Genomic DNA, 57,671 nt, shown 5'->3' with positions numbered 1-57,671 from the left:
CGAACTCGGCTCGGTGGTCCATCAGCCACGCCAGATAGAAGAGACCCTGGCTGATGACGCCGGCGTCGACACCGCGCTTGTACTCCACGATGACCGGCGAGCCGTTCTCGTCCAGCCCGAGCGAGTCGATCCGGCCGCCGTGCACCGGCCCAGTGCCGTACTCGCTCGCCAGGAACCGGACACCCAGCAGCGTCTCCATGTGCGCCTCGACGAGACCCTGCACATCGGCCTCGATCTCAGCAAGACGCGGCACGACCTCGGTCATGCCGCTATTCGTCCTGTCTGTGCGGAACAGCTTCAGGCCCGACAGCTTCCCCTCCTCGGCTCGGAGATCACCAACGCCGAAGGGTGCTGGATTGTTTCCACGAGAGGCTACGGGGCCGTGGAGATCGTGTGAAACCCTACGTACGGCCCGGCCGGAGAGCCTCTGGGCCGCAGCAAGAAGGCGTTCGAAGGTGCCGTCGGCGGCCCAACGGGCGAATCGTGGGCCGCCGACGGCACCTGGGAGAAGGTCCTCACCGCGCTGCTCGTCCAGGCAGATGCCGAAGGCGAGCTTGACTGGGTCGTCGCCGTCGACTCCACCGTCGTGCGGGCTCATCCCCATCCCTCGCATCCCCATCCCTCACCACCAGACCAACGATCCGGTGATCGGAAAGACACCTGCAGGCCCCGGCCTCACGGACACCCCGTGAACAGGGGACTGAACAAATCCGAGGCCGTTCGACGGTGGACCAAAAGGTCAAGCTCAGCTCGGAACCGCGCTCCACAGGGTGGTCCCTCGCGCCCCCCGATGTCAGTGCGGCGGGATACCGTCCTCATCACGCTGAGGTGAGGGAGAACCATGGCGAGGAACGTCTGGGCCGAGCAGCTGCGGGAGTACGGCCGGTCCGTGCTGGAGGGGGCCCGTTCGGAGCAAGTCCTGCGCATGGCACGGCAGGTGAACGCCGTGTCATACACGAGCGCACGGGAGTACGCCGGCCGCTCGCTCTTCGAGTTGCTGCAGAACGGCTACGACGCGCATCCGAGGGACCGCCGCGACGGACGGATCCACGTCCTGCTGGATGAGGCGGAGGGCAAGTGGGGGACGTTGTACGTCGCCAACGGCGGCACTCCCTTCACCTGGCGGAACGTCGAACGGATCTGCGAGCTCGCGCAGAGCTCGAAGGAGGTTGGCGAGGGCATCGGCAACAAGGGCGTCGGGTTCCGTAGCATCCTGCTGATCAGCGACGCGCCCGAGATCTACAGCGCAGACCCCGACAGCCCGATCGGCCCGGAACTGGACGGGTACTGCTTCCGCTTCGCGCAGAAGGCCGACGTGGAGGAGTTCCTCGCCGGTGAGGACAACGCCCACGAAGTGGCCGCCAAGTATCCCCCGCTCCAGGCACCCCTGCCGCTGGACGATGTGCCCGCAACCTGCCGGCAGTTCGCCGCCCAGGGGTACGTGACCGTCGTCCGGCTGCCCCTGCTGAGCGAGGCCGCCCGGGCCGAGGTCCGGCTGCGGATGCGCGAGCTCGCGGGAGCGAAGGTACCCGTGATGCTGTTCCTCGACCGGCTCGCTGGCCTGACGCTGGAACGGCGGGCCACCGGTGGCGAGGCGGGCGAGCTGGACGACGACCACGGGACGCACGAGTGGCACGAGCTTTCCCGCTCCGAGGAGCCCTTCGCGGTGGCGCGGGACGGCGCCGGGCACGAATTTCCCGTCTCCTTCGCGACCGTGCGCCTGGGCCCGTCCGACACCTTTCTCGTCGCCCGGGGCACCGTGGAGAAGGAACGGCTGAACAGCACGCTCGCCGAGGCCGTCGGTTCCGGGCTCCTCGACGACGCGTGGCAGGAGTGGAAGCGGTCCGCCGTCGTCGAGGTCGCGCTCCCGCTGCCCGCGACGCGCCGACCGCGACGCGGGCAGATCTACACCTTCCTGCCGATGGGCGAGGACCAGGCCGCGCCGTTCCCGGGGCACGTGAACGCCCCGTTCTTCACCAAGTTCGACCGCACCGGGCTTCCCCCCGACAACCCCCTCAACGTGCTGCTGCTCGACGCGGTCGCCGAAACCTGTCTGGCGGCCGCCGCGCAACTGCGTACCGTGCCCGATCCGGCCATGCGGCAGCCGGCCGTGGACCTGGTGAGCTGGGAGAGTGAGAAGGGCTCGCCAGGGCGGCTCCGCGCGGCGGCCCTGCACGTGCACGGGAGCGAACTCGCCGACGTACCGCTCGTGCCCGTCCTCGCCGCCGACGGCACCCCACCGGAAGCGTCCTGGGCCCCGCCCCGCGACGCGGTCCTGTGGCCGGACCTCGACCTGACCGTCCTCACGGCACACCGCGCGCACAAGGCCGGGATCGTGGTGGCGGACCCCGAAACCGGCGGCGACCGGCTGAAACGGCTGGCCACCCTGTGCAAGGCCCTCGGGTGCCCGTGGGAGCCGAGCCCGGAGATCCTCGCCGAGTACGTGGAACGGATCGCCCGGGGCCTTCCCCTCCCCGGGCCCGGTGAATCCCCCGAGCAGTGGAGCGCGCTGTACGAGGACCTGGCCGCCCTCTTCGCGGACAACGGGCACGTCCTGCACGGCAGGCAGTTGCTGCTCGCAGAGGACTGCACACGGCAGCACACCAACCGTCCCCCCGGCAGGACAGGTACGGGCACGAGTACACGTGCATGGGGCAAGCCGGGCGGTCAGGGTGCCCGCCGCGAGGCGTTCTTCCAGCCGGTGCGTACGGAGACGAACCAGACCGAGGCCCCCTCCGTTCCTGCCCCGCTCCGCAAGCGGTTGTTCTACCTGCACCCGGGGCTGGTCTGGAAGGACCGCGGCGAGCACACGCGCGGGCGGGGCGCCCGTGCCTTCCTTGAGGAGGAAGGGCTCGTCCGGCCGTACGACACGAGAAGCCTGCTGGACCACGTGCGGCAGGCACTCAGCGCGAGCACCGATCTCCGACTGCGGCTCCAGACACTGCGGTTCGTCTTCCGGCTGTGGCAGCCGCGGCGTTCGCTGGGCGGGACGGAGATCTCCTCGCTGGGACTGTACGTACCGTCGGCGGACGGCCGGCTGATCAGGGCGCGCGACGCCGTCTTCGGCCGGGGCTGGGGCCGCGCGTCCGCCGGTGAGGACCTGGCGGCGGTGGTCGCCGCCGGGCAGGACGTGTCGAAGAGCCTCAAGGCGATCGCTGGACGCCTCCTCGCCGCGCCTGAAGAGTTCGCCAAGCGGAGCGAGAGCACCTCTGAGGAGTGGCGGGTGTTCCTGCTGGAGGCCGGTGTGACCGACGGGCTGGTCCCGGTCAGGTCCCCCGACGCCTTGAGCCGGGTGGACCAGGGCCGGGAGCTCACCGCTCGGCGGCTGGTCCGCATGGCAAAGGTGTCTGCCGAAGTGCAGGAGCAGTGGGAGCCGTACGTCCGCACCTGGTCCGGTGCCTACTACCCCCGGACGCCGTACCGGGGGACCCCCGCCTGGCGGCTCCCCGGCCAGGACGTAGTCGGACGCCTCGGCCGGGAGGCCCGGCTGGCGTACGCACGGCTTGTCCTGCACGGCCTGGCCAGCTGGAACGACGAGAGGTTCACCAGCGTCTGGACCAGTGCCGGCAGCCAGAGTTCCCCGGACACGGAACGGGTCCCGACCCCGCTCGGCGCCTTCGTCCGGGAGCAGCCGTGGCTCCCTGTGCGGGGCCGCGACCGGGCCGTCCGGTTCGTCCGGCCGGCCGACGCCTGGCACTGCCCGCCCGGGCTGGAGGAGGAGCCGACGTACGCGCCGACCGTCGACCATCGGCTGCGCCACCTCCTGGAACGCGGGAAGACGGGCGACCGCCTGCGGGAGATGCGGCTGCCCACCTGGGACGACCCCCGGGACAGCCACCGTCTCATCGCCGCGCTGGGACGGCTCGCGGCGGAGGGCGCGCTAGGAGCCGAGGACCGGCCCGCCGCGCAGCGCGCCAACGAACGCGCCTGGAGGCACCTCGTACGGCGTTCCCGTCCCGCACTGCCCGAGGGCGCCAGTGTGCTCGCTGAGGCCGGGGACCGGCTGATCAGCGTACCGCTGGCCGCCCTGGACGGCGGGGAGAGCGATGACGACGGTGATGCCCGGACCGTGCTCTACGTCAGCGGTGAACGTGACAGTCTGACGGCCCTGCTGGTACGGGAGATGGCGCGCCCCCTGCTCATCCTTCCCGGTGTCGCGGCTGAGGCCGCCACGCTGCTGGCGGCCGGACACCCCGCGGGCGTCCGGCACACTGACGACCTGAAGTTCACGGTGACCGTGGACGGCGCACAGGTGGATGCCGCGGCCATGGGAGAGCCACTGGTCCAGCGGTTGCCCTGGCTCACGCTGGCCGTGGGCGTTCTCTGTGACCACCTAGCGCGCGGCCCCCGGGCGAGCGAGGCCGAGCTGAGCGAGCTGACGTCCCTGGTCCGAGGCATACGGCTGCACCGCTACCGCTCCTGGGACATCGAGCTCGGCGGCCGGCCCGTGACGTTGCCGGGCCGCCTCGGCGGAGTGCTGCCACTGCCCGATCCGAAGCATCCGCTGGTGCTCGCCCCGGCAGGTGAGCCGGGCTGGCCGGAGACCACCCGCCTCGTGGTGGCCGTCGCCGAGCTGCTGGGCCGGCGGGAGTTCGGCGACCGGCTGCGCCTCGCCGCCCACCAGCTCGCCTCCCGCCACGCAGACCTGCTCGAGCCGGGCCACGAGGATCTCGCCGACGCCCTGGAAGTCACGGTCCGCCAGGTCGAGGAGACGAGCCGCCGGATCGACGGCGCCATCGGCGCGGTCCTGGAACGCTGCCGGCCCTTCCTCGTGCATCTGCTCGGCACGGAGACGGCGAACTCGCTGATCCTGCCGCCGCCCGGTGACACCTGGGAGTTCCAGGCCCACCTCGAGGAGTACGCCGCCGAGCTCCCGGTCCCCGTGCCCGACTTCATCGCCAGAGCCCGCGCGGCCCGCGGTACGGACGAGCTGCGGCGCGACCTGGGCATCGGATTCGCCGAGCTGAACGGCACCCTGCGCGCGATGAGCCTGGATGCGGTCAGCCACGCCGATGAGCATGAGGAAGCGCTCCGCATCTACCTCGACCTGCGCAGGAGGGAGCTCGTCAACCGGCTGCGCTGGGCGTTGCTGGAGGATTTCGACGCCCGTCGCCCGATGCCCGACTGGCCCTCGGTCCGGGCACTGGACTGGATCACCGCGCCGGAGACATGGGCGTACACCATGGACACGGCCGATACGGGGATGCTGGAGGCGCACGTAGAGGAGCAGCTGGCGCTGCGCCTGGGCCGCCCGGTGCCGTTGCCCCAGTCGGGCGAACGCCTGCCCGCCCCCGACCAGGTACGCGCCGCGAACCTCCGCACGATCACCGGCCTGGCCACCGAACTAGCTGTCCTGGTCAGGGCGACCGGACACCCATTGCCGACGGCCCTGACCGGAGGCGAGCCAGCTGAGGAGGTCACCGCGCGGCTGGAGGCTGCGGGCGCGCTGGACTTCCGACCTCTGTCTCCCGCCGACGTCGTCGGCTGGCTGGCGGCCCTCGGCCAGTGGCCCGACGGGATGGCGGTGTCGACGGATCCCGAACAGCACGGGTTGTCCGATGCCGACCTGGAGCGGGTGCGCAACGCAGCGGAGCACGAGCGCCGCGAACGGGAGCGCAAACGACGGTCGATCTCCGTCGGCGGCCACGACTTCGAGGTTTCCTCGGGCGACTTCACCGCCCTCACCCGCGAACTCAACCGGGGCCTGCAGAACGGCTCGGCGCCGGGCATCACTGCCGCCGGGCCGCTCCGCTTCACGGATCCCCGTCCCCAAACCGGGCACACTCAGGCGGCCGGTCGCACGCGTGGGCGGCGGTACGGGGGCGACATGAATAACGGTCTGACCGCGGCCCAGCGGGAGGCCATCGGGTACGTGGGCGAGTGGTACGCGTACCAGTGGCTGTGTGGGCGCTACCCGGACCGCATGGACGATACCTGCTGGGTGTCGGGTAACCGTCGCAAAGCCTTCCCCGGTCCGTCCGGTGACGACGGCCTCGGCTTCGACTTCCGGGTCGGCTCCGGCAGCCGGCCCTACCTGTACGAGGTGAAGGCGACCGCGGGCGAAGGCGGCCGCTTCGAGCTAGGAGAGAGCGAGGTCCGCGCGGCCCGCCAGCACGCGGGCAACGACCGCTGGCGCCTCCTGGTCGTCACCCACGCCCTCACCCCGCACAAGGTTGCCATCCAGATGCTCCCCAACCCCTACGGAAGGCGCGGCCGAGGCCGCTACCGAGAGGAGGGCGGAGCATTGCGCTTCTCGTACCTGCTGTGACCTTGACGTTCAAGTCAAGCGCGAGATGAGTCGGGGCTAATCGTCAAGTTCAACGAGCCCGTGCACGGTTGGCGGTAAGAGTGGCTCCTGCCCGCGGGAGCTCTCTGAGACATTCCTGGAACTTCCGGCCGTATCAGCCAGTACGAGCGTGAAACAACGGAATGGCCATTCATGCAGGTCAAGGACCTGCGATGCTCAGACATCGCAGGTCATGGCGTTGCTGGTCTCTTCCCGGGCATCTGATCAGCACGACTCAGTAGGTCTGCGCTCAGCGTCGCCCGCCCTCGGCGCCCCATCGATGCTCGCCACCTCGACAGGGTCTGACCTGCCGACAAGGCGCCTGACATCCCATCAGAACGAGCGTCAAATGAGCGTCACGAGCGTCATTTCAGCGTCAAGATATCGCCCGTAACGCCCACACCGCACATAATGCGCACAGAAAAAACCGCAGGTCAGGAGCCCTTCGCGGCCGGTTCAAGGATCGCGACGCACTCAACGTGGTGGGTCATCGGAAACAGATCGAACGCCCTCAGCATCCGCACCCGGTACCCGCCCTCCCGGAAGTACCCCAAATCCCGAGCCAGCGCAGCGGGATCGCAGGCGACGTAGGCGATGCGGCGGGCGCCGAGGGAGGAGAGGTGGGCGACCGTCTCGCGGCCCGCGCCGGCCCTCGGCGGGTCGAGGACGATGAGGTCGACCTCGGTGATGCCCGTGCGCGGCAGGACCGACTCGACCTTGCCCTGCTCGATGCGGACCCGGGGGAAGTCGGCGAGGTTGTGCCGCGCGTCCTCGACCGCCCGCTTGCCGGACTCGATGCCGAGGACCGCGCCCTTCTCGCCGAGGCGGTCGGCGAGGGCGCCGGCGAAGAGGCCGACACCGCAGTAGAGGTCCAGGGCCATCTCGCCCTTGCGGGGCAGCAGACCCTGCATGACGGCGGTCACCAGGGTGTCCGCCGCCTTCGGGTGGACCTGCCAGAAGCCGCCGCCCCCGACGCGGTGGGTACGGCCGTCCGCGCGCTCGCGGACGAAGGGGCGGCCGTGGACGCGGTGGACGCCGCCCGACTTCTCGTCGACCCGCAGCACGGAGACCGGCTTGTCCAGTTCCACCAGCGGCAGGCGCGCGCCGGGGCGCGGCGTCAGGATCACCTGGCGGTCCTGCGAACCCGTCGCCGCGATCGCCTCGACCGACTCCATGCCGGTCCAGTCCCGCCGCTCGATGCCCAGCTCGCTGACACCCTCCGCCGCGATCATGCAGTGGTCGATGCGCTCGACCTCGTGCGAGCGGTGGCGGCGCAGGCCCGCGTGGCCCTCGGCGTCGACGGCGTACTGGACCCGGGTGCGCCACTGCGGGACCTGGCCGGCGGGCAGCTTGTCGCCCTCGGCCGGCATCACCGTGCCGTCCCAGCCGGCCTCCTCGGGCGTGAGGCCCGCGAGCCGCTTGAGCTGCTCGGCGATCACCTCGCCCTTCAGCCGGCGCTGGGCGCCCGGCTTGGCGTGCTGCCAGTCGCAGCCGCCGCAGCGGCCCGGCCCGGCGAAGGGGCAGGCGGCCTCGATGCGGTCCTTGGACGGCTCCAGGATCTCGACCGCGTCCGCGCGCAGGAAGCGGGCGCCCTCCTCGCCCTCGGTCACCCGGGCGACCACCCGCTCACCCGGCAGCGCGTGCCGGACGAACAGCACCTGGCCCTCTGCGGTACGGGCGATGCAGTGGCCACCGTGGGCGACGGGGCCGATCTCGACCTCGTACTCCTCGCCCACCAGAGACTTCGTCGGTTCTGCCTGCATGGCGGGGTGACTCCAGATCCAGAAAGGGAAACGGCCGCAAACCGGTGGGCCGGACAACAGCCCACCAGTCTACGGCCTCGCCGCTCCCTCTCAGTCCTTCGCCGCCGACGGCTCCTTCGGCCGCTCCGCCGCCGGTCCCCGTCGCACCGAGCCCGGCGCGTTCCACTCCTGCCGCTTGCGGGCCCGCAGCTTGGCCGCCTCGGAGGACTCCAGCTGGTAGGGCACGGAGGTGACCATGACGCCGGGGGTGAACAGCAGGCGGCCCTTCAGGCGCAGGGCGCTCTGGTTGTGCAGCAGGTGCTCGTACCAGTGGCCGACGACGTACTCGGGGATGATCACCGAGACGGCGTCCCGCGGGGACTCGTTGCGCAGGCTCTTGACGTACTCGATCACCGGGCGGGTGATCTCGCGGTACGGCGAGTCGAGGACCTTCAGCGGTACGTCGATACCGCGCTGCTCCCACTCCTCGCGCAGCGCCTTGGTCTCGGCCGGGTCGACGTTGACCGTCAGCGCCTCCAGGGTGTCCGAGCGCATCAGCTTGGCGTAGGCCAGCGCGCGCAGGGTGGGGCGGTGGATCTTGGAGATCAGGACGACCGAGTGCACGCGGGACGGCCGTACCAGGTCGTCGTCCGAGTCCTCGGGGGCGGCGATCTCCTCGGAGACGCGGTCGTAGTGCTTACGGATCGCGGTCATCGTCGCGTAGAAGATGCACATGCCGAGCACGGCCACCCAGGCGCCGTGCGTGAACTTGGTGACCAGCACGACGACCAGCACCAGGCCGGTGAGGAAGGCGCCGAACGCGTTGATCGCGCGCGAGCGCACCATGTGGCGGCGCTTGGCCGGGTCCTTCTCGACCGCGAGGTGCCGGTTCCAGTGCCGGACCATGCCGGTCTGGCTGAGCGTGAAGGACACGAACACGCCGACGATGTACAGCTGGATCAGACGCGTGGAGTCCGCGCCGTAGATGACGGTCAGCAGGGCCGCGGCGCCCGCGAGCAGCACGATGCCGTTGGAGAAGGCGAGGCGGTCGCCGCGGGTGTGCAGCTGACGCGGCAGGTAGCGGTCCTGGGCAAGGATCGAGCCCAGCAGCGGGAAGCCGTTGTACGCGGTGTTCGCGGCGAGGAAGAGGACCAGCGCCGTGGCCGCCGCGAGGACGACGAACAGGAAGCTGCCCTTGCCGAAGACCGCCTCGGCGACCTGCGAGATCACCGGGTTCTGCACATAGCCGGAGCCGATCGGGAGACCGTTGTGGATCAGGTCGGTGGCCGGGTTCTCGGCCATGCGGACCTTGGTCGTCATGGCGAGGACGATGATGCCGCAGAACATGGTGACGGCCAGCAGGCCCATCATCGTGAGCGTGGTCGCCGCGTTCTTGGACTTGGGCTTGCGGAAGGCCGGGACGCCGTTGGAGATGGCCTCCACACCGGTCAGCGCGGCACAGCCGGAGGAGAAGGCGCGCAGCAGGAGGAAGACGAGCGCGAAGCCCGCGAGGCCCTGGTGCTCGGCCTTGATGTGGAAGTCGGCGGTCGGGGCGCGCATGGCGTCGCCGAGGACCAGACCGCGGAAGGCGCCCCAGGCGATCATGACGAAGACGCCGCCGACGAACACGTACGTCGGGATCGCGAAGAGCTTGCCGGACTCCTTCACGCCCCGCAGGTTCATCAGCGTCAGCAGCACGATCACGACGACCGCGCAGAGCACCTTGTGCTCGACCACGAACGGGACCGCCGACCCGAGGTTCTCGATGCCGGAGGAGATGGAGACGGCCACGGTCATGACGTAGTCCACGAGCAGGGCGCTGGCGACCGTGAGGCCGGCCCGGGGGCCCAGGTTGGTGGTCGCGACCTCGTAGTCGCCGCCGCCGCTCGGGTAGGCGTGGACGTTCTGCCGGTAGGAGGCGACCACCGTGAACATCAACACGACGACCGCGAGGGCGATCCAGGGGCTGAAGTGGTACGCCGACACGCCCGTGATGGACAGGACCAGCAGGACCTCGCCGGGCGCGTAGGCGACGGAGGACAGCGGGTCGGAGGCGAAGACGGGCAGTGCGATGCGCTTCGGCAAGAGCGTTTCGCCCAGCCGGTCACTGCGCAGTGCGCGCCCGATCAGGATCCGTTTGGGCACGTCGGTCAGTTTGGACACGACAGAGGATCGTACGGCTTCGAACAGGCACTGGCCCACCCGGTGTCCGGGATCTGCCTCACGAGTGAAATCACAGGCGCACGGAACTACGGATTCCGTGGTCCGCGCGCTCCCCGTGCCTAGATGGCAGACCCCGCCCGTTCTCGCACCTCGGAGGCTCCATGCCCGCGACCGCGGAGCTGATCGGGGCGATGCTCGCCCTGCTCACCCTCGGAATCCTGACCCTGTGCAGCGTGCGCAGCATCACTCGGCGGCGCCCGCCCCCGGCGATCACCGACGCGGACCGCTGACGCCGCCCGCGCACCTGATCGCGGACCGTGATCACGGCGAACCCGCGCACGGGGGTGCCCACCCTCCCGTGCCCGTGTATAGCTTTGGGCGTCGGTCTGAGACCCTGATGCTGAGCAGTAACTTTTGGACACCGGAAGGACGGTCGTGCACATCGTCATCATGGGCTGCGGAAGAGTGGGTTCCGCTCTTGCCCAGACCCTGGAGCAACAGGGCCACACGGTCGCCGTGATCGACCAGGACCCCACCGCCTTCCGCCGGCTGGGCCCGGGATTCGGCGGTCGCCGGGTCACCGGCGTCGGCTTCGACCAGGACACCCTGCGCGAGGCAGGCATCGAGGAGGCCGGCGCCTTCGCCGCCGTCTCCAGCGGTGACAACTCCAACATCATCTCCGCCCGCGTGGCCCGCGAGATGTTCGGTGTGGAGAACGTCGCCGCCCGTATCTACGACCCGCGCCGCGCCGAGGTCTACCAGCGTCTGGGCATCCCCACGGTCGCGACCGTGCGCTGGACCGCCGACCAGATGCTGCGCCGGCTGCTGCCGTCGGGCGCCGAGCCGCTGTGGCGCGACCCCACCGGCGGGGTGCAGCTCGCCGAGGTGCATGCCTCCGCGAAGTGGGTCGGCCACAAGATCAGCAACCTTCAGGAGGAGACGGGTGTCCGCGTGGCCTTCCTGACGCGTCTGGGCGAGGCGATCCTGCCGACCTCGCAGACGGTCCTCCAGGAGGGCGACCTCGTGCACGTGATGATGCGGACGGACGACGTGGACAAGGTCGAAGCCGCGTTCGCCCAGGGTCCGGAAGAGGAGGGCGGTCACTGATGAGGGTCGCCATTGCCGGAGCCGGCGCCGTCGGCCGCTCGATCGCGGGCGAGCTGCTGGAGAACGGCCACGAGGTCCTGCTCATCGACAAGGCTCCGACCGCCATCTCGGTGGAGCGGGTGCCCCAGGCGGAGTGGCTGCTGGCCGACGCCTGTGAGATCACGTCCCTGGACGAGGCGGCGCTGCAGCGCTGCAACGTCGTCATCGCCGCGACCGGCGACGACAAGGTCAACCTGGTCGTGTCGCTGCTCGCCAAGACGGAGTACGGCGTCCCGCGCGTCGTCGCCCGCGTCAACAACCCCAAGAACGAGTGGCTGTTCAACGAGTCCTGGGGCGTGGACGTCGCCGTCTCCACCCCTCGCCTGATGTCCGCCCTGGTCGAGGAGGCGGTGAGCGTCGGCGACCTGGTCCGCCTGCTCCGCTTCAGCCACGGCGACGCGAACCTGGTCGAACTGACCCTGCCCGAGGAGTCGGCCCTGGCCGGCACCCAGGTCGGCGATGTCGAGTGGCCCGAGGACACCTCCCTGGTCACGATCATCCGTGGCACCCGCGTGCTGACCCCGTCCAAGGAGGACTCCCTGGAGGCGGGCGACGAACTCCTCTTCGTGGCCGCGCAGGCCCGGGAGGAGCAGCTGGAGGAGCTGCTGTCGGCGCGCCGGGAGAGCTGACCCCATGCCGGGAGAGCTGAACCCATGAGGAAGGGCGCCCTTGATGCCAAGGGCGCCCTTTTCGTCGTACGACGGCTGTCCGCCTACCGGCGATGCCGTCCGCTCGCCTGCTCGCCGCCCTCGGCCGCCAGCGCCGCCTTGCGCTCCTTCTCGGCCTGCTCCTCCGCCTCCATCTCGGCGAACACGTCGATGGGGGCCGGCGCCTTCGCCAGGAAGACCCAGGTGAGCCAGACCGCCAGCAGGAACGGCGGGATCTTCAGGGCGACCAGGACCCAGCCGAGCTTGGCGGTGTCGGACCACCAGTAGAGCGGGAAGAGGATCGCGCACTTGGCGAGCAGGATCAGCCCCCAGGCCCAACTGGCCTTCGCATAGGCCTTCTTGCGGCCGGGGTTGCGGGTGCGCCAGGAGAGGTTCTCCTTGAAGACCGGGCCGAGGATGATGCCGATCAGGGGCACACCGGCGAGGGTCGTGACGAGGTACGCCAGCGCGAGGCCCAGCGTGTACAGCATGCCGGGGAGGTAGAAGTCCTTGGCGTTGCCGGTGAACATCGCGAACACGACACCGAAGGCCACGCCGAACACCCCGCTGAAGGCGTGCTTGACGGTGTCCTTCATGACGAGCCGGACCACGACCAGCACCAGGGAGACGACCAGCGCGGCGATCGCCGACACGTGCAGGTTCTTGTCGATCGTGAAGATCGCGACGAAGAGCAGGCCCGGCACGACCGTCTCGATCATGCCGCGGACGCCGCCGAACGCCTCGAACAGCGCGGCCTCGGTCACCGCCCTGGCGTCGTCCGGCTGCGCCTGACCGGCGTCTTCGGTCGGCTTGTCGAGGGACGTCACCGGCTACTCCCGTCCAAGGGGTCGCAGTTCGTATTTCGGGTTGAACAGCACCCGGCGGCCCCGGCTCATCGAGATCCGGCCCGATGCGATCAGCCTGCGTCCCGGTTCTATGCCCACGATGGAACGCCTGCCGAGCCACACCACGTCCAGCGCGGCGGAGCCGTCGAACAGCTCGGCCTCCAGGGCCGGAACCCCGGCACGCGGACGCAAGGTGACCGTGCGCAAGGTACCAGTTACGGTGACGATCTGCCGGTCGTGGCAGTCACCGATCCTGGTGCAGCCGGTCGTCTCGGCGTCCTCGCGCAGTTCCTCCGACTCCAGGTCCTCCTGCGACGAGGAGAGCCGGTCGAGCATGCGCCGGAACCGGCCGGCCGGCTTTTCGGAACGAGGAACAGCACTCATACCTGAAGCGTACCGGGGCCCACCGACGCCGCCGTAGCGCAGCTCGCTTCGCAGCCCGGCTCACTTCTCGAACCGGTACCCCATTCCCGGCTCGGTGATGAAGTGCTTCGGGTGCGAGGGGTCCGTCTCCAGCTTGCGGCGCAGCTGGGCCATGTACACACGCAGATAGTTCGTCTCGGTCCCGTACGACGGCCCCCAGACCTCCTGCAGCAGCTGCTTCTGGCTGACCAGCCGGCCGGTGTTGCGGACCAGGACCTCCAGCAGATGCCACTCGGTCGGGGTGAGCCGGACGTCCTTGCCCCCGCGGTTGACCTTCTTGGCGGCCAGATCGACGGTGAATCCCTCGGTCTCCACCATCGTCAGGTCGTCCTCGCCGGGCCCGACCGGCTCGGCCCGGCGCACGGCGGCCCGCAGCCGGGCCAGCAGCTCGTCCATGCCGAAGGGCTTGGTGACGTAGTCGTCGGCGCCCGCGTCGAGCGCCTCCACCTTCTCGTCGGAGGAGTGCCGGGCGGACAGCACCAGGATGGGCACGCGCGTCCAGCCCCGCAGACCCTTGATCACCTCGACGCCGTCCATGTCGGGCAGACCCAGGTCGAGAACGACCGCGTCGGGGTGGCGGGAGGCAGCGAGTTCGAGGGCGGTCCTGCCGTCGGGGGCCGCGTCCACCTCGTACTTTCGCGCCTTGAGGTTGATCACGAGGGCGCGCACGATCTGCGGCTCGTCGTCGACCACGAGCACCCGGGTCATAGGGTCTGCCTTTCTGGTTCTGCGATGTCCTCCCCGACGGGAGACTCTGCGGTGTCCTGCCCCGCGGAAGGCGACTCAGGAGGTACTGCCGCCGCGCGCAGGCTGAGGACCATGGTCAGTCCGCCGCCCGGCGTGTCCTCGGCGTTGAGGGTGCCGCCCATGGCCTCCGCGAATCCCCGGGCGACCGCGAGACCGAGCCCGACGCCGGCACCGCGCGGAGCGTCACCGTACCGCTGGAACGGCTCGAATATCCGGTCCTTGGCCTCGTCCGGCACGCCCGGCCCGCGGTCCACGACGCGCACCTCGACCCGGTCGGCCATGGTGCTGGCGGACACCAGCACGGTCCGCCCGCGCGGGCTGTACTTGACGGCGTTCTCCACCAGGTTGGCCACGGACCGCTCCAGCAGCCCGGGGTCGACCTCGACCATCGGCAGCGTCTCGGGCACGTCCAGCTCGACGCTGTCCTCGGGTACGCCGCCCAGGGCCATCGGGACCACCTCGTCCACGTCGATCTCGCGGATCAGCGGCGTGACGGTGCCGGTCTGCAGGCGGGACATGTCGAGGAGGTTGCCGACGAGGTGGTCGAGCCGGTCGGCGCCCTCCTCGATGCCCTCCAGCAGCTCCGCCCGGTCCTCCTCGGACCAGGCCACGTCGTCGGAGCGCAGCGAGGAGACGGCGGCCTTGATGCCGGCGAGCGGCGTGCGCAGATCGTGGCTGACGGCGGCCAGCAGCGCGGTGCGGATGCGGTTGCCCTCGGCGAGCGTACGGGCCTGGTCTGCCTCCTCCTGCAGGCGTCGGCGGTCCAGCGCGACGGCGGCCTGCGCGGCGAAGGCGGCGAGCACCCGGCGGTCCTCGGCGGGCAGGACCCGGCCGGTGAGCGCGAGCGCCATGTCGTCGCCGACGGGCATGTCGACGTCGGCGTCCTCGGGCCGCTCGAGCGGGCGCCCGAATCCGGCACGCCCGGCGCAGGTCCACGGCTCGACGTCGCTCGCGCGCTCCAGCAGTGCCGCCGACTCCATCGCGAAGGTCTCGCGGACGCGTTCCAGCAGCTCCTCCAGGCTGGTCTCGCCGCGCAGCACGTTCCCGGCGAGGAAGGAGAGGATCTCCGACTCGGCGCGCAGCCGGGCCGCCTGATGGGTGCGCCGGGCGGCCGTGTCCACCACCGAGGCGACGGACACGGCGACCCCGACGAAGATCGCGATGGCGACGATGTTCTTCGGGTCGGCGATGGTGAGCCGGTGCAGGGGCGGGGTGTAGAAGTAGTTCAGCAGCAGCGAGCCGAAGGCCGCCGAGGCCAGCGCGGGCAGCAGGCCGCCGAGCAGCGCCGCGGCGACCGTGACGGCCAGGAACAGCAGCATGTCGTTGGCGAGGCCGAGGTCGATGGTGTTCAGCAGCACCGCGAGGACCGCGGGGCCCGCCAGGCCGACCGCCCAGCCCCAGATGATCCTGGCCCGCCCGAGCCGTCCGCCGCGGGCCACGGGCAGCCCGCGCCCCTTGGCGACCTCCTCGTGGGTGACGATGTGGACGTCGAGGTCAGGACCGGACTCGCGGGCGACCGTGGCGCCGACGCCGGGCCCGAAGACGTACTGCCAGGCCTTGCGGCGCGAGGAGCCCAGCACGATCTGGGTGGCGTTGACACCGCGTGCGAAGTCCAGCAGGGCGGCCGGTATGTCGTCGCCGACGACATGGTGGAAGGTGCCGCCGAGGTCCTCCACCAGGGTGCGCTGGACGGCCAGTTCCTTGGGCGAGGCCGAGGTCAGGCCGTCGCTGCGGGCTATGTAGACGGCGAGCACCTCGCCGCCGGCGCCCTTCTCCGCGAGCCGGGCGGCACGCCGTATCAGGGTGCGGCCCTCGGGGCCGCCGGTCAGCCCGACCACGATCCGCTCGCGGGAGCCCCAGATCCGGGAGACCCGGTGCTCGCTGCGGTAGGCGTTGAGGTACTCGTCGACGCGGTCGGCGACCCAGAGCAGGGCCAGCTCGCGCAGGGCCGTGAGGTTGCCGGGCCGGAAGTAGTTGGACAGGGCCGCGTCGACCTTGTCCGGCTTGTAGATGTTGCCGTGCGCCATTCGCCGGCGCAGCGCCTGGGGCGACATGTCGACCAGCTCGATCTGGTCGGCACGCCGCACGACCTCGTCCGGGACGGTCTCCTGCTGCCGCACCCCGGTGATCGACTCCACCACGTCGCCGAGTGATTCCAGGTGCTGGATGTTGACGGTGGAGATCACGTCGATACCGGCGGCGAGCAGCTCCTCGACGTCCTGCCAGCGCTTGGCGTTGCGCGAGCCGGGGATGTTGGTGTGGGCGAGTTCGTCCACCAGGGCGACGGCGGGGGCCCGCCGCAGCACGGCGTCAACGTCCATCTCGCTGAATTCGGCGTCCCGGTACCGCAACTGCCTGCGCGGCATCTGCTCCAGGCCGTGCAGCATCACCTCGGTGCGCTGCCGGCCGTGGTGTTCGACGAAGGCCACGACGCAGTCGGTGCCCCGCTCCACGCGGCGATGTGCCTCGGAGAGCATGGCGTAGGTCTTGCCCACGCCGGGTGCCCCACCGAGGTAGATCCGAAGCTTGCCGCGTGTCATGTCCCCATTGTCTTCCCGAAACGCCTGCGTACGCAGCGTCGACCTTACGGCCAACAATCGCGGCAAACGGGGCAGGGAGGTGGTTGGGGGGCAACTTTGACGGATCTCTGATGAGCCGTCGGCTCGGTGGACACCACCCGCCGGACCTGCCGGTTCAGTCCAGCAGGGTGGTCCTGCCGGAGCCCGGGCGGCCCTGGAGGGCGACCAGCCCACCGCGCCGCGAAAGGGGCGCGGGAACTGCGCGGCAAGCCACGACGGACCCGCCCCCGGCTGGCAGCGGGCACCGCCCCGAAGGCGCAGAAACGGGCCGCGCCCTCCAGAGGCACGGCCCGCTCATCACTTGCCGAACCCGGCGGCGCGACTAGGGCCTGTCCGATGGGTCCTGCCGGGCACGCGGGGTCTGGCACGCCGAGAAGGCACCGCCCCGACACCCGGCCGGACCCATCGGACAGCCCCTAGCGCACCTCGGTGATCTCCGGTCCGCGCTGCAGCTGGCCCATGCCGCCGGAGAAGCGCGAGCCCTCCTCCTGCTGGATGCCCTCGGGGACCATCTGGGCGTCGTTGGGCAGCTTGAGGACGATCGGGTCGCGGGGCGCCATCGGGCCCTCGCCGCGCACCACGACCGTGTCGCGGAAGATCTGCTCCAGCAGACCGGCGGCCTGCGGCTGCACGGCACCCTGGCCGGAGATCACACCGCGCAGGAACCAGCGCGGGCCGTCCACACCGACGAACCGCACGACCTGGAAGCCGCCCGTGCCGTCCGGCAGCTGCACCGGCACCTGGGCGCGCAGCTCCCACCCGAGCGGGCCCTCGACCTCGTCGACGATGCCACCCTGCTGAGTGATACCGGACCCGATCTCCTCACGGACCTCGCCCCAGATGCCCTCGCGCTTGGGCGCGGCGAAGGCCTGCAGCTGGACGGCGCTGTCGTGCAGCACGACGGTCGCGGCGACGATCGCGTCACCGGCGACCTCGACCCGCAGCTCCATGCCGTCCACGCCGGGGACGAACAGCCCGCCGAGGTCCACACGGCCCTCGCTCGGGTCGCGCACCTCTTCGCTGTCCCACGGCCCGTCGGGCCGGGGCTCCGGCTCCAGCCGGACACGCTCGCGCCCGGCCTCCTCCACTTCCTCGTCCGCCTCGGTGTCGACGCTGTCGACGACCTGCTCGGCCTCGCCGGCCGCGTCCTCGGCGGCACCCTTCTTCTTGCGACGTCCGAACACGTCACTGTCCTTCCCGGTCGGATACAACCGAAGCGTATCGATTCCCACCCGTCGGACCGCTCACGGCGGTCTGACCGCTTGTGCCGCTTGCGCCGCCCACCGCGGCATGGCCACCGGTGGACCCGAAGCCCCCCTCGGCCCGCGCCGAGCCGGGAAGTTCCGCCACCTCCTGGAAGCGGACCCTCTCGACCTGCTGGACGACCAGTTGGGCAATCCGGTCGAAGCGCTCGAACCGCACGCTCTCGCGCGGGTCGAGATTCACCACGATCACCTTGATCTCCCCACGGTACCCGGCATCAACCGTCCCCGGGGCATTCACGAGGGCGACACCGCAGCGGGCGGCGAGGCCGGAACGTGGATGCACGAACGCCGCGTAACCCTCGGGCAGGGCGATCGAGACGCCGGTGGGCAGTACGGCCCGCTCCCCGGGCTTCAGCTCGCACGGCTCGGTGGTGCGCAGATCGGCTCCGGCGTCCCCGGGGTGCTCGTACGCCGGAAGCGGTACGTCCGGGTCGATGCGCCGGAGCAGCACGTTCAGGGGGGCACGGCTCACGGGTTCACCTCGAAGGCGCGGGTGCGCCGGATCTGGTCCGGGTCGTTCATGGCGGCCTGGATCTCCTCGTCGCGGCCGTGGTCGATGAAGTGGTCGACCTTGACCTCGATGAAGAGCGCGTCGGCGCGGACGGCGACGGGCCCGTCGGGGCCGCCGATGCGTCCGGTGGCGGTGGAGTAGATCTTGCGCCCGGCGACGGCGGTGACCTCGGCCTCCAGGTACAGCGTGGTGTCCACCGGGACGGGCCGCACGAAGTCGGTCTCCAGCCGGCCGGTGACGGCGATGGTGCGCAGCAGCCAGTTCAGCGAGCCGAGGGTCTCGTCGAGGGCCGTGGCCAGCACTCCGCCGTGCGCGAGGCCCGGGGCGCCCTGGTGGGCAGGCTGGACGGTGAACTCGGCGGTCAGCGAGACACCCTCGCCTGCCCGCGCCTCCAGGTGCAGCCCGTGCGACTGCCCGGGGCCACAACCGAAACAGTGTTCGTAGTGGGCACCGAGGAGTTCCCCGGGCGCGGGCGCGTCGGGGTGCCGTACCGGTTTCACCGCGTCGGCGGGAGGCTGAAGACGTGCGGAACTACCACTCACAGCCGCAGACCTTACCCGCCCGCCCGTCACCCTCCACCGCCCTGCCCGGGAGCGCTTCGCACCGGCTCCCCCTGGTAGCAGCCGAATACGGATCCCGTGCCAAGCTTGGCCTCATGCAGCTCTCCGCCACCCCCTACGAAGAACGCCTCACCGCCCCCCGCTCGTGGTGGCTGATCAGCTTTCTGGTGGGCGTCTCGTGCGCCTTGATCCTGCTCCCCTTCGGCACCCTGCCGCTGCTCGGCGGCCTGGTCGGCGGTACGGCCGCGGCGGCGGTGGTCGCCAGTGCCTACGGCTCCCCGCGCATCCGTGTCGTCGGTGACGCGCTGATCGCGGGCGAGGCGAAGATCCCGGTGTCGGCGCTGGGCGGGTCGGAGGTGCTGGACGCGGAGGAGGCCCGCGCCTGGCGCACGTACAAGGCGGACACTCGCGCGTTCCTGCTGCTGCGCGCCTACATCCCCAGGGCGCTGAAGGTCGAGGTCACCGACCCGCAGGACCCGACGCCGTACCTGTATCTGTCGACCCGGGAGCCGGAGCAGCTGGCGGCTGCGATCGAGGCGGCGCGCTCGGCGAACGCCTGAGGCTTCCCGAGCCCTGGAGGCTCCTCGGGGAGGTCAAGGGCCTGTCCGGCGGATCAGGCCGGAGGACAGCAGCGGTGCCTGGTCGGCGCACGTGAGTGGGGCTTGGTGCGCGCAGCTGCAAGGCGGAGGAGGGAGTCGACGGTGGGGGTCCCCCCGCGCGAGCGCGGTCGAGCGTGGGGGAGCGTCGGCGAGTGACGACAACGCCGCAGGTGGGCGTGCCAAGCCCCGCGTCTCCGGCAAGATCCGCCGGACAGGCCCTAGCTAGGGCTCCTCGGGGGATTCGGGGAACTCGCTCAGTCTCAGCGGCTCCGCCGGCTTCTCCAGGGGCGGCAGCTCGGCCAGCTCGTCCCAGGGAACCTGCATCTTGCGCAGGTCGACGCGGATACGGGCGGCGAGCCTCTTGGTGTCCCGGCGGTTCATGACCGCGCCGACCGCCGCGCCCACCATGAAGGGCATGAGATTGGGCAGGTCACGGACCATGCGTTTCATGATCTGCTGACGCAGTTCGCGCTTCATGCGGCCGCCGAGGGCGGCGTCGTACGTCGACGGCTTCAGCACGTCGATGCCGCGCTCCCCCGACCATGAGGACAGATACGCGGTACTGCGGATCTTCAGGTTCCCCTGCGGTCGTACGCCGTAGACCTCGTGGAGTTCGGCGACGAGTTTCAGCTCGATCGCGGCGACGCCGGTGATCTCCGCGGCCAGCTCGGTGGGCATGGCCGGCGGCACCGGCAGCATCGCCGCCGCACCGATCCCGGCGCCGACCGTCGAGGTGCCGGCCGCCGCGCCCGCCACGAGCTTGTCGGCGAGTTCTTCGGGCCCGAGGCCCGGGAACTGCCGACGCAGGGTCGCGAGGTCGCGTACGGGGACACGCGGGGCGATGTCGATGATCCGGTCCGCGAGGTAGGACACCCCCGCGCGAGCCCGGCTGCCGCCCCTGCGGGCCCCTTCCCGGGCCATGTCCCGGGCTTTGTCACGCACCACCGCGGCCCGTCGCCGAGCGACGGGCGCGGGCTGCGTCACCGGTTCCGGGTGGTCGGCCCGGTCGGTCTCCGGTCCGAGCGGGGCCACCGCCTGCGGTGAGCCCCGCTCGTCGTCACGCGCGCCGTACGAGCCGTCGGACGGCCCTTCGTCCGCCTTCCCCAGGGGAAAGCGGCGCTTCCGTGGAGGGGTCGAGCCAGACATGGCCGACCCGACCTCAGTCGCAGTCGCGGCAGATCGGCTGACCGTTCTTCTCACGGGCCAGCTGGCTGCGGTGATGCACCAGGAAGCAGCTCATGCACGTGAACTCGTCCTGCTGCTTCGGCAGCACCCGGACGGCCAACTCCTCGTTCGAGAGGTCGGCGCCGGGCAGTTCGAGGCCCTCAGCGGCCTCGAACTCGTCGACGTCCACCGCCGAAGTGGACTTGTCATTCCGCCGGGCCTTCAGCTCTTCAAGGCTGTCCGAGTCGACGTCGTCGTCGGTCTTGCGTGGAGTGTCGTAATCGGTTGCCATATCGCTCTCCCCCTCTGGGTGTCTGCGGTGTCTCCAGCGCACGTAACGCGTGAGAGGCCGGACTTGTGCCCGACCTGAGGCGGAGATTTTGCCTCACATCAAGGTCTGTTACTCAATCGACACCCAACCCGACCCCTCAAGAGTGATCGACTTGGATGGCGGTGAGGACCGTACACGGTTCGAATGCCGCACCTCAAAGGCGCCTCACCGTGTACTTCCCGTGATCAAGTGCCCTGAAAACCAGGACTTTCCCGGCTTTCTGCCATGTTTCATGATCACAGAGAGTACATGGCTGAAAATCCGTCCATGTGATCGATCACACAACTGGAAGCTCATTCGGCGGCTGAAAAATTCCGCGCGAAGCGAACATCCCTCGCGTGTGTCGACACGGCTCACCGCGGCTCGGTTTCGGATCACAGGGGCAGAGTGACCCGCATCACCAGGCCGCCACCCTCGCGAGGCTCCGCCACGATGTGGCCGCCGTGCGCGCGGGCCACGGACCGGGCGATGGACAGGCCGAGGCCGACTCCCTTGTCGCTGCCCGTGCGCTCTGTACGCAGGCGTCTGAAGGGCTCGAACAGGTTGTCGATCTCGTACGCCGGCACCACCGGCCCGGTGTTCGTGACCGTGAGCACCGCGTGCCCGTGCTGGACCTCGGTGTTCACCTCGACCCATCCGGCCTCGGAGATGTTGTACCGCACCGCGTTCTGCACCAGGTTCAGGGCGATCCGCTCCAGCAGCACGCCATTGCCCTGCACCACGGCGGGCTTGCGCTCGCCGCGGATCTTCACGCCCTTGGCCTCGGCCTCGGCATGCACCTGGTCGACGGCCTGGGTGGCGACCTCGGCCAGGTCGACCGGTTTGCGCTCGACGATCTGGTTGTCGCTGCGGGCGAGCAGCAGCAGGCCCTCCACCAGCTGCTCGCTGCGTTCGTTGGTCGCCAGCAGCGTCTTGCCGAGCTGCTGCAGCTCCACCGGGGCGCTCGGGTCCGAAAGGTGGACCTCGAGCAGCGTGCGGTTGATCGCGAGCGGGGTGCGCAGTTCGTGGGAGGCGTTGCCGACGAAGCGCTGCTGGGCGGTGAACGCCCGCTGCAGCCGCTCCAGCATGTCGTCGAAGGTGTCGGCCAGCTCCTTCAGCTCGTCGTCCGGGCCGTCCAGCTCGATCCGGCGGGACAGGTCGGAACCGGCCACCTGGCGGGCGGTGCGGGTGATCCGGCCGAGCGGGGACAGCACCCGGCCGGCCATCGCGTAGCCGAACGCGAAGGCGATCACGGCGAGGCCCAGCAGGGCCAGCAGCGAGCGGCTGAGCAGGTCGTCCAGGGCCGTCTGGCGCTGCCCGTCCACGCAGTGGGCGATCGCGTCGTTGAAGTCCGACAGCGGCAGGCTGGTGGTGTTGATCGCGGGGCAGTTGTCGCTGGAGACCCGGATCGACGTACCACTGACGATCTTGAACAGCGGCTGGTTGCCGGTGCTGATGGCCTGTGCGGCGAGCAGGTAGATGATCGACAGCAGCAGGATGCCGGCGATCAGGAACATGCCGCCGTACAGCAGCGTGAGCCTTATGCGGATGGTGGGGCGCAGCCACGGGAAGGGGGGCTGCGGCCTCCTGGGGTCCCAGGTGGGCCTCGGCGGCGCCTGGGCGGGCGCGGGTGTGGCGGCCATGGCGGATCAGATCCGGTAGCCGGAGCCGGGGACGGTGACGATCACCGGCGGCTCGCCGAGCTTGCGGCGCAGGGTCATCACCGTGACGCGCACGACGTTGGTGAACGGGTCGGTGTTCTCGTCCCAGGCCTTCTCCAGCAGCTGCTCGGCCGAGACGACCGCGCCCTCGCTGCGCATGAGCACCTCCAGCACCGCGAACTCCTTGGGCGCCAGCTGGATCTCCTTGCCCTCGCGGAAGACCTCGCGACGGTTGGGGTCGAGCTTGATCCCGGCGCGCTCCAGGACCGGCGGCAGGGGCACGCTCGTACGGCGGCCGAGGGCGCGCACGCGGGCGATCAGCTCGCTGAAGGCGAAGGGCTTGGGCAGATAGTCGTCGGCGCCGATCTCCAGGCCCTCGACCCGGTCGCTGACGTCGCCGGAGGCCGTGAGCATGAGCACGCGTGTGGGCATGCCCAGCTCGACGATCTTGCGGCAGACGTCGTCGCCGTGCACGAGGGGGAGGTCGCGGTCGAGGACGACCACGTCGTAGTCGTTGACGCCGATGCGCTCCAGGGCGGCCGCACCGTCGTACACGACGTCGACGGCCATGGCCTCCCGGCGCAGTCCGGTGGCCACCGCATCGGCGAGCAGTTGCTCGTCCTCGACGACGAGTACGCGCACGTCGCAGGTCCTTCCTCTGTCCACCCGCACGGCGCAGCGTGGGCGCGTGCGAGCAGGAGTGTTTGTGGGGTGTGACCTCCATCCTGCCCTTTTCGGTCGTAAGTCGGCTGTAAGGCGGGTTGCGGGCCGCACGGATCCGCGCTTCGGGGCAGGAATACGAGATTTTCTCCTCCGGTTGAGGTTTCCGGGCAAGGGAGCGGGGGGAGGACGGCTTTACACCCCGCGATCACGCTCTGCATGTGCCGCAGCACCATGCGGTACATCGCCGTCCGTTTCGGCAGAGCGGGCGCGGGTGTCCGGCACCGTCGCCGCCCGGCAGGGCAGCGCTGGGCACCTGTGAGAGACGTGATCGCCCCTTTCCCAACGGCACACCCCCGTGCCACCGACCCACGACCCTGGACGAGGGGGCGCAGCATGGACGCTTTCACCGCAGGACTTCTGCAGCGCATAAAGGCGACCGAGTCCGACCTGTCGCGGGCTCGTGACGAGGGTGACGACTTCCTCGTCGAGGTGGAGCAGGCAGAGCTCGACGACCTGCGACGCCTCGCCGCCGAACACGGTGTGGAGGTCGGCGCGTACCGCGTCTGATCGGCCCGAGAGCCCAACGGCGGGACCCCCGGCGAATCCAGCGCCGGGGGTCCCGTCCGTTTCCGACCTGCACGATTTCTCCACCGGCGGTTCATCTCCGCCTGCGGCGAACCGGCCTCGGGCGAGGTCAGTCGTGCCAGGCCCCGAAGTCCTCCAGCAGCCCCTGCAGCGGCTCGAAGACGCCCGGCGACCCGGCGACGGTCAGCTCCCGCGACGGCCGCTCCCCCGGCCGCCCGCCGACCAGCGCGCCCGCTTCCCGGGCGATCAGGTCACCCGCGGCGAAGTCCCAGGCGTTCAGCCCCCGCTCGTAGTACCCGTCGAGCCGGCCGCAGGCCACGTCGCACAGGTCGACCGCGGCCGACCCGCTGCGCCGGATGTCCCGCAGCAGCGGTACCAGCCGGCCGGCCACCTCGGCCTGATGGGCCCGGACCTCGGTCACGTAGTTGAAGCCGGTGGAGACCAGCGCCTGCTCCAGCGGGGGCGCGGGGCGGCAGGCGAGCGCCTGCTCGCCCTCCCATGCGCCGGTCGCCCACGCGCCGCCACCGCGCACGGCGTGGTAAATCTCGCCGCGCATCGGTGCCGCGACGACCCCGGCGAGCGTCTCGCCGTCCTGCTCGGCCGCGATGGACACGGCCCAGGTCGGCAGGCCGTAGAGGTAGTTCACGGTTCCGTCGAGCGGGTCGATCACCCAGCGGATGCCGCTGGTGCCCTCGCTGGAGGCGCCCTCCTCGCCGAGGAAGCCGTCGTCGGGCCGCCGGTCGGAGATCAGGTCGGTGATCAGCTTCTCGGCCGCGATGTCCATCTCGGTGACGACGTCGATCGGGCTGGACTTGGTCTTCGCCACGGCCAGGTCGGCCGGGCGGCCGTCCCGCAGCAGCTCTCCGGCGCGGCGGGCGGCCTCCTGGGCCAGCTCCAGCAGTTCCCGGTGCAGGGCGTCGGTCACGGGGCTCCTCATGCGTAGGGGCTGTCGGCGCCGGCGGCGGCCGGGTGCGGGGCGCGGGCCGGGCAGCAGCCGACGGGGCAGACGTGGCGGCTGGGACCGAGGGCGCCCAGGGCGCAGGGGGTGACCTCCTGACCGCGTTCCAGGGCGGCGCGCTCGGTGATCAGCTCGCGGACGGCGGCGGCGAAGCGGGGGTCGGCGCCGACCGTGGCCGAGCGGCGCACCGGCAGGCCCAGTTCCCCGGCCCTGGCCGTGGCCTCGGTGTCGAGGTCGTAGAGGACCTCCATGTGGTCGGAGACGAAGCCGATGGGCGCCATGACGACGGCGGGGACGCCGCCGGCGTGCAGCTCCTCCAGGTGGTCGCAGATGTCCGGCTCCAGCCACGGGATGTGCGGGGCGCCGGAACGCGACTGGTAGACGAGGCGCCAGGGGTGGTCGATGCCGGTGCGCTCGCGGACGGCGTCGGCGATCAGCTGGGCCACGTCCAGATGCTGCTCGACATAGGCGCCGCCCTCGCCGTGGACCTCGACGGGGCCGGAGGTGTCGGCGGCGGAGTCCGGGATGGAGTGCGTGGTGAAGGCGATGTGGGCGCCTGCGCGGACGTCCTCGGGGAGGTCGGCGAGGGAGCGCAGCACGCCGTCGATCATGGGCTCGACGAAGCCGGGGTGGTTGAAGTAGTGCCGCAGCTTGTCGATCCGCGGCGGTTCGAGGCCCTCGGCCTGGAGCGTGGCCAGCGCGTCGGCGAGGTTCTCGCGGTACTGACGGCAGCCCGAGTAGGAGGCGTAGGCGCTGGTGGCGAGTACGAGGACGCGGCGGCGGCCGTCGGCGACCATCTCGCGCAGGGTGTCCGTCAGATACGGCGCCCAGTTGCGGTTGCCCCAGTAGACCGGCAGGTCCAGGCCGTGCTCGGCGAAGTCCTTGCGCAGGGCGTCCAGCAGGGCGCGGTTCTGGTCGTTGATGGGGCTGACCCCGCCGAACAGGAAGTAGTGCTGCCCGACTTCCTTCAGGCGTTCCTTCGGGATGCCGCGCCCGCGCGTGACGTTCTCCAGGAACGGGACCACGTCGTCCGGGCCTTCGGGGCCGCCGAAGGAGAGCAGGAGCAGGGCGTCGTACGGGGTGGCATCGAGCGCGTCTGGCATGTCTCGATCCTGCCACCCGCCTCTGACAGCCGGGGAACAGCGGGGTGACGAGTCGGGTTCCAGTGGGTTTAGCCCGGTTTTTCCCCCGGTCATCCGGGGTGCATTTAGGGTGCCCTAACTCGTAAGCTGTATCGGCCGTATTCGCGCCTTACCGAGCCGTTCCGGAGACCACGTGCCCAGCCCCTACAGAACGCTGTTCGTCGAGCCCGGCACCAAGGCGTTCTCCGCCGCGGGACTCCTCGGCAGGATGCCGCTGTCGATGATGGGCATCGGCGTGGTCACGATGATCTCCCAGCTGACCGGGCGGTACGGGCTCGCGGGAGCGCTTTCGGCCACCATCGCGCTGTCCGCGGCGGCGATCGGACCGCAGATATCCCGGCTCGTCGACCGGCACGGACAGCGCCGGGTGCTGCGCCCGGCGACCTCGGTGGCCCTCGCGGCGGCGGCCGGACTGCTGCTCGCCGCGCATCTGGAGTGGCCGGACTGGGTGCTGTTCGTGTGCGCGGCCGGGATCGGCTCGGTGCCGAGCCTCGGCGCGATGATCCGGGCCCGCTGGGCGGCGCTGTACCGGGGCACCGACAAGCTGCACACCGCCTATTCGTTCGAGTCGGTCGTCGACGAGATCTGCTTCATCTTCGGCCCGATCATCTCCATCGGGCTGTCCACGGCCTGGTTCCCGGAGGCCGGGCCACTGCTCGCCGCCTGCTTCCTGGCGGCCGGCGTCCTCTGGCTCACCGCCCAGCGCGCGACCGAGCCGGCGCCGCATCCGCGCGAGCACCACGGCGGCGGTACGGCGTTGCGCTCGGCGGGACTGCAGGTGCTGGTGGCCACGTTCGTGGCGACCGGCGCGATCTTCGGGTCGGTGGACGTGGTCACCGTCGCCTTCGCCGACGAGCGCGGCCACAAGGGCGCCGCGAGCCTCGTCCTGGCGGTGTACGCGGCCGGCTCCTGTGCGGCCGGGGTGGTCTTCGGGCTCCTGCGGTTCAGCGGGGCACCGGAACGCCGCTGGCTGCTGGGCGTGGCGGCGATGGCCGTGAGTATGATCCCCCTCCTACTGGTCGGAAACTTGCCGCTTCTGGCCGTGGCGCTGTTCGTTGCGGGGCTGTCCATCGCACCGACGATGATCACGACGATGTCCCTCATCGAAGAGCACGTACCTCGCGCGAAACTCACCGAGGGCATGACCTGGGTGAGCACCGGCCTCGCGGTCGGGGTCGCGCTCGGCTCGTCCGTGGCCGGTTCGGTCATCGACGCGGCCGGGGCGCGGGCCGGGTACGGGGTTCCGGCCGTGTCCGGAGCCGTCGCGGTCGCGGTCGGTTTCCTCGGGTACCGCCGGCTGCGCAGGCCGGCCGCGGGTCGGGGAGGCACCGTTGAGCAGCACAGCGAGCGGGAAGAACGGCACCTGGCGTAACTGGGGCGGGAACGTCTCCGCCCGGCCCGCCCGGCAGGTCGCGCCGGCCTCGGTGGAGGAACTGGCCGATGCGGTGCGCCGGGCCCGGGAGGACGGCCTGAAGGTGAAGGCGGTCGGTACCGGCCATTCCTTCACGTCGATCGCCGCGACCGACGGCGTGTTGATACGCCCTCAACTGTTGACCGGCATCCGCACCGTCGACCGGGAGGCCATGACCGTCACGGTCGAGGCCGGCACTCCGCTCAAGAGACTCAATGCGGCGCTGGCGCGCGAGGGCCTGTCGCTGGCCAACATGGGCGACATCATGGAGCAGACCGTCTCCGGGGCCACCAGCACCGGCACCCATGGCACGGGCCGTGAGTCCGCCTCCATCGCCGCCCAGATCAAGGGCCTCGAACTCGTCACGGCCGACGGCTCGGTGCTCAGCTGCTCCGAGAAGGAGAACCCCGACGTCTTCGCGGCCGCCCGAACAGGCCTCGGCGCGCTCGGCATCGTCACCGCGATCACCTTCGCCGTAGAGCCGCTGTTCCTGCTCACCGCGCGTGAGGAGCCGATGCCCTTCGAGCGGGTCCTGGCCGAGTTCGATCAACTGTGGGCGGAGAACGAGCACTTCGAGTTCTACTGGTTCCCGCACACCGGCAACACCAACACCAAGCGGAACAACCGCAGCGCCGGTCCCGAGCAGCCCGTGGGGCGGCTGGCCGGCTGGTTCGAGGACGAGTTCCTCTCCAACGGCGTCTTCCAAGTAGCCCAGTGGGCCGGCCGCGCTGCCCCCGCGGCCGTCCCGGCCATCGCGCGGATCTCCAGCAAGGCCCTGTCCGCGCGGACGTACACGGACATCCCCTACAAGGTGTTCACCTCGCCGCGCCGGGTGCGCTTCGTGGAGATGGAGTACGCCGTCCCGCGCGCGGCCCTGGTGGAGACGTTGCGCGAGCTGAGGACCATGGTCGAGCGCTCGGGGCTGCGCGTCAGCTTCCCCGTCGAGGTGCGCACCGCTCCGGCCGACGACATCACCCTGTCCACCGCCTCCGGCCGGGACAGCGCCTACATCGCCGTCCATATGTTCCGGGGCACGCCGTACCAGGCCTACTTCACCGCCGCCGAGCGGATCTTCACCGCGCACGAGGGCCGGCCGCACTGGGGCAAGGTGCACACGAGGGACGCCGAGTACTTCACGCGCGCGTACCCGCGTTTCGGCGAGTTCACTGCGCTGAGGGACCGCCTTGATCCGGAACGGCTGTTCCAGAACGACTACTTGCGGAGGGTTCTGGGGGCGTAGGCGTGGCGGCGGAGGTGCTGGGCGTGGGGGTCGGCGACGGGCTCGGCCCGCCGCTGGGCTCCTCGCTCGGCGAGCCACCGGGCGTCGGGGACGCGCCGTGGGTCGTACCGCCGCCGGCATCGGGCGCGTGACCGCGCGACGGTGTGCCCGAAGGCGTCGGTCTCCCGTCGGACTTGGACGGCGAATCGGACGACGAGGACGACGAGCCGTGGCGGGAGACGGCGTCGCTGACCGTCGTCCCGGTGCCGCCGCTGAAGCTGCTGCCGGACACCAGCTCGTACGTCGTGATCCCGGCCATGGTCACCCCGAACACGACGGCGGCCGCGACCACCGGCCGCCGCCAGCTCCTGACACGCGCGCGGTAGACGGTGCCCTCGCCGAACTCGCCCGGCACCGGTGGCGCCTCCTCCCTGGGACGGGCCGTGACCGTCGCATCCCTCAGCTGCTGCCCGGTCCGCTTGAAGAAGTGCTGGAAGAGGCTGCCCCCGCAGGTGGCGACGATGCTGACGATCCCCGCGCCGAGGATCGTGCCGTACACCCCGAAGTACGAGGCGAGTTTGGCCGCCACGACCGCCGCCAGGGCGCTGCCCGCGACCTGGGGGACGCTCAGGTCGATCCGCTTGCGACCCTCATCGGGCGTTGTACGCATACTCGGAACTTTCCTGCCTTTCCCGCACTTGATCGACAATGGGCAACCGACTGCACGAGATAGGGACGTACGGTCGAAACCATTAGTTCCGTTTCTGGGGATTGCGTGAACTTCGCCACGTTCGTGATCCGCGGAACCGGTTGGCACGGGCCAAGTCGTAGCCCTTGCGAGAAGTTGGGCGGCGCGCCCATCCACGCACATGGTCCAAATGGAGTACTGTTGCGAGCCCTGGGTCCGGTCTCCCACCAGGGTGTCCGCGGCCTTGCAGGACCGCCGGGAGGGGGGGCCGGTTGCACAGGGTGACGGAATTGGTCACTTTGCGTTGCGAACAGGTAACCGTGCCATAACGGCGATCCAGGGCCCGCGCCCGACACGCCGGGCAACTCGGCAAGGTTGTGGCAGGCTGCACCCGGGCAGGCCACACTCGACTAGCGGAAGCAGCGACGCACGTGACGTCGGCAGGCACCACCCGGGAGGTCCCCATGCCCGAACTGCGTGTCGTGGCCGTCTCGAATGACGGCACACGGCTGGTGCTGAAGGCTGCCGACGCAACGGAGTACACACTTCCGATCGACGAGCGCCTGCGCGCCGCCGTGCGCGGCGACCGGCCGCGCCTCGGCCAGATCGAGATCGAGGTCGAGAGCCATCTCCGCCCGCGTGACATCCAGGCGCGTATACGCGCCGGTGCCACCGCGGAAGAGGTCGCCCAGCTCGCCGGCATCCCCGTCGACCGGGTACGACGCTTCGAGGGCCCCGTGCTGGCCGAGCGCGCCTTCATGGCCGAACGCGCCCGCAAGACCCCGGTGCGCCGCCCCGGCGAGAACTCCGGTCCGCTGCTCGGCGAGACCGTCCAGGAGCGCCTGCTGGTGCGCGGCGTCGAGAAGGACTCCGTGCAGTGGGACTCCTGGCGCCGCGACGACGGCACCTGGGAGGTCCTCCTCGTCTACCGGGTCGCGGGCGAACCGCACTCGGCGAGCTGGACGTACGACCCGCCCCGGCGGCTCGTCCAGGCCGTGGACGACGAGGCTCGCTCGCTCATCGGCGAGTCCGACGACCTCGCCGTGCCCGAGCCGAGTTTCCCGTTCGTCCCGCGCATCGCCCGCCTCCCGCGCGAGCGTTCGATGGACCGGGCGCTCGACCGGAGCGAGCGGGAACGGCCGAGCCTGCCGGCGCAGCCGTCCGAGCCCGCCGAGGAGAGCACGAGCGAACGCGACTCGCTGACCAGCCTGCTGGAGGCCGTGCCGAGCTTCCGGGGCGACCTGGTCGTTCCGGAGCGCCCCGCGGAGACGCCGGAGGAGCCCGCCGAGGAACCGGCTGCCGAGGAACCGCCGGCCCCTGCCGCCTCGGCCGGTTCGGCCTACGCGGACGTCCTCATGCCCCGCTCGGTGGGCAGCCACCGCGACCGGCTCATCGGCGCGACCGACCGCCAGGCCGAGGCCGACGGCGTCCGCCCCGGTCGGCGCGCCGCCGTGCCGAGCTGGGACGAGATCGTGTTCGGCACCCGCCGCAAGAAGCAGGAGTAACCGGCCGTACGGGAAAGGGACATGGGGGCACACGCGTGTGCCCCCATGTCCCGCTGGCGTTACTGCGGGTCCGCCCCCACCGCCACCGGCCGGGACGGATCCGAGGACCACTCGGACCAGGAACCGACGTACAGGGCCGCCGGGATGCCGGCCACGGCGAGCGCGAGGACCTCATGGGCGCCGGAGACGCCCGAACCGCAGTACACGCCCACCTCGGTGTCCCCGGACACCCCCAGGGCCTTGAAGCGGTCCGCCAGCTCCGCCGCGGGCAGGAAGCGGCCGTCGGTGGCCACGTTCTCCGTCGTCGGCGCCGACACCGCGCCCGGAATGTGCCCGCCGACCCGGTCGACCGGCTCCACCTCACCGCGATACCGCTCCCCCGCGCGCGCGTCCAGCAACACGCCCGCACGGGCCAGAGCCGCTGCCCCGTCCGCGTCCAGCAGCCCCGCGGCGGCCGACGCCGGACGGAAGTCGCCCTCGGCCGGGTCCGGCACCCGTGTGGACAGCTCGCCCCGCCAGGACGGCAGGCCGCCGTCGAGGACCCGCACATCCGGGTGACCCGTCCGGCTCAGCAGCCACCAGGCACGCGCGGCCGCCCAGCCCTGGCCGCCGTCGTACACGACGACCGGGCGGCCGGCCGACACACCCGCCCGGCGCATCGCGGCACCGAACTCCGCGAGGTCCGGCAGCGGATGCCGGCCGCGTTCCCCGGGCGCGCCGGCCAGTTCCCGGTCCAGGTCGGCGTAGACCGCGCCGGGGATGTGCCCGGCCGCGTACTCGGCCCGCCCGTCGAAGGCCGGGGCGCCCGCCGCCTTGGCCACGCTCAGCTGCCAGCGGACGTCCAGCAGCACCGGCGGGCGGTCGCCGGTCAGCTCATGTGCGAGATCGGTTGCGGTGATGATGGCGTTCATGGCGTATGCATACGCCAGGGGTGGCCGCGGCGTCCAGGTGCGACTACTCTGCTCGGCCGGGCAGGCTCGATCACGAGGCGTATGGGATCGAGCACGTGCTGTACAGACGACGGACACCCACCGGCCATCGCCAGGAAGTGGCGAAAGGCGGCAGATCGGGCATCCTCCCGGAGGTACAGCCGGGCGGCGGCGCGGCATCGCACGCGGCGCCGTGGAGGATGCGGGGACCGGCACGGGCGTACCCGCCGCCGGCGTGGACACCCCTTCGGGGAGCGGAAGCGACACGGCCACCGCGAGGGGCCGGGGAGAGAGTGATCGATGACCGAGGCACGGGAGCCGGCCGGGCCGCACGCGCGGCGCGCGCCCGGCACGCCCTGCTGGGTGAGCCTGATGGCGCACGGGCTGGCCGCCACCGAGGAGTTCTACGGTGAGCTGTTCGGCTGGGAGTTCCGGCCGGGCCCGCAGCAGCTCGGCCCGTATGTGCGGGCACTGCTGGACGGACACGAGGTGGCGGGCATGGGCCAGCTGCCGCCGGACCGCCGGCTGCCGATCGCCTGGACGCCCTACCTGGCCTCGGACGACGTGGATCGAACAGCCGAGGCGGTACGGCTGTGCGGCGGCACGGTGGCGGTCGGCCCGCTGGACGCCGCGGAGGCCGGGCGGATGGCCATCGCCGCGGACCCCTCCGGGGCGGTGTTCGGCATCTGGCAGGGCGCCACGCACCTCGGTGCCGCGATCACCGGCGTACCCGGGACTCCGGCGTGGAACGAGTTGGTGACCTTCGAGACCGAGAGCGTCTCGAAGTTCTACGCGACGGTGTTCGGATACGAACGGGAGCCGGTGGTGTCCGCCGACTTCGACTATGTGACCCTGCACCTCGCCGGGCATCCGGTGGCCGGGCTGCACGGCGTGGGCCATGCCCTGCCGCGCGATCGCGGACCGCACTGGAAGACGTATTTCGAGGTCGCCGACGCCGATGCGACGGTGCGGCAGGTCGCGGACCTCGGCGGCCGGGTCGTCAGGCAGCCACAGGACAGCCCGCACGGCCGGGTGGCGACGGTGGCGGACCCGGAGGGCGCGGAGTTCTCGGTGATCCAGAACCCGCACTGATCGGTGACCCGGAACCCGCACGGAGCCGACGAGGCCCCGAGCGGGCTCCGAAGGCGGGCTCAGCCGGACGAGACCGGCAGGACGTCCGGGGAGAGGGCCGCCGCGCGGGCCGACGCGGCGGTCATCCGGCGCCGGTGGTGGCGGCGGCACAGCACCTCGTAGCCGACCTCGCCCGCCGCCTGGTTGACGTCGCCGACGACCACCTGGGCGCCCTCGACCACCATCTGGCCGCCGATCGTACGGGCGTTGTGCGTGGCGCGGGCGCCGCACCAGCACAGCGCCTCCACCTGGAGCACCTCGATGCGATCGGCCAGCTCCACGAGGCGCTGCGAGCCGGGGAAGAGCTTGGAGCGGAAGTCGGTGGTGATCCCGAAGGCGTACACGTCCAGGCCGAGATCGTCCACCACGCGCGCGAGCTGGTCGATCTGCCCGGGCGCGAGGAACTGCGCCTCGTCCGCGATCACGTAGTCGGCGCGGCGGCCCTTGGAGAGGTGGTCCACGAGATAGGCGTACAGGTCCTGATCGTCCGCGACCTCCACCGCATCGGTGACCAGGCCGAGCCGGGAGGACAACTTGCCCTCGCCCGCGCGGTCGTTCCGGGTGAAGATCATCCCGGCGAGGCCGCGGGCGGAGCGGTTGTGCTCGATCTGCAGAGCCAGCGTCCTTTTGCTTGGGTATCCACCAACTGCGTCCGGGCTCAACTCTGCGCGTCCTTGGTTGTCTGAAACCGTCCTCGGCAAAGGCTGCACGAGCTTCTCGATACCGCCGCGGCACAGGCCTCGGCGGCTCTCTCCATGCCCGTCGGAGTGCCGGTGAGCTACGCGCCCGAGCCACAAGCAGGTGAGCGTCCGCGTCGAGCACGCCTCCGCCCTCATGAAGGCCTGGAAGATGCTCGGCGATTACCATGCGAACAGGCCCACCCCGAAACGACGTTGCGCTGGCTGACGGTCCGGTGGACGGTGTTGCCCAGCATCAGACCGCGGCCCAGCGCCGCGTACCACGGGACCGCCAGCGTCAACGCGCCGATGGCCAGGGCTCGGCGCGTCTGTCGCCGTGGGTGGTGAACAGCAGCACGGTGGTGACGGCGTAACTGATGGCGAAGTACCGTCCCACAGGCCGAACCAGCGGTTGCTCGCCTCGGGGGCCTGGTCCGTCTTACGACCCTTGGGTGTCCGCTTGTCCACCGGTCGGTGGACAGCGGGTCCAACCGTTCAGTCGTCTCGGAGGACCGGGTCCGGCCATAGCGTGGAGTGCAGTGGCGCAGGGAGAAGCGCCAGACCAGGGAAGGCCAGTAGTCACATGAGCCCGTTTCTGACCGCGCTCATCGCCAGCGCGACGATCCTCATCATCATCCTGGCGACCGACCTCGGTCGTCGCCGCGTCACCAACATGCGGACGGCGCGGTCACTGATCGCGGTCGCCATCGTCATCGCACTGTTCGTGCACTCGCTGCCGACCGGCGGCAACGACATCTCGCTGCAACTCTTCGGCATCGGCGTGGGTGCCATCTGCGGCCTGATCGCGGGGGTCCTGCTGCCCGCTGAACGAGATTCGGCCAGTGGCCAGATCTACACCAGGGGGGGCATCGGATACGCTCTGCTGTGGATCGTGCTGTCCAGCTCGCGTGTGGTGTTCGCCTACGGGACCGAGCACTGGTTCAGCCAGGGAATCATCAAGTTCAGCATTGACTACAAGCTCAGCGGGCAGGACGTCTACGCGAACGCCTTCGTCTTCATGTCGCTGGCGATGGTGCTGGCCCGTACCGCGGTGCTGCTGACCCGGCGCCGCAAGCTGCTGGCCCAGGGCAACGCTGCCGTCCCGCAGACCGAGGCCGTTCGCATCTCCTAACTGCCCAGCGCTACACGTCGGATCCCCCCCCCGGGGGGGGGATGACCCCCGGGGCCCCAGCCGGACCGGGGCGGACCAGCCCGACATCGAAAGGGAACCTAGTAGGAGCTCAAGTGGAAGCAGTGGAACGCAATGGATGATGTGAGGCTCCGTCCGCCTCGGAACCGCGTCGAGCGCCGCGCCCTCGCCATGTGGACCACGCAGTCGTCGATCTTCGCGCTGCCGCTGCCGATCGTGTTCGCGGTGCTCTACCTGTTCATCCCGCCCGCCAGGACCTGGTTCGGCTGGTGTCTGGCGATCACGTTGATCCCCGGGCTCGCCTACATGCTGGTGATGTTTGCTTGGCGCTACCGCGTCCACCGCTGGGAGACCACCAACAAGGCGGTGTACGCGAGCTCCGGGTGGCTGTGGCAGCGGTGGCGTGTGGTGCCGCTGTCCCGGATCCAGACGGTGGCCACGCCGTCGCGGCCCTTGTAGATCTCCTCCTGGACGTGGCGGGCGTCGCTGTCGAGATCGAGGGCAAAGGTCCCCTGGGGGAGGAACCGGGTCGAGTCCGCGGCCCACCAGGGGAAGGCCACGTGGTTCGGTGCGTCGAAAGGGGCCCGGGCCGGTGAACTACGCGACCAGATCGACCACTTGACTGCCCCCCTGGCCGAGACCGAAGCACGACTCGCAGACCTGGCCACCACTCGGAAGATCATCGCCGAACGCATCCCGCCCGGGACCGAGCCCGATCCGCCCGAGACGAACGCCGCCTACCAGGCCATCGTGAACGCCTTCAACCAGCACCCCGGCCAGGCATTCCAAGCCCGCGAACTGCACGAACTCCTCGGCATGCCCACCGACGAGGCGACGGTCAACGTCACCCGCAGCCGCCTCGGACGCCTCGCCCGACAAGGCTTCCTCACCCAACGCGGACGAGGCCGCTACCAGAAGCGGACTTAACGTCCACTCAGTGGGCGATAGAGCCGGTTCCTTGAACTCGGTCCTGATCTACTCTTCCTGCCGGCGGGCTTGTTCCTGCGGAATTCAAGCGGACGGCCCCGGTGGCAGGCTTCGACCGCTGGCTCTCCGCCACCCTGGAGGAAGTTATGTTCGGTAAGTCCCCTTGTGGACCTCCAGAGCGCTACCGCAAATCAGGATGAGTTGGCTCTTATCGCCCTTTCGTCGCGGGCGACTTCCGGAACCAACCGGCCGGGACACGACTCTGTCGAGTCAGACCGCGGACGGACACCGGACCGGCGGCATACCCCGGGAGAGCCAGCCCCGAAGAGCGGCAGACGGTTCACGAGTCACCCGGCCCGGCGTCCTACGGCACGCTACGAGCGGCCAACCCGACCGCCTCCCGCTACCCCCATACAAGTCGGCGGTTCACAACCCTATTGGGTCCCTGTCCGGGATCTTCGGGGCCTCAACTCGGCCGTAAGGGCCGTTACCCGGGACCACGGCGCGCAGGGCGGCCACGATCGCCGCTTCCCGGGACTGGCTCCAACGCGGCCGTCAGGTGGCCCATGAAATCGGGAGCACATCCAATGAGCACCATAGAATCGCCATCTCGGCACTCAGCCACCTGCCAGCCCAACCGGACCAAGTGGGAATCTGTGCGCATTCTTGGCCGGACCCGAAGCAACTCCAACCGGTCTATCGGGATCCGGATTCGGTGAAGTTTCGCAGACCCTGCCGGCGTGACATAAAGCGAGGAAGGCGAAGCCCGCAGGAAGACCAAAGACGTGCTCCGACAGTAATTGCGGTCGCCGAGAACACAGGAAACGAACACCTGAGCCCCCGCCGTGGTGACCCGGCTCTCCTCCCCCTTGGCCCTCCAACGCTCATGACCCCATATCAACAGACGTCCAGCCACGACATCCAGCAGCATACGCAGCACACGGAGCACAGCCTGCCCCCTCTCTGTTCACTGCAATTGAAACAGGCGGAACCCAGCACCACGCTCCTCCCCAAGAACGACTACGCCTGGCGGGCCTGTAAATACTTCGGCGTACCCGGGATGGTTGAGCTGGTCAGAGACCCCGCCCCGCACGAAGCTCAAGGACGCCTCACCATCACGGTCGCCCACGTGATTTCATGAATACGGATGCGGCCGCCGGGTTCCCGTCGGCCGAGCTCATGTCCGCTACTGCCCCGCCATACCCCAGCGGGCCGGGGCGATCTGCTTGGACATGATGGTGATCAGCTCGTACGCGGCGTGAGACGCGGCGACCGAGGTGATGCCGGCGTGGTCGTACGCGGGCGCCACCTCGACGATGTCCGCCGAGACCAGGTGGCAGTCGGACAGCCCGCGGACGATCTCCAGCAGCTCCCGCGAGGTCATACCGCCGGCCTCGGGGGTGCCGGTGCCGGGGGCGTGCGCCGGGTCCAGCACGTCGATGTCGATGGAGACGTAGAGCGGGCGGTCGCCCACACGCTCGCGCAGCTGCTGGGCGATCTCGTCGACCCCACGCCGCATCACGTCCGCCGAGGTGACGATGCCGAAGCCGAGCTTGGCGTCCTCGTCGAGGTCCTTCTTGCCGTAGATCGGACCCCGGGTGCCGACGTGGCAGAGGGCCGAGGTATCGACGACGCCCTCGTCCACGGCCCGCCGGAAGGGCATCCCGTGGGTGTACTGCTGGCCGAAGTAGTCGTCCCAGGTGTCCAGGTGCGCGTCGAAGTGCAGGACCGCGACCGGACCGTGCTTCTTCGCCACCGAACGCAGCAACGGCAGCGCGATGGTGTGGTCGCCGCCGAGCGTCATCAACCGGGCCCCGTCGGCGAGCAGTTCATCGGCGGCGGCCTCGATGGTCTCCACCGCCTCGGCCGCATCGAAGGGGTTGGCGCTGATGTCTCCTGCGTCCGCGACCTGGCTGTAGTGGAAGGGGTAGACATCCTGCGCCGGGTTGTAGGGGCGCAGGGTGCGGGAGGCCTCGCGGATGGCGTTGCCTCCGAAGCGGGCGCCCGGGCGATAGGTGACGCCCCCGTCGAAGGGGACCCCAACCACGGCGATGTCCGCCTTGTCCACCTGGTCGAGGCGGGGGATGCGGCCGAAGGTGGCCTGACCGGCGAAGTGCAGGGTCCGGTCGGTCTCCGTCGGGGGCACGGGCGGGGTCACGCCGTTGGGCTGGGCGGTCATGATGTGTTCAGCGGCCTTTCGGGGGGGCTTGTGTCACTGAGGGGGGTTGCCGTGCTTGCGTGAGGGCAGGTCGGCGTGCTTGGTGCTGAGCATCGCGAGGGCACTGATGAGCACCGCGCGGGTCTCGGTGGGGTCGATGACGTCGTCGACGAGGCCGCGCTCGGCCGCGTAGTACGGGTGCATCAGCTCGGACTTGTACTCCTTGACCATGCGCGCGCGCATGGCCTCGGGGTCCTCGGCGTCCGCGATCTGCTTGCGGAAGATGACGTTGGCCGCGCCCTCGGCGCCCATCACGGCGATCTCGTTGGTGGGCCAGGCGTAGGTGATGTCGGCACCGATGGACTGGGAGTCCATGACGATGTACGCGCCGCCGTAGGCCTTACGCAGGATCAGCGAGATCCGCGGGACGGTGGCGTTGCAGTACGCGTACAGCAGTTTGGCTCCGTGGCGGATGATGCCGCCGTGCTCCTGGTCGACACCCGGCAGGAAGCCGGGGACGTCCAGCAGCGTGATGATGGGGATGTTGAAGGCGTCGCACATCTGGACGAAGCGCGCGGACTTCTCGGAGGCCTCGATATCGAGGACGCCGGCGAGGTGGGCGGGCTGGTTGGCGACGATGCCGACGACCCGGCCGTCCATGCGCGCCAGGGCGCAGATGATGTTGCGGGCCCAGCGCTCGTGGATCTCCAGGTAGTCGCCGTCGTCGACGAGTTCCTCGATGACCTTGTGCATGGCGTACGGGCGGTTGCCGTCCGCGGGGACGAGGTCCAGGAGGACCTCGCCGCGGCGGTCCGCCGGGTCGCTCGTCTCGTGGGCGGGTGGGTTCTCGCGGTTGTTCGAGGGGAGCATCGAGATGAGGTAGCGGACCTCGGAGATGCAGATCTCCTCGTCGTCGTACGCGAAGTGCGCGACGCCGGAAGTCTCGGCGTGCACGTCGGCGCCGCCGAGGCCGTTCTGGGTGATCTCCTCACCGGTCACCGCGCGGACCACGTCCGGGCCGGTGATGAACATCTGCGAGGTGTCGCGGACCATGAAGACGAAGTCTGTGAGGGCCGGGGAGTACGCGGCTCCGCCGGCACACGGCCCGAGCATCACCGAGATCTGCGGGATGACGCCCGAGGCCTTGGTGTTGCGCTGGAAGATGCCGCCGTAGCCGGCGAGGGCGGAGACGCCCTCCTGGATACGTGCACCGGCGCCGTCGTTGAGGGAGACCAGCGGGGCACCGGCCGCGATGGCCATGTCCATGATCTTGTGGATCTTCGTGGCGTGTGCCTCGCCCAGGGCGCCGCCGAAGATCCGGAAGTCGTGCGCGTAGACGAAGACCGTGCGGCCCTCGACCGTGCCCCAGCCGGTGATGACACCGTCGGTGTACGGCTTCTTGTTCTCGAGGCCGAAGCCGGTCGCGCGGTGGCGGCGCAGTTGCTCGACCTCCGTGAAGGAACCCTCGTCGAGGAGCAGTGCGATGCGCTCGCGCGCCGTCAGCTTGCCCTTCGCGTGCTGGGCCTCGGTCGCGCGGTCACTGGGGCCTCGCCGGGCCGCCTCGCGAAGGGAGTGCAGCTCGACCACTTGCCCAGTCAGGTTCGTCGTCACGCGGCCATTGAACGAGCCGCGGCCGCCGTTCTTCGACTGTCAAGGACCCCTATCCTCCGCCCGGCCACCCCTATTGATCAGAAACCCATGGGGTTCTCGTCCAGGACGTAGCGGACGAGCGGGCCGCCGAAGTATTCGCGGACGATGTGAGGCCGGCGCCGGCGTCCGCGGAAGAAGCGGCGGGTTCCGCGGCGAGTTCGGCCTGGTCCCCGCCTCGGTGCTGCAAGGGTTGAGCTCGGGCCGGTACGGGGCAGGCAGGAAGGTGCAGCTCGCGTCGTCGGGGTGGGCGGTGAGCCGGTCACGGGCCTTCTTGAAGCGCTGGGCGGAGTACCCGTCGACCACGAGAGTGGACCTTGTGGTCGAAGTGGCCGGCGAGCCGGTCCAGGAAGCGGCACACCATCTCGGTGGTGAAGCTCTCGGTGAAGACCATGAAGTGCATCCGGCCCTTGGTGCCGATCGCCGACATCCCGGTCACCGAGAACCGGTTCCCGCTCCGCCGCACCACAAGTGTCCGGCCCTTCTCGCCCCAGGTGCGGCCAGTGAGCCGGCCGGAGCGGAGCCGGCCTGGTCGGCGAACAGCACCTCACCGCGGCCCTCTTCGCCCTCGCCCGGATCGCCGGCCAGGTCGCCTCATGCCAGGCGCACGGCCTCGGGGTCCTGCTCCACGACCCGTGTGTCCGGGCGCTGGAAGGACAGCCCCCAACACCTCAGGATTCTTCCCACTCCGGGCCCGGTCAGCCGCACCCGGTACAGCTTCACCAGCTTCTCGCCCACCAGCCGCCGCGTCCGCAACTGCCCGCTCAACCCCACGTCACAAGGCCGGTGATCGAGGATCGCCTGCCGCACGGCGGCCCGCTCCACCTCCCCGAGCACCTGACGCAACCCGACTGGCCTGCCGCGACGACGCATGACCAGCGCCTCCCGCCCGTCGGCGAAATTCGCCCACCACGCGCCGACCGCCTTCAGTGACACCCCGAAACATCGCCGCAACGTCCCCACGGTACCGGCCCGCCACCAGCGGGGCCACCGCCCGCAACCGCGGGGCCTCCTGCGCCGACGGCGACAGATGCCGCTGCCGCGCGTCCCCCACGAGATCGCTCGCACCGCTCCAACAGCCCGGAACCCGAACCGTTTCTGATCAATAGCACCAGAAACGGTAATGCGAACCCCAGGCGCATTTGAGATTCCCTTGACGTTGCCGATTGTGACGAACCGGTCGCGCTGCAGATTTGCATGGAGCGCATGCGACTTGACGCAGTGTCAATTCCGAACGAGCGCAATTGGAGGCCCCCTCGAGAGTTGGTACAGTGCAATCCACCTGACGAACAGGACCGCTTGACCAGCGGCGAGCGCTGAATTCCATGCGCTCATCGGGCAACCGCCTTCCTGCGCGCGTGGGAACCCATCATGAATAGCTATGTCTGCCACGAGAGCGACATGCGACGATTCTTGACTCATCGGGGAGGCATACACAGCCATGTTGGTGGAGCGGGATGAAGAGATCGCCAAACTGACCAACTGGGTTACCGGCGCTGCCCGCGGCCCGAGGTCCGCGGGTGCGCAGGGTACCGGCGCGCCCGACGCCCCTGCCGAATCCGGCCCCCTGGCCGTGATCGGGGGTCCGGTCGCCTCGGGCAAGACGGCCTTGCTCCACCACGTGCAGGAGCGGACCGCGGAGTGGGGGGTCCGGCTGCTGAGCGCCGCCACCTCCGCCGCGGAACAGGACATCCCGTTCGGCCTGGTCGAGGAGCTGTTGCGCGACATCCCGGACGCGCCGAGTCTGCTTCCGCTCCACGCGCCGCTCGGCGGCGGCTTCGTCCCCGCTCCGACTCTCATGGCGGTGCACGCCCGGCTCGCGGGTCTCGCCGCGCGCAGTCCCGTCCTGATCGCCGTCGATGACGTGCAGTACGCCGATCCGCAGTCCCTCCACTGCCTGCTGTACGCCCTGGGCCGGGGGCGGCCCACTGGTCAGGGGCTCTCCCTCGTCGTCACGCGTGGCCCCGACGCGGGCGCGAAGCCCCCGGCCGTGCTGGAGGAGCTGCTGCGTCAGGTCGCCGGACCCCGGCTGCGGCTGGGCCCGCTCAGCGCCCGGGGCGTGGAGGCCCTGCTGGCGCAGCGGCACCCGGAAGCGTCCCGTACGCGGTCCACCGCGACCGTCGTCGTCGCCGGGACCGCGGCAACCCTGCACAAGGCCACCGGCGGCAACCCCCTGCTGGTGCACAGCCTCCTGGACGACCAGGCCTCCCGGCATCGGTCCGAGGGTTCGTTCTCAGCGGGTGAGCAGTTCCTGCAGAACACGCTGATATGCGTGCACCGTACGGGCGCGGACGGCCTGCGCGTCGCTCAGGGCATCGCTCTGCTCGGCGACGCCGGATCGCTGCCGCTGCTGGCCCAGCTGGTGACTACCGGGGAACGGACGGTGGAGGACGTGGTGGCCGCGCTCCGCGAAGCGGGCATTCTCCAGGGCACCCGCTTCCGCCACGACGCGGTCCGCTCGGCGGTGCTGGAGAGCCTGGCCGACGACGCGGTGGCCCGGCTGCGCCGCCGAGCGGCGCAGTTGCTGTACGAAGCGGGGGCGGCACCGACGGCCGTCGCCGCGCACCTGCTGGGGCACGGGCCGCACTCCCTGGACGAGGAGTGGGTGCCGGGGCTGCTGAGCGACGCCGCGCGCACGGCGCTGGCCTCGCAGCGCGTCGGCTTCGCGGTGGGCTGCCTGCGGCTGGCCGAGGAGTGCTCCCGGGACGAGCGGGAGCGGCTGCAACTGCGTGCGAACATGGCCAAGTTCATCTGGCAGGTCAAGCCGTCCGCGTGGGCGCACGAGCTCCAGCCGTTGAGCGCCGCCCTGCACCGGGGCATCCTTCCGGTGACCGAATCCCTGCGGCTGGTGGGCGACCTGCTGTGGAATGGCTGGATCGGCGACGGCGACGCGGCCATCCGGTGCGCCCTGAAGGGCGTGCAGGACCGCCCCGACGCGGCGCTCGCCGACGAGCTGCGCGGTGTCCGGCTGGTGCTGGCGACCACGTACCCCGCCCTGCTCGGCCGGATGGACAGCGCCCTCGGCCCGGGCTGGGACCACGCGCAGCCACTCGCGGACCCCTCGGACGACGGCGTCATGACGGCGATGGGCCTACTCCAGGGCGTCCTGGGCGCCACCCCGGGCCCGCGCGACCGGGCCGCGGCCGACGAGGCGCTGAGCCGGCGGGCGGAGCAGATCCTGGCCGGCACCCGACTCACGGAGGAGAGCCACGTCACCGTACGGGCGTGCCTGCTGGCCCTCATGTACGCGGACCGGCTCGGCGCGGCCGCCCTGTGGACGGACCGGCACCTGGAGGAGGCGGCCGAGCGCGGTGCGCCCGGCTGGACCGTGGTGATGCAGGCGATGCGCGCGCACATGGCACTGCGCCGTGGTGAACTGACGCACGCCCGCCGGCTGGCGGAGCAGGCGCTGGAGGAACTCCCCCCGCACGGCTGGGGCGTGGGCATCGGCATGCCACTCTCCGCGCTCGTCGAGGCTCGGACTGCGATGGGCGACCACGAGGCGGCAGCGGCCCTGGTGGACCACCCGGTACCGGAGCAGATGCTCCAGACCCGCTACGGCCTCCACTACATCTACGCGCGTGGAAGGCACCAGCTCGCCACCGGACGCCACCACGCGGCGCTCACGGACTTCATGGCCTGCGGGAAGCTGATGCGGGAGTGGGACATGGACCGGGCGGGGCTGGCGCCCTGGCGGGTGGGGGTCGCGGAGGCCTCACTGGCCTTGGGCAACCGCGAGCAGGCCGAGAGGTTCGCCCGGGAACAGCTCGCCGAGGAGACCGGCCCGCGGGTGCGCGGTCTGGCCCTGCGCGTCCTCGCGGGCGCCCGTCCGCTGAGCGAACGGCCCGCGCTGCTGGAGCGGGCCGTGACACTGCTCCAGGACGAGGGCGATTCGCACGAGCTGGCCCGAGCCCTGACCGAGCTGGGCGCCGTCTACGACCGGCTCGGGGACGCCGCCCAGGGCAAGACCTGCGCCCGCCGGGCCTGGCGGATCGCCGAGGCCAACGTGTGCAGGGAGCCCGGCCAGGGCACCCCGGCGGAGGCCGCCGCGCCGAGCGCGCCGCCGCGTGCCGTGGCCACCGCGCCGGAGCCGGTCCCCCTCCGGTCCGCTCCGGCGACGGCCGCCGCGCTGACGGACGCCGAGCGGCGGGTGGCGTCGCTGGCCGCGCACGGGTACACGAACCGGGAGATCGGGGCCAAGCTCTTCATCACCGTCAGCACCGTGGAACAGCACCTCACCCGGGTCTACCGGAAGATCAACATCACTCGCCGCCAAGACCTGCCGGTCAGTTGGGACATCGATGTCGCGCACACTGCCTGATCCCGCCGCCCGGCCCGCCACCACGGCGGCCGGACCCCGGCTGCTCGCGGTCAGCGACCTGCACATCGGGATGGCCGACAACCGGCCGATCACCGAATCGCTGCGGCCGCAGCACCCGGACGACTGGCTGATCGTCGCGGGCGACGTCGGCGAGATGACCGAGGACATCGAGTGGGCGCTGGGCCTGCTCGCCGGGCGCTTCACCACGGTGGTTTGGGCGCCGGGCAACCACGAGTTGTGGACGCCGCGCGAGGACAAGGTCCAGGCCCGCGGCGAGGAACGCTACCGCCACCTCGTCGAGATGTGCCGCCGGCTCGGGATCCACACCCCCGAGGACCCCTGGCCGGTGTGGCGGGGGCCCGACGGCCCCGTCGCCGTCGCCCCGCTGTTCCTGCTGTACGACTACACCTTCCGCGTCCCGGGCACCGCCACGAAGGAGGAGTCCCTGGAGCGGGCGCACGAGGCCGGGGTCGTCTGCACGGACGAGTACCTGCTGCACTCCGACCCGTACCCGAGCCGGGACGCGTGGTGCCGGGCCAGGGTCGAACTGACCCGGCGGCGGCTGGAGGCCCACGACCCGGCGGTGCCGCTGGTACTGGTCAACCACTTCCCGCTGGTCCGCGAGCCCACGGAGGTGCTGTGGCACCCGGAGTTCGCCCAGTGGTGCGGCACCGTCCTCACCGCCGACTGGCACCGCCGGTTCCGTACGGCCGCCGTGGTCTACGGGCACCTGCACATCCCCCGGACCACCTGGTACGACGAGGTGCGCTTCGAGGAAGTGTCGATCGGCTACCCGCGCGAATGGCGCCGACGCGGCCACCCCAAGGGCCTGCTGCGGCAGATCCTGCCCCATCCCCAGCGAGAGGCCGGTACGTGATAGAGATCCTGCTGCCCGAAGGGGCCCGCGCGCGCGAGGCGTTCGGGCCGGACGGCTCGGCGGTGCTCCACCCCGAGGAGGCCGCCCTGGTGGCCACGGCGACGGAGGGGCGGCGCGAGGAGTTCACCACCGTGCGGGGCTGCGCCCGACGGGCCATGACGGACCTCGGCCTGCCGCCGGCCCCGGTCCTGAGCGGCCGGCGCAACGTTCCGCAGTGGCCCGTCGGGGTGGTGGGCAGCATGACCCACTGCGCGGGCTACCGGGCCGCGGCCCTGGCCCGCGACACCGACCTGGTAGCGGTCGGCATCGACGCCGAGCCCAACAGGCCGCTGCCGCAGGGGGTCCTGGAAACCATCGCCCTGCCGGGCGAACTGGCCTGGGCGCGCTCGCCGGTGGCGGGGGCGGAGCGGGTGTGCCGGGACCGGCTGCTGTTCAGCGCCAAGGAGGCCGTGTACAAGACCTGGTTCCCGCTGGTGGGCACCGAGCTGGACTTCCAGGACGCCCGGCTGTCCGTCCGTACCGATGCCGACAGCCTGCGGCGGGGCACCTTCCGCGCCGAGGTCCTGCGGCCGGCCGCCGGGCCCGACGGGCGGCCGGTGACGGGCTTCGGCGGCCGCTGGCTCGCGGACCGGGGACTGGTCGTCACGGCCATCGCGGTCCCCGCACCGGGTGGGGCGGGCACCCGGGTCGGTAGGGGTTGTCCGGGTCCGGGGCGCTGCGTAGCGTGCGAGGACCGGACCGACTGCGCACGGCGGACGGCGTGCGGTCATCCCGCCGTCCGGGCCCGCCGCGACGCCGCGTTCCCGGCGCCGCGCCCGGCTCGTTCCGGTTCTCCCCTGGAAGCGCTGCCGAACCGGCCCGAGAGGTACTCCAGATGACAACAGCAGCCCCGGATCCCACCAGCATGCTCGTGCCGGACTTCCCGTTCTCCTACGACTCCTGGCTGAGCCACCCGGCGGGCCTGGGCTCCCTCCCGCCCGAGCACGCCGGGACCCCGGTGGCCGTGGTCGGCGGCGGGATGGCGGGGCTCACCGCGGCCTACGAGCTGATGCGGCTGGGCCTGCGCCCGGTCGTCTACGAAGCGGAACAGCTCGGCGGCCGCATGCGGTCGGTCCCGTTCCCGGGACGGCCGGAGCACGTGGCGGAGATGGGCGCGATGCGCTTCCCGCTGTCGGCCCGCGCCCTGTTCCACTACATCGACCTGCTGGGGCTGGCCACCAGCCCCTTCCCCAACCCCCTGTCCGAGCACACCCCGAGCACGCTCATCGACCTGGGCGGGGTACGCCATACCGCGCGCGGGACGGAGGACCTGCCCGAGCTGTACCAGGAGGTGGCCGACGCCTGGGAGAAGGCGCTGCAGGAGCGGGCGGAGCTGTCCACGATGCGCGACGCGGTCCGGCGGCGCGACGTCAAGACCCTCAAGCACGTGTGGGACCGGCTGGTCCGGGAGTTCGACGACCAGTCCTTCCACGGTTTCCTCGCGACCAGTTCGGCGTTCCGGTCGTTCCGGCACCGGGAGGTCTTCGGTCAGGTCGGGTTCGGCACCGGCGGCTGGGACACCGACTTCCCGAACTCGCTGCTGGAGATCCTCCGTGTGATCTACACCGAGGCCGACGAGCACCAGATGGCGATCCCCGGGGGTGCCCAGCAGGTGCCGAGGGGGCTGTGGGGGCACCGGCCGGACGACTGCGTGCACTGGCCTGCGGGCACCTCGCTGGCGTCGCTGCACGGTGGGGCGCCGCGGCCGGGCGTGCGGGCCGTGCGGCGCGCCGGGACGGGCTTCGTGGTCACCGACGCCGACGGGCACGAGGAGCACTACCCGGCCGTGGTGTACACCCCGCACGTGTGGACGCTGCTGAACCGGGTGGAGGCCGACCCGGCGCTGCTGGGCACGCCGGTGTGGACGGCGGTGGAGCGGACCCACTACATGGGCTCGTCGAAGGTGTTCGTCCTGACCGACCGGCCCTTCTGGCACGACCGGGATCCCGGGACCGGGCTGCCGGTGATGAGCATGACGCTCACCGACCGGATGCCACGCGGGGTCTACCTCTTCGACGACGGTCCGGACCGGCCCGGCGTGCTGTGCCTGTCGTACACGTGGAACGACGACTCGCTGAAGATGGCTACGCTGAGCCCGCAGGAGCGCCTCGACGTGCTGCTGGGCAAGCTCGCGGAGATCTATCCCGGGGTGGACGTCCGCTCGCACGTGATCGGGGAGCCGCTGACCATCACGTGGGAGACCGAACCGCACTTCATGGGCGCGTTCAAGGCGAACCTGCCGGGCCAGTACCGCTATCAGCGGCGGCTGTTCACCCAGTTCGTGCAGCGCGGGCTGCCCGAGGTACAGCGCGGGTTCTTTCTCTGCGGCGACGACGTCTCCTGGACCGGCGGCTTCGTCGAGGGCGCCGTCACCACGGCGCTGAACGCGGTGTGGGGCGTGGTGGACCACCTGGGCGGATCGGCGCACCCGGACAACCCCGGCCCCGGTGACCTCTTCGAGGCGCTCGCGCCCGTCGAACTTCCCTACGAGAGCTGAACCGTGAACGGCGCCCCCGTATCCTGCGGGGGCGCCCTTCGGCATGCGTGCCGGGGCCCCGGTCCCGCCGCCGCGGTGGGCGGGGGGCCGGGGCCGTCGGGTCCTCAGGCCTGGTCGGCGGCCAGTGCGGCGAGGGCCTTCTTGTCGGGCTTGCCGTTGCGGTTGAGCGGGAACCGCTCCAGCACCACGACCCTGTTGGGCTGTTCGAAGGCGGGCAGCAGGGCGCACAGCCGCTCCCGCCAGTGGCCGGCGTCCCGCTGCTCCTCGTCCTCGACGAAGAACACCAGCTGGGAGCCGCGGAGTTCGTCGGGCAGCGGCACGATCCGGGTGGAACAGCCGTGACCGGAGACCTTCCGCTCGATCAGCTCGGGGTAGAGGGTGTAGCCCATGCGGTGGACGGCGAACTTGCGGCCCAGGACGTAGAGGTTGCCGTCCGCGTCGAGGTGGCCGAGGTCGCCGGTGGGCTGCCAGCCGTCGGCGTGAGCGGGGACGACGGTGCCGTCCTCGGACACCTGGCCCAGCAGGGCGTCGGGGGTGTCGACCTGGATCTCGCCGCTCTCCCCCGGGGCCAGCTCGCGGCCGTCCTCGTCGACGATCCGCAGCCGGATGCCCTGCATGGCCCGGCCGCAGGCGACCGGATTGTCGAGGGTGGCGAAGGCGATGTTGCCGAGCTCGGTGGAGCCGTAGCTGTCGAGCAGCGGCAGCCCGAACTCGGCGACGTAGCGCTCCACCAGCGGCGCGTCGAGGGGAGCCGCGCCCACGCAGAACATGCGCACGTCCTGCAGGTGGGAACGCAGCGCCGGCTTGCGGGTGATCAGGCCGAGGATGCTGCGGTAGCTGGAGGGAGTGGCGTCGATGACGGTGACCCCGGCGTCGCGGCCCATCCGCAGGGCGCGGTCCAGACGCCGGTAGGGGGCGATCACCAGGGAGCAGCGGGCCAGGTATGCGATGAGGACCATCGACAGGCCGTACTGGTGGGCGAAGGGCAGGAGCGGCATCAGTACGTCGTCGGCGCGGTGGCCGACCTGGTCGGCGTTGCGCCGCAGGTTGCGCAGGAAGGAGGCGCCGGACTTCACGACGCCCTTGGGGGAGCCGGTGGAGCCGGAGGTCCACATGATGAGGCCGTCGGGGAGTTCGCCCCAGTCCTCGAAGGACAGGGCGGGTCCAGCGGGTTCGTGGTCGGCGACGGCGACCATGAGTTCGTAGAGGTGGATGGGGTCGGCGTCGTCGTAGATCGGGGTCTCGTCGTCGACGAAGGTGACCTTGACACCGGTGCGCACGGCGATGCGCCGGGTCTCCTCGGGGTGCTCCTGCTGGTCGACGAGGACGATCGAGGCGCCGACGTGCATGAGCGCGTACAGAACGCACACGTAGGCCGCCGAGTTGCCGGCCTTGAGCATCACCCGGTCGCCGAGGCCGACTCCGCGTTCGCGGATCGCCGAGGCCACCCGGAGGGCGTCCTGCTCGAACTCGTCGACGGGCCGTACCGAGTCGACTGCCAATATCTTCGCGGTCATCGGTCGCACTATGTCCTTCCTCTGGGCCGTGCCATGCCCGGTCGGCGTGCGGTGCGCCGGGTCGGCAGCGGGTCTGGGCCCGTTCACGGAGTGGATCGCGGATTCGTGGGCTTCACGAGGGAGGGAATCGTGGCCGTGCCGTCCGCCGGCCTGGCCGTGCGCGTCGGGTCCGGACACGGGTCTCCACCGACGCACGCTAGGCAGGTGGCCGGTGGGCCGGGTACCCCTGAACGACCCCTGTGGGCCCCTCGGTCCGGCGGGCGGTCATTCCGGGTCCGCTCCGCCGAGCGAGATCAGCTGGTCGTGGACGATGTTGACCACCTCCCGGGAGTGGGTCTTCAGGTACCCCTGGGCGCCGGGGAAGGTCTCCAGGTCGAACCGGCCGCACGTGCACCGCCGCCAGCCCCGTACCCCGGACAGCGTGGCGCGCGGGTCGTACTGTGCGGTCAGGGCGACGATCCGGCAGTTCAGGGCAGGCGGGCCGAGGCTGCCGCGGTGGCCGGGCGCGGTCCGTCCGGACACGAAGAGGGTCAGCGGCGCACTGTAGGCCTCCCGCTCCAGCCGGCAGGCCACCTCGTAGGCGAGCTCGGCGCCCAGGCGGTGCCCGAACAGCGCGAAGGGGCGGCCGACCCAGCCGCGGACCGCCTCGAAGACCTGGTCGGCCAGTGAGGTGCACTCGGCGGGGTCGAGGTCCTCGGCGGCGCGCAGCTGCGGGTACTGCACGACGAGAGGTTCCACGGTGGGCAGCAGCAGTTCCGCCATCGAGAGGTAGCAGAGCGGGGAGTTGCGTGCGCTCGGGAAGCAGATCAGGCGGTAGCTGCTCGGTAGAGCGGGCTGCCGGATCTGGATCAGGCCGACCTCGTCGGGCAGGGTCTCTCCCGGGGAGGGTCGGCTGTCGGCATGGGTCATGCTCCCTGGAACTCCACCTCGGGTGGTGCCTCTCACGCGTGGTCGGGCAGACGGCCGGGCACCTCCGGGGTGGAGGGCCCTCATGGACGGATCGGTGCCGGGCCGGACCCCGCCGGGGCGGCGGGGACAACCTCCAGGCCCTGGTCGGTCATCCACCGCAGAACGTCGGTGATCTCCGGTCCGCCGGGTGCGGCGGCCTGGACGGCGTCGACGGCGCGGTGCACGTCGTCCGTGAAGAAGTACACCCCGGCCGGCCCCGGGACGACCTGCGCCGCCGGACGGCGGCTGCGGAACGCCTCCGCCTGCTCGCCGATCCCGCCCGGGACCAGGACATCCTCGGGGTGCGTGACGAAGTCGTCGTCGCCGAGCCAGTCCCGCGCCGTGCGCACGGCCTCGCCCGGTCCCGGTCTGCGAGTCGGGGGCAGGTAGGTGACGCCGACGCCGAAGCGGGCGCCGTCACCGACGGCCGTCCGAACCGTGTCGGCCGCGCTCCCAAGGACGATACCGACGTCGGTGATGCCCACGTCGGCGATCTGCTCGAGGACCCGGAAGAGGACGGACCGGTCGGCCTCGGGAGATCCCCCCGACAGGACGAGTGCTTTCACGGGGTCTCCTCGTGAGAATGCGGGGAACGGTCGGGGACGGCCCGGGGGTAATTACCGGCGGTGCCAGGACCATACTTCCCGGGACCGCAACAAACGATCACCCCTAGGCCCCCCTAACCTTTCCTCATTCCCCCTAGCCCTCGTTCCGGCCGGACCATGGCTCGATCCCGAATGCTAGACATGGCGCGTACCCCTTCTGTGTCCGATTCCCCTATCGATTCGCAGGCATAAATGAAATATGAACGACCCGTGGATTCCGCTGTCGTGGTCGAAGGACTGGTCAAGAAGTACAAGGACCGCGAGCAGCCCGCGGTGGACGGCTTGAGTTTCTCCGTCCGCCGGGGCGAGGTCTTCGGATTCCTCGGTCCGAACGGGGCCGGGAAGACGACCACCATCGGCATCCTCACGACCCGGGTGGCGCCCACCTCGGGGCGCGCGTTCGTGCAGGGGGTCGACGTCGTCGCCCACCCCGCCCAGGCCCGCCGCGCGTTCGCCGTCGTCCCCCAGCGCAACAACCTCGACCAGTCGCTCACGCTGCGCCAGAACCTCACCTTCCACGCCGGGTACCACGGCGTGGGCCGCGCCGAACGCAACCGGCGCGCCGCCGAGTGCCTGGAGTGGGTCGGCCTCGCCGACCGCGGCGACTCCCGCGGCGACAAGCTCTCCGGCGGCCAGGCCCAGCGCGTGATGATCGCCCGGGCCCTGATGCACCGGCCCGACGTGCTCTTCCTCGACGAACCGGCCAACGGCCTCGACCCGCAGGCCCGGCTGTTCATCCACGAGCGGGTGTCGGAGCTGCGCGAACGCGGCGTGACCACCGTGCTCACCACCCACGACATGGACGAGGCCGCCCGGCTGTGCGACCGCGTCGGCATCGTCGACCACGGCCGGCTGCTCGCCCTGGACACCCCGCAGGCCCTCATGGAGAGCCTGAGCGGCACCGCCCTGACCCTCACCGTCCGGCCCGCCGGTTCCGGGCCGGAGGACGTGATCCGCCTGCTGGAGAAGGCCGACGCGGTCACCCGCGTCGAGCGGACCGACCAGACCGCCGAGCGGGACGCCCCGGACACGCCCGTACGGCTGCGTCTGTACAGCGACGCACCGCCCGGCGCGGTGCTTCCGGCCGCCGTCACCACCCTGACGGCGGCGAACTGCGACATCAAGGACATCAAGGTGGGCACCGCGACCCTGGAGGACGTCTTCATCTCCCTGACCGGCCGGGAGCTGCGGTGAGCGCCCGCGCCGCGACCGCGGCCGACCCGGTGGCCGGCTTCCCCGAGGAACTGCGCCCCGCGCCCACCGGCGTCCGCTCGGCGACCCGTACGTTCTTCTTCATCCTGTGGCGGGACCTCTTCGTCACCGGCCGCGAACTGGGCACGTTCCTGGCGCAGATCCTCGTGGAGCCGTTCTTCATCCTGTTCGTCTTCGGCAAGGTGCTCGGTGAACTCGGTTACACCGGCGGCGCATTCCAGTCCGTGCTGCTGCCCGGAGTCGTGGCGCTCAACGCGTTCCTGGTCGGCCTGCAGAACACCGCGTTGCCGATGATCATCGACTTCTCCTTCAGCAAGGAGATCGAGGACCGGCTGCTCGCGCCGATCCCGATCACGCTGGTGGCCGTCGAGAAGCTGGTCTTCGGCACGCTGCGCGGCATCGTCGCCTCGCTGCTGATGATCCCGATGGGCTTCCTCGTCCTCGACCACGCCTTCTGGCCCATGGACCGGTTCCCGGCCACGCTGGGCGTGCTGCTGCTGGGCGCCCTGGCGGGCAGCGCGGTCGGCCTGACCATCGGCACACTGGCCCCGCCGCGGCACATCAGTGTCGTCTTCGCAGTGGTGCTGACCCCGCTCATGTTCACGGGCTGCACCCAGTTCCCCTGGCACGGCCTGGCCGGCATCCGCTGGTTCCAGGTGCTGTGCGCCCTCAACCCGCTGACCTACGTCACCGAGGGCATCCGCGACCTGCTGCTGCCGCCCGGCGGCCCCCGGTCGATCCCGCTGTGGGTGGACCTGGCGGCGCTGGCCGCCTCGATCCTGATCTTCGGGGCGATCAGCATCAAGGGCTTCCACCGCAGGGCCCAGGACTGATCCGCCACGTCCCCCTCCGGCCCCGTGCCCGGACCGGCGCAGCCGCGCCGCCCGGGGGCGGGGCCTTCTTCTCGTCCCGCACCATCCCGGCAGCAAAGGTATTCACCGATCATGACCCATTCCTCCGGCGCCCGGACCGGAACCGCGATCGTATTCCCCGGCATGGGCCCGGCCTCATTCGCCGAGGTCGGCCGTTTCCTCCTCCTCGACCCGTACGCGCGACGCCGTCTGGCAGAGGCCGACGAGGTACTCGGATATTCGGTGTTCGACCGCTTCCGGAACTCCGAAGAGGACTATTCGGTCGACTTCCAGATCGCTTTCCTGGTGAACTCGATGGCCCTGGCCGACCGGGCGGTGGACGTGCTCGGCGTCTCCCCCACCGTCTGCGCGGGCCCCAGCTTCGGCCAGAAGGCCACCGCCGCCTTCGTGGGCTCCCTCCCCTTCCCCGAGGTCGTCCGCCTGACCGCGGAACTCGCCCGCTGCGAGGAGGAGTACTTCTCCACCGCCTACGAGGACGTCGTCACCCACTGCTTCGTCCGCACCCCCCAGGACCGCCTCGACGAGATCCTCGCCGGATTCGACGACCGCGGCGCCTGGTACGACCTCTCCGGCCGGCTCGACGCCGGGTTCCACATGATCTCCGTGCGGGAGGGGGAACTCGACACTCTGAACGCCGCCATCAGCGCGGCCGGCGGCTATTCCATGTACTCGATGCGGCCGCCCGTCCACGCCGCGGCCTTCTCCGCGCTGCGCCGCAAGGCGGAGGAGGAGGTCTTCGGCACCTACGAGATCGCCGCCCCCTCCCTCCCCGTGGTCTGCGACCACGACGGCACGGTCGTCCGGGACGCCGCCGGGATGCGGGAGATGATGCTGGACACCTTCGACCGCCCGATCCGCTGGCCCGCCATGGTCGAGTCCCTCCAGGGCCTCGGTGTGGGCACCCTGTACGTCACCGGCCCGGACAACCTCTTCCACCGGCTCGACGTCACCAAGGACAGCTTCGACGTCGTCCCGGTGGGCCTGCCCAGGAAGCGGACCCGCGAGCGCGAGCGGCAGCAGGCCCTGGAGCGCTCCCGCGCGGACCGCGCCCGGCGCGCCACCGCCTGACGACCACGCGGGCGACCGAAGGGGCCGGGCCCCACCCCCGAGGGGGTGGGGCCCGGCCCCTTTCGCGCCACCGCCCTCAGATCCGGCGGCCCAGCCACTCCTCGACGGCGCCCGCGGTGGTCCCCGCGTGCTGCTCCATCATCGTGAAGTGGTTGCCGGGCACGTCCACCGCGGTGTGCTCCATGTCCCAGTAGGAACGCCAGTCGCCGTTCTCCGCACGGGTCCAGTCGAAGAACTGCTCCTCCGCCCGCACCAGCAGCGTCGGCGCCTTCACGGCCTCCGGCTTCCACCCGCCGAAGAGGCGGAAGTAGGCGCCCATCGCCAGCAGCCGGCTGTCGTCGACCGGGACGTAGCTGTCCTGCCGCTCGTCGACGCCCTGCGACAGCCCCGGCTGGATGCCGAGGATGGCGTCGTCGTCGTGCGAGTAGATGTCGACCAGGACCACGGCCTCCGGGAAGACCCCGGCGCTCTCCAGCCGGCCCGCCACCGCGTGGGCGAGCATGCCGCCCGAGGAGTGGCCGAGCAGGACGAACGGCGCACCGTCCGCGTGCCGCAGGACGGCCTCCGCCTGCGCCTCGACGACCGCCTCCGTCGTCGTGGGCAGCTGCTCGCCCCGCAGGAAGCCGGGCGCGGCCATCGCGTGGACGTCCCGCCGCCCGCGGAAGGCGGAGGCGAAGCGGGCGTACTGGTGCGGACCGGAGATCGACAGGATCGACGAGAAGCAGATCAGGCCCGGACCGTCCTCGCCGCGGGCGAGCCGCACCAGGCTCGGCGGCTTGCGCAGCTCCGCCGCCGAGGAGAACGACGGGCGGAACCGCGACGCCTGCATGAGCAGTTCCATGAACGGACCGGACTCGCCCTGCGCCCCGGCCGCCTGGAGCATCGCCCCGAACACCCCGCCGGTGTCCTCCGCTTCCGTGTCCGCCGCGGCGCCGCCGGTTCCGGCCGCACCGCCCTGCGCCCCGGCCAGCTCGGCGCGGAGCCGGGCGGCGATCAGGAGCGGCGTCGGGTGGTCGAACAGCAGCGTGGCGGGCAGCCGCAGCCCCGTCGCAGAGTTCAGCTGGTTGCGCAGCTCCACCGCGGTCAGCGAGTCCAGGCCCAGCTCCAGGAAGGGCTGGGACTCCCCCACCGCGTCGGCGGAGGGGTAGGCGAGGACCGCGGCGGTCTGCTCGCGCACGACCTCCAGCAGCAGCCGCTCCTGCGCCTCCTCCGGCAGCCCGGCCAGCTCCGCGAGCCGTCGCGCGGCCGCGGACGCCGCCGCGTCGGCGGCACCGGCGGCGGCCCGGCGCAGCCCGCCGCGGACCAGGCCCCGGAAGAGCGGCGGGAGGCCGCCCGCGTCCGCCTGGGCCTTCAGCGGCCCGGTGTCCAGCCGCATCGCGACGAAGACCCCGCTGCCGGGATCCCGAACGTCGGCGTCCGGGCCGGCCTCGGCCAGGGAGCAGGCCGTGTCGAACAGGGCCAGGCCTTCCGCGGAGGAGAGCGGTGCCAGTCCGGCCCGCGCCATCCGCTGGACATCGGCGTCCGTGAGGTCGCCGGTCATCTCGCTGCGCTGCTCCCACAGACCCCAGGCCAGCGACACCGCGGGCAGGCCCGCCGCACGCCGCTGCTGGACCAGGGCGTCGAGGAAGGCGTTGGCCGCCGCGTAGTTGGCCTGCCCCGGGCTGCCGAGCGTGCCGGCCGCGGAGGAGAACAGCACGAACGCCGCCAGGTCCAGGTCCCGGGTCAGCTCGTGCAGGTGCAGGGCCGCGTCGACCTTCGGCCGCAGCACCGAGTCGATCCGCTCGGGGGTCAGCGACGGCACGAGCCCGTCGTCGAGGTGGCCCGCGGTGTGGACGACCGCGGTCAGCGGGTGCGCCTGCGGGATCCGCGCCAGCAGTGCGGCCAGGGCCTCCCGGTCGGCGGCGTCGCAGGCGACGACCTCCGCCTCGGCGCCCAGCGCGGCGAGGTCCGCGACCAGCTCGGCGGCCCCGGCGGCCCCGGGTCCGCGGCGGCTGGTCAGCAGCAGGTGCCGCACACCGCGCTCGGTCACCAGGTGCCGGGCGAGGAGGCTGCCCAGGACACCGGTGCCGCCGGTGATGAGGACGGTGCCCTCCGGGTCGAGCCCTGCGGCCGGTACGAGAGCCGCGGACGGGATGCCGCCGGCGACATCGGCGCCGGTCTCCTGCGCCTCCGGGCGGGCCGCGGGGACCCGTGCCAGCCGGGCCGCGTGCAGGGTTCCGGCACGGAGCGCGAGCTGGGGCTCCCCGCTCGCCGCGGCGGCCGCGAGCAGCTCGCCGAGGCCGGGACCGTCCTCGGCGCCGGAGTCGAGGTCGAGGACGACGAACCGGCCGGGGTTCTCCGACTGCGCGGAGCGCAGCAGGCCCCACACGGTCGCGTGCGCCGGGTCCGGGACGCCGTCGCCGGGCCGGGCCTCGACCGCGCCCCGGGTGACGACCGCAAGGCGGGCCCCGGAGAGGTGCTCCTCGGCCAGCCAGGTCTGCACCAGCTCCAGCACGCCGTGGGCGGCGCTCCGGGCGGCGCCCGCGGTGCCGCCCGCAGGGGGCCCGGCCGGGCCGGCGTACGTCACCAGGACCGTGTCCGGAAGGGGCTTCCCGGCGAGCACCACGCCCGCGAGGACGTCCAGGTCGGTGTACGCGTCGACGGTGGCCCCTGCCGCGGCCAGCGCGTCTTCGAGGCCGAGCGGGTCTGCGCCGATCACGGCCCACCGGCCGCCCGTGGGGGCCCGGTTGCCGCCGACCGCGGGCCATTCCAGCTGGAAAAGCGACTCGTGGAAGGCGGGCGCGGACGCGCTCAACCGGGCCGGGTCGAGCTCCCGCAGCAGCAGCGACTCCACCGACACGACGGGCTCGCCGCTCTCGTCGAACGCCGCGAGGGACACCGCCCCGGACCCCGCCGGGGAGAGGCGTACCCGCAGGGCGCCCGGGCCGACGGCGTGCAGGCCCACCCCCGTGAAGGAGAACGGCAGCCGCATCCGGCCGCTGCCGTCCCCGGCCTCGTCGCCGTCGAGGAAAGAGCCGAGCGCGAGGCCGTGCAGGCCCGCGTCCAGCAGTGCCGGGTGCACACCGAAGTCGGCGGCGTCGGCCACGGGGCCCTCGGACAGGGCGAGTTCGGCGAAGAGTTCGTCGCCGAGGCGCCAGGCCGCCCGCAGGTTGCGGAAGACCGGGCCGTACGCGTACCCCCCGGCCGCGAACAGTTCGTACAGGTCGGACACGTCGAGTGGTTCGGCCCCGGCGGGCGGCCAGACTTCCGGGCCGGGAGCGGCCTGCGCCGCGGTCACCGTGTCGGGTGCGCCGAGGACACCACTGGCGTGGCGCGTCCACGGCACGTCCTGCCCGAGACCGAGGGCGTCCCCGGCGGGGGCCTCCGGACGCGAGTGGACGTGGATCACCCGCCGCTCCGCTTCGTCGGGCCCGGCCACGAAGAGCCGGAGCTGGAGGGCGCCCTGCTCGGGCAGCACCAGCGGGGCCTCCAGGTTCAGTTCCTCGACGAAGGCGGTACCGACCCGCCGGCCCGCGTGCAGGGCGAGCTCGACGAAGGCGGTGCCGGGCAGGAGCACGGCACCCGCGGCCCGGTGGTCGGCCAGCCAGGGGTGGCTCTGGAGCGACAGGCGTCCGGTGAACAGGAACCCGTCGGAGTCGGGCAGCTCGACGGCGGCACCGAGCAGCGGGTGCTCGGCGGACCCGAGCCCGGCGGAGGCGACGTCGCCGACCCGGGACACGGGTACGTCGATCCAGTAGCGCTTGCGCTGGAAGGCGTAGGTCGGCAGGTCGGCGCGGCGGGCGCCGGTGCCTTCGTAGTAGGCGGTCCAGTCGACGGGGATCCCGCGCAGGTGGGCCTGGGCGAGGGCTGCTGCGAGGGCGGCTTCCTCGGGGCGTTCGGCGCGCAGGACGGGGTGGAGGGCAGCGCCGTCGCGGGTGAGGCAGTCCTGGGCGAGGGCGGACAGAACGCCGTCGGGGCCGAGTTCGAGGTACGTGGTCACGCCCGCGGCCTCAAGCGCCCGGACACCGTCGAGGAAGCGGACGCCTTCACGGACGTGCCGCACCCAGAACTCGGCCGAACCCATCTCGTCGGAGACCAGCGCACCGGTCAGGTTCGACACCACCGGGATCCGCGGAGCGGCGAAGGAGAGGCCCTCCACCACCGCGCGGAAGTCCTCCAGCATCCCGTCCATGTGCGGGGAGTGGAAGGCATGACTGACCGCCAGCCGCTTGCTCCTGCGGTCCGCGAAGGCCTCCACCACGGCCAGCGCCGCGTCCTCGTCACCCGCGACGACCACA

47 protein-coding genes and 1 pseudogene (1 of these 48 running past the window's edge) are annotated in these 57,671 nt (G+C 71.3%); 21 read left to right on the top strand and 27 right to left on the bottom strand.

The features are described from left to right. Positions 1-310: the 5' portion of a DUF5655 domain-containing protein gene (locus AQI95_RS41375; RefSeq protein ID WP_067136296.1), read on the bottom strand. The gene continues 587 nt to the left of window position 1, outside the view; the window shows 310 of its 897 coding nt (coding positions 1-310); the start codon lies at positions 308-310; the stop codon falls past the left edge of the window. Between the two features lie 174 nt (positions 311-484). On the opposite strand from AQI95_RS41375, the pseudogene AQI95_RS49550 reads away from it, so the two are divergent. Together AQI95_RS49550 and AQI95_RS41370 are read left to right on the top strand one after the other, a co-directional pair. Further along, positions 485-598, top strand: a pseudogene (locus tag AQI95_RS49550) (IS5 family transposase); the annotation flags it as partial. Between the two features lie 243 nt (positions 599-841). After that, a complete protein-coding gene (locus AQI95_RS41370; protein ID WP_067136288.1) occupies positions 842-6,268 on the top strand; it encodes a sacsin N-terminal ATP-binding-like domain-containing protein in 5,427 nt (1,808 codons plus the stop codon). A gap of 452 nt (positions 6,269-6,720) precedes the next feature. On the opposite strand, the gene AQI95_RS41365 is transcribed toward AQI95_RS41370, so the two are convergent. Both AQI95_RS41365 and AQI95_RS41360 read right to left on the bottom strand, forming a co-directional pair. Then, on the bottom strand, positions 6,721-8,049 hold the full coding sequence (locus AQI95_RS41365; RefSeq protein ID WP_067136285.1) for a class I SAM-dependent RNA methyltransferase: 1,329 nt from the start codon (positions 8,047-8,049) through the stop codon (positions 6,721-6,723). Between the two features lie 90 nt (positions 8,050-8,139). After that, positions 8,140-10,191: an APC family permease gene (locus AQI95_RS41360; RefSeq protein WP_067136294.1), complete on the bottom strand. Its 2,052-nt coding sequence runs from the start codon at positions 10,189-10,191 to the stop codon at positions 8,140-8,142. A 161-nt stretch (positions 10,192-10,352) separates the two neighbouring features. On the opposite strand from AQI95_RS41360, the gene AQI95_RS49990 reads away from it, so the two are divergent. From AQI95_RS49990 to AQI95_RS41350, 3 genes are all read left to right on the top strand, one after another. After that, positions 10,353-10,481 (top strand): hypothetical protein, encoded by a 129-nt coding sequence (locus AQI95_RS49990; RefSeq protein WP_279617055.1) that lies wholly within the window; start codon positions 10,353-10,355, stop codon positions 10,479-10,481. 145 nt (positions 10,482-10,626) lie between these two features. After that, a complete protein-coding gene (locus AQI95_RS41355; protein WP_067136283.1) occupies positions 10,627-11,298 on the top strand; it encodes a potassium channel family protein in 672 nt (223 codons plus the stop codon). After that, entirely contained in the window at positions 11,298-11,966 is a 669-nt protein-coding gene (locus AQI95_RS41350) for a potassium channel family protein (RefSeq protein WP_067136281.1), read from the top strand. The genes AQI95_RS41355 and AQI95_RS41350 overlap by 1 nt, the downstream gene beginning before the upstream one ends. An 83-nt stretch (positions 11,967-12,049) precedes the next feature. Here the strand turns inward: AQI95_RS41350 and AQI95_RS41345 are convergent, their stop codons facing one another. The 7 genes from AQI95_RS41345 to AQI95_RS41315 form a co-directional block, all read right to left on the bottom strand. Then, positions 12,050-12,811 (bottom strand): DUF3159 domain-containing protein, encoded by a 762-nt coding sequence (locus tag AQI95_RS41345; RefSeq protein ID WP_067136278.1) that lies wholly within the window; start codon positions 12,809-12,811, stop codon positions 12,050-12,052. A 3-nt stretch (positions 12,812-12,814) separates the two neighbouring features. Continuing rightward, the gene (locus AQI95_RS41340; protein ID WP_079071913.1) at positions 12,815-13,213 is read right to left on the bottom strand and encodes an OB-fold nucleic acid binding domain-containing protein; all 399 of its coding nucleotides are present in this window, start codon (positions 13,211-13,213) and stop codon (positions 12,815-12,817) included. A 60-nt stretch (positions 13,214-13,273) separates the two neighbouring features. Further along, positions 13,274-13,960, bottom strand: coding sequence for a response regulator (locus tag AQI95_RS41335; protein WP_067136276.1), 687 nt, complete (start codon positions 13,958-13,960; stop codon positions 13,274-13,276). After that, complete coding sequence (locus AQI95_RS41330) at positions 13,957-16,539, bottom strand: sensor histidine kinase (RefSeq protein ID WP_067136274.1); 2,583 nt, start codon at positions 16,537-16,539, stop codon at positions 13,957-13,959. Before AQI95_RS41330 ends, AQI95_RS41335 begins: the two co-directional genes overlap by 4 nt. Positions 16,540-16,994: 455 nt before the next feature. Beyond that, on the bottom strand, positions 16,995-17,762 hold the full coding sequence (locus tag AQI95_RS41325; protein ID WP_067136272.1) for a DUF3710 domain-containing protein: 768 nt from the start codon (positions 17,760-17,762) through the stop codon (positions 16,995-16,997). Between the two features lies 1 nt (position 17,763). Then, positions 17,764-18,315, bottom strand: a complete 552-nt coding sequence (gene dut, locus AQI95_RS41320; protein WP_067136270.1) for a dUTP diphosphatase — start codon at positions 18,313-18,315, stop codon at positions 17,764-17,766. Further along, positions 18,312-18,896: a PaaI family thioesterase gene (locus AQI95_RS41315; RefSeq protein WP_067136268.1), complete on the bottom strand. Its 585-nt coding sequence runs from the start codon at positions 18,894-18,896 to the stop codon at positions 18,312-18,314. The genes dut and AQI95_RS41315 overlap by 4 nt, the downstream gene beginning before the upstream one ends. 113 nt (positions 18,897-19,009) lie before the next feature. On the opposite strand from AQI95_RS41315, the gene AQI95_RS41310 reads away from it, so the two are divergent. After that, the gene (locus tag AQI95_RS41310; protein ID WP_067136266.1) at positions 19,010-19,474 is read left to right on the top strand and encodes a DUF3093 domain-containing protein; all 465 of its coding nucleotides are present in this window, start codon (positions 19,010-19,012) and stop codon (positions 19,472-19,474) included. A gap of 261 nt (positions 19,475-19,735) precedes the next feature. Here the strand turns inward: AQI95_RS41310 and AQI95_RS41305 are convergent, their stop codons facing one another. The 4 genes from AQI95_RS41305 to AQI95_RS41290 all read right to left on the bottom strand — a co-directional run bounded on the left by AQI95_RS41305 (position 19,736) and on the right by AQI95_RS41290 (position 23,290). Then, positions 19,736-20,659, bottom strand: a complete 924-nt coding sequence (locus tag AQI95_RS41305) for a hypothetical protein (protein WP_208614393.1) — start codon at positions 20,657-20,659, stop codon at positions 19,736-19,738. A gap of 13 nt (positions 20,660-20,672) precedes the next feature. Further along, the gene (locus AQI95_RS41300) at positions 20,673-20,969 is read right to left on the bottom strand and encodes a DUF4193 domain-containing protein (protein WP_005481602.1); all 297 of its coding nucleotides are present in this window, start codon (positions 20,967-20,969) and stop codon (positions 20,673-20,675) included. A gap of 413 nt (positions 20,970-21,382) precedes the next feature. Then, positions 21,383-22,630: a sensor histidine kinase gene (locus AQI95_RS41295; protein ID WP_067136262.1), complete on the bottom strand. Its 1,248-nt coding sequence runs from the start codon at positions 22,628-22,630 to the stop codon at positions 21,383-21,385. A 6-nt stretch (positions 22,631-22,636) separates the two neighbouring features. Next, entirely contained in the window at positions 22,637-23,290 is a 654-nt protein-coding gene (locus tag AQI95_RS41290; RefSeq protein ID WP_023546086.1) for a response regulator transcription factor, read from the bottom strand. A gap of 414 nt (positions 23,291-23,704) precedes the next feature. Between AQI95_RS41290 and AQI95_RS48180 the strand changes: the two genes are divergently transcribed. Further along, complete coding sequence (locus AQI95_RS48180; RefSeq protein WP_167361996.1) at positions 23,705-23,878, top strand: hypothetical protein; 174 nt, start codon at positions 23,705-23,707, stop codon at positions 23,876-23,878. Between the two features lie 127 nt (positions 23,879-24,005). On the opposite strand, the gene AQI95_RS41285 is transcribed toward AQI95_RS48180, so the two are convergent. Continuing rightward, positions 24,006-24,821, bottom strand: coding sequence for an inositol monophosphatase family protein (locus AQI95_RS41285; protein WP_067136260.1), 816 nt, complete (start codon positions 24,819-24,821; stop codon positions 24,006-24,008). A gap of 8 nt (positions 24,822-24,829) precedes the next feature. Beyond that, a complete protein-coding gene (locus tag AQI95_RS41280) occupies positions 24,830-25,957 on the bottom strand; it encodes a ferrochelatase (protein WP_067136258.1) in 1,128 nt (375 codons plus the stop codon). A 172-nt stretch (positions 25,958-26,129) separates the two neighbouring features. Between AQI95_RS41280 and AQI95_RS41275 the strand changes: the two genes are divergently transcribed. Then, a complete protein-coding gene (locus AQI95_RS41275; protein ID WP_067136256.1) occupies positions 26,130-27,368 on the top strand; it encodes an MFS transporter in 1,239 nt (412 codons plus the stop codon). Further along, positions 27,328-28,647: a D-arabinono-1,4-lactone oxidase gene (locus AQI95_RS41270; protein ID WP_067136254.1), complete on the top strand. Its 1,320-nt coding sequence runs from the start codon at positions 27,328-27,330 to the stop codon at positions 28,645-28,647. Before AQI95_RS41275 ends, AQI95_RS41270 begins: the two co-directional genes overlap by 41 nt. Here the strand turns inward: AQI95_RS41270 and AQI95_RS49545 are convergent. Continuing rightward, positions 28,571-29,296, bottom strand: coding sequence for a hypothetical protein (locus tag AQI95_RS49545; RefSeq protein ID WP_079071912.1), 726 nt, complete (start codon positions 29,294-29,296; stop codon positions 28,571-28,573). The two genes, AQI95_RS41270 and AQI95_RS49545, sit on opposite strands and share 77 nt — an antisense overlap. A gap of 482 nt (positions 29,297-29,778) precedes the next feature. Between AQI95_RS49545 and sepH the strand changes: the two genes are divergently transcribed. Beyond that, on the top strand, positions 29,779-30,819 hold the full coding sequence (gene sepH / locus AQI95_RS41260) for a septation protein SepH (protein WP_067136250.1): 1,041 nt from the start codon (positions 29,779-29,781) through the stop codon (positions 30,817-30,819). Between the two features lie 59 nt (positions 30,820-30,878). Here the strand turns inward: sepH and AQI95_RS41255 are convergent, their stop codons facing one another. Beyond that, entirely contained in the window at positions 30,879-31,730 is an 852-nt protein-coding gene (locus AQI95_RS41255) for a sulfurtransferase (protein ID WP_067136246.1), read from the bottom strand. Between the two features lie 318 nt (positions 31,731-32,048). Between AQI95_RS41255 and AQI95_RS41250 the strand changes: the two genes are divergently transcribed. Next, entirely contained in the window at positions 32,049-32,840 is a 792-nt protein-coding gene (locus AQI95_RS41250) for a VOC family protein (RefSeq protein WP_067136244.1), read from the top strand. Positions 32,841-32,899: 59 nt separating this feature from the next. On the opposite strand, the gene AQI95_RS41245 is transcribed toward AQI95_RS41250, so the two are convergent. Further along, on the bottom strand, positions 32,900-33,541 hold the full coding sequence (locus tag AQI95_RS41245; protein WP_067136242.1) for a thymidine kinase: 642 nt from the start codon (positions 33,539-33,541) through the stop codon (positions 32,900-32,902). Positions 33,542-34,139: 598 nt separating this feature from the next. Between AQI95_RS41245 and AQI95_RS41240 the strand changes: the two genes are divergently transcribed. The 3 genes from AQI95_RS41240 to AQI95_RS41230 all read left to right on the top strand — a co-directional run bounded on the left by AQI95_RS41240 (position 34,140) and on the right by AQI95_RS41230 (position 35,633). Further along, entirely contained in the window at positions 34,140-34,688 is a 549-nt protein-coding gene (locus AQI95_RS41240; RefSeq protein WP_067136240.1) for a hypothetical protein, read from the top strand. A gap of 132 nt (positions 34,689-34,820) precedes the next feature. Further along, a complete protein-coding gene (locus tag AQI95_RS41235; protein ID WP_067136238.1) occupies positions 34,821-35,165 on the top strand; it encodes a PH domain-containing protein in 345 nt (114 codons plus the stop codon). A gap of 159 nt (positions 35,166-35,324) precedes the next feature. Beyond that, the gene (locus AQI95_RS41230; protein WP_244189053.1) at positions 35,325-35,633 is read left to right on the top strand and encodes a hypothetical protein; all 309 of its coding nucleotides are present in this window, start codon (positions 35,325-35,327) and stop codon (positions 35,631-35,633) included. A 1,186-nt stretch (positions 35,634-36,819) separates the two neighbouring features. Here AQI95_RS41230 and speB read toward each other — a convergent pair. The 4 genes from speB to AQI95_RS49535 all read right to left on the bottom strand — a co-directional run bounded on the left by speB (position 36,820) and on the right by AQI95_RS49535 (position 40,374). After that, complete coding sequence (gene speB / locus AQI95_RS41225) at positions 36,820-37,812, bottom strand: agmatinase (protein WP_067136234.1); 993 nt, start codon at positions 37,810-37,812, stop codon at positions 36,820-36,822. 33 nt (positions 37,813-37,845) lie between these two features. Next, positions 37,846-39,402: an acyl-CoA carboxylase subunit beta gene (locus tag AQI95_RS41220; RefSeq protein ID WP_079071911.1), complete on the bottom strand. Its 1,557-nt coding sequence runs from the start codon at positions 39,400-39,402 to the stop codon at positions 37,846-37,848. A 298-nt stretch (positions 39,403-39,700) separates the two neighbouring features. Continuing rightward, positions 39,701-39,904, bottom strand: a complete 204-nt coding sequence (locus tag AQI95_RS49540) for a hypothetical protein (protein ID WP_244189055.1) — start codon at positions 39,902-39,904, stop codon at positions 39,701-39,703. Positions 39,905-40,032: 128 nt separating this feature from the next. Then, positions 40,033-40,374, bottom strand: a complete 342-nt coding sequence (locus tag AQI95_RS49535) for a winged helix-turn-helix domain-containing protein (RefSeq protein ID WP_079071910.1) — start codon at positions 40,372-40,374, stop codon at positions 40,033-40,035. Between the two features lie 511 nt (positions 40,375-40,885). Between AQI95_RS49535 and AQI95_RS41210 the strand changes: the two genes are divergently transcribed. The 4 genes from AQI95_RS41210 to AQI95_RS41195 are packed head-to-tail and all read left to right on the top strand — an operon-like array spanning position 40,886 to position 47,172. Next, positions 40,886-43,759: a helix-turn-helix transcriptional regulator gene (locus tag AQI95_RS41210; RefSeq protein ID WP_159056689.1), complete on the top strand. Its 2,874-nt coding sequence runs from the start codon at positions 40,886-40,888 to the stop codon at positions 43,757-43,759. Beyond that, positions 43,740-44,636 (top strand): metallophosphoesterase family protein, encoded by an 897-nt coding sequence (locus AQI95_RS41205; RefSeq protein WP_067136228.1) that lies wholly within the window; start codon positions 43,740-43,742, stop codon positions 44,634-44,636. Before AQI95_RS41210 ends, AQI95_RS41205 begins: the two co-directional genes overlap by 20 nt. Next, positions 44,633-45,514: a 4'-phosphopantetheinyl transferase family protein gene (locus AQI95_RS41200; RefSeq protein ID WP_067136226.1), complete on the top strand. Its 882-nt coding sequence runs from the start codon at positions 44,633-44,635 to the stop codon at positions 45,512-45,514. The genes AQI95_RS41205 and AQI95_RS41200 overlap by 4 nt, the downstream gene beginning before the upstream one ends. Then, entirely contained in the window at positions 45,511-47,172 is a 1,662-nt protein-coding gene (locus tag AQI95_RS41195; protein ID WP_067136224.1) for a flavin monoamine oxidase family protein, read from the top strand. The genes AQI95_RS41200 and AQI95_RS41195 overlap by 4 nt, the downstream gene beginning before the upstream one ends. A gap of 104 nt (positions 47,173-47,276) precedes the next feature. Here the strand turns inward: AQI95_RS41195 and AQI95_RS41190 are convergent, their stop codons facing one another. From AQI95_RS41190 to AQI95_RS41180, 3 genes are all read right to left on the bottom strand, one after another. Further along, the gene (locus tag AQI95_RS41190; protein WP_067136222.1) at positions 47,277-48,689 is read right to left on the bottom strand and encodes a class I adenylate-forming enzyme family protein; all 1,413 of its coding nucleotides are present in this window, start codon (positions 48,687-48,689) and stop codon (positions 47,277-47,279) included. Between the two features lie 264 nt (positions 48,690-48,953). Beyond that, entirely contained in the window at positions 48,954-49,598 is a 645-nt protein-coding gene (locus AQI95_RS41185) for a thioesterase II family protein (protein WP_244189052.1), read from the bottom strand. A gap of 80 nt (positions 49,599-49,678) precedes the next feature. Further along, positions 49,679-50,203, bottom strand: a complete 525-nt coding sequence (locus AQI95_RS41180) for a glycosyltransferase family protein (RefSeq protein ID WP_067136218.1) — start codon at positions 50,201-50,203, stop codon at positions 49,679-49,681. Positions 50,204-50,452: 249 nt separating this feature from the next. On the opposite strand from AQI95_RS41180, the gene AQI95_RS41175 reads away from it, so the two are divergent. From AQI95_RS41175 to AQI95_RS41165, 3 genes are all read left to right on the top strand, one after another. Next, entirely contained in the window at positions 50,453-51,436 is a 984-nt protein-coding gene (locus AQI95_RS41175) for an ABC transporter ATP-binding protein (RefSeq protein WP_067136216.1), read from the top strand. Further along, the gene (locus AQI95_RS41170; RefSeq protein ID WP_244189051.1) at positions 51,433-52,287 is read left to right on the top strand and encodes an ABC transporter permease; all 855 of its coding nucleotides are present in this window, start codon (positions 51,433-51,435) and stop codon (positions 52,285-52,287) included. Before AQI95_RS41175 ends, AQI95_RS41170 begins: the two co-directional genes overlap by 4 nt. A gap of 111 nt (positions 52,288-52,398) precedes the next feature. Beyond that, positions 52,399-53,394 (top strand): ACP S-malonyltransferase, encoded by a 996-nt coding sequence (locus AQI95_RS41165; RefSeq protein WP_067136214.1) that lies wholly within the window; start codon positions 52,399-52,401, stop codon positions 53,392-53,394. 76 nt (positions 53,395-53,470) lie between these two features. On the opposite strand, the gene AQI95_RS41160 is transcribed toward AQI95_RS41165, so the two are convergent. Then, positions 53,471-57,671 (bottom strand): SDR family NAD(P)-dependent oxidoreductase (locus tag AQI95_RS41160; RefSeq protein WP_159056688.1); only part of this gene is annotated, 4,201 nt, incomplete at its 5' end.

It is taken from the genome of Streptomyces yokosukanensis (assembly GCF_001514035.1).
In the GTDB taxonomy this organism is placed as follows: Bacteria; Actinomycetota; Actinomycetes; order Streptomycetales; family Streptomycetaceae; genus Streptomyces; species Streptomyces yokosukanensis.
Note: the sequence above shows the minus strand (reverse complement) of the source record. Positions and strands in the feature narration are given on the sequence as shown.

Coding starts and splice junctions, on each gene's coding strand:
- AQI95_RS41370 (WP_067136288.1), top strand. CDS start 842: ATGGCGAGGAACGTCTGGGCCGAGCAGCTGCGGGAGTACGGCCGGTCC.
- AQI95_RS41365 (WP_067136285.1), bottom strand. CDS start 8,049: ATGCAGGCAGAACCGACGAAGTCTCTGGTGGGCGAGGAGTACGAGGTC.
- AQI95_RS49990 (WP_279617055.1), top strand. CDS start 10,353: ATGCCCGCGACCGCGGAGCTGATCGGGGCGATGCTCGCCCTGCTCACC.
- AQI95_RS41350 (WP_067136281.1), top strand. CDS start 11,298: ATGAGGGTCGCCATTGCCGGAGCCGGCGCCGTCGGCCGCTCGATCGCG.
- AQI95_RS41340 (WP_079071913.1), bottom strand. CDS start 13,213: ATGAGTGCTGTTCCTCGTTCCGAAAAGCCGGCCGGCCGGTTCCGGCGC.
- AQI95_RS41335 (WP_067136276.1), bottom strand. CDS start 13,960: ATGACCCGGGTGCTCGTGGTCGACGACGAGCCGCAGATCGTGCGCGCC.
- AQI95_RS41330 (WP_067136274.1), bottom strand. CDS start 16,539: ATGACACGCGGCAAGCTTCGGATCTACCTCGGTGGGGCACCCGGCGTG.
- AQI95_RS41310 (WP_067136266.1), top strand. CDS start 19,010: ATGCAGCTCTCCGCCACCCCCTACGAAGAACGCCTCACCGCCCCCCGC.
- AQI95_RS41305 (WP_208614393.1), bottom strand. CDS start 20,659: ATGTCTGGCTCGACCCCTCCACGGAAGCGCCGCTTTCCCCTGGGGAAG.
- AQI95_RS41300 (WP_005481602.1), bottom strand. CDS start 20,969: ATGGCAACCGATTACGACACTCCACGCAAGACCGACGACGACGTCGAC.
- AQI95_RS41295 (WP_067136262.1), bottom strand. CDS start 22,630: ATGGCCGCCACACCCGCGCCCGCCCAGGCGCCGCCGAGGCCCACCTGG.
- AQI95_RS48180 (WP_167361996.1), top strand. CDS start 23,705: ATGGACGCTTTCACCGCAGGACTTCTGCAGCGCATAAAGGCGACCGAG.
- AQI95_RS41280 (WP_067136258.1), bottom strand. CDS start 25,957: ATGCCAGACGCGCTCGATGCCACCCCGTACGACGCCCTGCTCCTGCTC.
- AQI95_RS49545 (WP_079071912.1), bottom strand. CDS start 29,296: ATGCGTACAACGCCCGATGAGGGTCGCAAGCGGATCGACCTGAGCGTC.
- sepH (WP_067136250.1), top strand. CDS start 29,779: ATGCCCGAACTGCGTGTCGTGGCCGTCTCGAATGACGGCACACGGCTG.
- AQI95_RS41255 (WP_067136246.1), bottom strand. CDS start 31,730: ATGAACGCCATCATCACCGCAACCGATCTCGCACATGAGCTGACCGGC.
- AQI95_RS41250 (WP_067136244.1), top strand. CDS start 32,049: ATGACCGAGGCACGGGAGCCGGCCGGGCCGCACGCGCGGCGCGCGCCC.
- AQI95_RS41240 (WP_067136240.1), top strand. CDS start 34,140: ATGAGCCCGTTTCTGACCGCGCTCATCGCCAGCGCGACGATCCTCATC.
- AQI95_RS41235 (WP_067136238.1), top strand. CDS start 34,821: ATGGATGATGTGAGGCTCCGTCCGCCTCGGAACCGCGTCGAGCGCCGC.
- speB (WP_067136234.1), bottom strand. CDS start 37,812: ATGACCGCCCAGCCCAACGGCGTGACCCCGCCCGTGCCCCCGACGGAG.
- AQI95_RS41205 (WP_067136228.1), top strand. CDS start 43,740: ATGTCGCGCACACTGCCTGATCCCGCCGCCCGGCCCGCCACCACGGCG.
- AQI95_RS41195 (WP_067136224.1), top strand. CDS start 45,511: ATGACAACAGCAGCCCCGGATCCCACCAGCATGCTCGTGCCGGACTTC.
- AQI95_RS41190 (WP_067136222.1), bottom strand. CDS start 48,689: ATGACCGCGAAGATATTGGCAGTCGACTCGGTACGGCCCGTCGACGAG.
- AQI95_RS41185 (WP_244189052.1), bottom strand. CDS start 49,598: ATGACCCATGCCGACAGCCGACCCTCCCCGGGAGAGACCCTGCCCGAC.
- AQI95_RS41165 (WP_067136214.1), top strand. CDS start 52,399: ATGACCCATTCCTCCGGCGCCCGGACCGGAACCGCGATCGTATTCCCC.